The following is a 43,915-nucleotide window of genomic DNA, read 5'->3' as shown; positions in this document are numbered from 1 at the left end:
TGCGGCGCCGCCGTCGCGTGCGCCACGGGGGTAGATCAACGGATGGATTTCATAACCCTTGTACGTCTTAAGCGGCTTGACCAGTTCTTTCATGTTTCCTGAATTCCTGTATTACGCCCGCTCAGGCATCGAAATGAGGCGGCCGATACCTTAAAAACCACACCGGCGACCGGTCCGAGCCCCTTTGGCACGTGCGGTCGACAGGCGATACGAGCAAAAAATGGCGCGCGGCGCACACGGGGCGCAGCCGCTCGCTGGGCTTTAGGTGTTGAAGAACGTCGCGGTAACACGTGCGCTGCCCATGCATTACCCGTGCAACCATGCGCGGTATAACGCCTGGAAACAAGCAACCGTCGACGTCGCTGCTGTTTAAACTTTGAAGACGAATGTAGGGCCGCGACCGTTTGCGGAGCCCACACTGCCGGGGCGATGACATTCAGCCGGAGAGTTGCGCTGAAATGTTGGGTGGATCGCTGTTGCCGTGGCGAACACGCTGCGCCAAAAAGCGCACTATGTAAGATTAGACAGCAAATCAGAAAAAAGTTCCGCTGTCGCCGGAGGCCCCGCCTCTCGATGCTGCAATGCTGACATGTCCGTCGACGGTTGCAGCGGCTTCCGTCGAATCGTTTTCCGTCATCCAACCGCTTTCCAGCGGCATCGAAGCTTCTATTATAACCATCATAGCCATCCTGCCTTGCGGAACCGCCAGTAAAGGCAAATGTCCACCAGGAGCATCACGCCGATGCACGCCGGATAGCCATAGATCCAGTCCAGTTCCGGGATGCGGCGGAAGTTCATGCCGTAGATCCCCGCGATCATGGTGGGCACGGCGAACAGCGCGGCGAAGGAGCCGAGCCGTTTGGTCACCTCGCTTTCCGCCAGAGAAATCAGGCCCAGATTGACCTGGATCGCGGTCACGATCATTTCGCGGCGACCCTCGATCGTTTTGACGATGCGCAGCAGGTGGTCGTAGACATCGCGGAAATAGTCCTGCATGCCGGCGCAAATGCCCGGCGCCCGCCCGCCATACAGCTTGCTGACCGCTTCCAGCAACGGCGCGGTGTGATGCTGCAGCAGCACCATGCGGCGCTTCAGGGAATACAGATCCTCGATAATCACCCGAGACGCCGCCGACCCGTTGCGCTCGAAAATGCGCTCCTCGAGTTCCTCGAGTTCCGCGCCGAGCGCCTCCAGAATGGGGAAATAGCGGTCCACTACGTTGTCGATCAGCGCATACATCACGAATCCTGGACCGTGTTCCAGCAAATGCGGCTCGCGTTCGCAGCGGGTACGCACGTCCTGAAACCCCTGGCTCGTCCGGTTGCGGACCGACAGCACGTAATTGCTGCCCACAAACACGTCGATTTCGCCGACCACCAGTTCGTTGTCGGCATCGAGTTCCACGGTGTGGAGCACGCAAAACAGCGAGTCCGTGTATTCCTCGATCTTCGGACGCTGATGGCCGTTCTGAGCGTCTTCCACGGCCAGTTCATGCAGTCCGAACTGATGCGACATATGCGCGAGCTCGCCGGGTCCGGGTTCTTTGAGCGCGACCCAGACGAAGCAGTCGGGGACGTCGCGATAGGCGGAAATGTCGTCGATAGCGACGTCGGCGAGCTTGCGGCCCTTCTGGTAAGCCGCACAATTGACCAGCATAGATTCCTGCCCTTGCACACGGTGACGGAACCGGCGCATGCCGCCTTTCGCGAGGACGGTCAGCGCGTGACGGAGGCATGGCCGGGCTTGCCGTGAATCTTAGCGGATCTGCCTGGCGCCGATGGCCTCCAGTGCGAGTCTCCCGTCTTGCTGCGCCGCTACCGCGCTGGTCACGTCTCGCTGTGCGTGTAGTCCGAAGTCAGTTCGGAACTGAGCCGCGGCATCTCTGCCTGTACCGTCGTGTTGTCGCGTTTCGTGAGTTTCCCCTCCACCGACGCCCCCACGTCCATGCGCAGCTGCTGGTAATAGAAGTTGCCGTTCACGTGCGCATTCGACTGCAATTCGACGAAGTGTTCCACCGTTACGTCGCCGTTGATGGTCCCGTTGATCACAATGTCGCATGCATTGACGTTGCCCGTGATCGACCCCTGGTCGCTGACGACGAGCAGCGTTTGCTCGCCCGCACGACCGGTTACGTTGCCCTTTACGTGGCCGTCCATGCGCAGGCCGTCGCTGAATTCGAGATTGCCTGCTATCTGCACGTCGTGAGCGATCAGCGTAGCTAGCTTGGCTTGACTGACGCCAGGAGATTTTTTCTTGAACATGGGAAGACCCCTTCTGGTCTGGATTGCAAAGTCGATGCCGGCGTGAGTAGCGAGATGTGCCGGCGAATAGGTTTGTTCTAGGTCCGCGTTAGTTGGATTTATCGCGCTGACGTTTGAGGAACGTCAGGTCGGTACGCATCCGATGAATCTCCGCCAGACTCTCGGACGCTTGCTGCTCCATCACAAGCCGTGTCGCGACTTCATGGTCGAGCGCGATGCGCGCCTTCGCGAGCTGTTCACGGATATCGCGTTCGGACATGGGCGGTGCGCACAAGGCGTCGGCTTTCTTGCTGTTGTCGCGAGACGTGACAAGCGCGAATCCGGCCGCGGCGATCGTGCCGAGCACGAGCGTGGGCCAGGTCGGACCGCGTCGCGAGGTCAGGGAATAGGTGCGGCGCGTGAGACGGTGCGTCGGCCGGTTTCGATCAGCTTGCGGCATTGGATTTCAGCTTGAAGAGCGCCAGATACGGTGCGGGATTGACCTGCGTGCCGTCGATGATCACCTCGAAGTGCAAATGCGGCCCGGTCGACCGTCCGGTCGATCCGACCTCGGCGATCTTCTGGCCCGGCATGATGACGTCGCCCACCTTCACGAACATCTTCGATGTATGCCCATAGCGCGTAATCACGCCGGTGCTGTGCTGGATGTCGATGGCATTACCGTAACCGCCGTGCGGTCCCACCTGCACCACGCGGCCACCGGCGCTCGCGAAGATTGTCGTACCGGTCGGCGCGACGAGATCCACGCCCGGATGAAAATTCAGGTGCTGGTTGAACGGGTCGATGCGGTTGCCGAAGGGCGAGCCGAAACGCGCGCCGGGCTGCGGCTGGCGGCCCGGAAACGCCATGTACGACGCGTAGTGCGCGAGCACGGCGTCGTCGAATTTGCCGAGGGTTGCATCGAGACAATCCAGCGCGCTTTGCGTGTGTTTCAGGCGTTGGGGCGCGGAACCGGTTTGCGCGGCACGCTGTGCGTCGCAGAGCCGGGGTGGTAGGGACGGACCGCCCGAGGCGCTATCGAGCGGCGATTCGTCGTCGTTCTCGGGCAGCGGCGGAACAATGTGGATATCAGGCCGCTCGGCGGCACGCCGCGACGCCTTCAACTGTGCTTCGAAGTCCTGAAGTTCGTTCACTTGCGACACGAGTTCCACCACGCGCGGCTCGATATGCGTGAGCGTCGCGCTGATCTTGCCGAGCTCGTCGATCTCGTAGGAGCGCCGCTCCGTTTGCGCTTTCTCTTCGGCGGCGTGCGTGTTGCCCATCGCGGCGCCGATCGCCATGCCGAGTGCGAGCGCAGCCAGGATCATCGCGATCACGGCGACGATCACCATCGTGCGGACAGTGCCCGCTTCGACAAAACGCACACGCTGATGCGACACGGTCCGCCGTGACCAGATGACGAACGCCATCAGTGCACCGGGCGCGGCAAACGCGCGGGCAAGAAAGGGCGCGCTGGCGGCGAGTAGCCGGTGTATCTGCGAGTACTGAAAATGAGATGGATAAAGATCACGTCCATGTGAAAACGCCGCAGCAGGGCTACGGCGGAAAGCCTTATGGGCGGACGATCATGCACCCGTTACGCAAATCCGTATCTCATATATAAGGGGAGCTGAACAAACGCGAAATTCAAGGCTTCGGCGTTTCGCTCCACAGCATCTCGCGGCTCTCGCCCATCAGCAGCGGACGGTTCATTTCAGCCACTGTGCGCAGGAAGTCCCACACCGCCGTGATGCGTTTCAATTTGCGCAAATCTTCGCGGCAGGACAGATAAAACGCGCGCGTGACGACGATGTCATCGGGGAGAACGGGTACGAGGCGAGGGTCCTGCGCAGCGATGAAACACGGCAGGATCGCAAGCGAGCGCCCCTGCAGCGCGGCGTGATATTGAGCGATCACACTCGTGCTGCGCCAGCGCGATACAGCGCCGGGAACAGCGCGTTCGAGATACAGCAGTTCGTAGCTGAAGGCGAGGTCGTCGATATAACTCGCAAAGCGATGCGTGGTCAGGTCTTCCACTGTGCGCACCGGTTCGTGCTGGTCGAGATAGTCTCGCGTGGCGTAGAGCCGCAAGCGGTAATCGCAGAGTTTGGTGTACACGGTCTGGCCGTGTTCCGGACGCTCCAGCGTCACCGCGATATCGGCCTCGCGTTTGGACAAGCTGACGAAGTGCGGAACCGGCAACAAGTCGATCGAAATCTGCCTGTGCGCGTCCTGGAAGCGCGCGAGTTGGGGGGCGAGAAAGAAGCAGCCGAAACCTTCGGTCGATCCCACGCGCACGTGTCCTGACAGCGCGTGTCCCGAATTCGCGATGTGCTCGGTCGCCGACTGAACCGTGGTCTCCATGGCGTCCACATACGCGAGCAGGCGCTGTCCTTCGGCGGTCAGGATGAAACCGCCGCTGCGGGATTTGTCGAAGAGCAGGGTGCCCAGCGCGTCTTCGAGCGCCCGCACGCGGCGCGCGACAGTCGTGTAATCGACTCCCAGACGTTTCGCCGCGCCGCTTGCACGCTGGGTTCGCGCGACTTCCAGGAAGTACCGGAGGTCGTCCCAGTTGAGGTTGCTGATGCCCGGAGCCGTGCTTTTTTGCATATTGGATGGGTATTTGTATCGATACTTCGTAGAGATTTGCATAACTATACTGAACGATGTGGACTCGCTGCGTGATCTTTGCGATTGATGAGCCGACAACATTCAAATAATCCGGAGACAACAATTCCCCTTTGCGACTTGCGCGGTATCTGCGTGCGTCCGCGTCTCTGCATCTCGTTCCTGCCAGGAACGTTCTCGTTTTCAAGGAGCCTCTCTCATGAATACCGCTGCTGACCGTCCGGCGCTGGCCGTTCAATCCAACGCCGGCGTGCGTACGGCCAAATTGCTGATCGATGGCAAGTTCGTGGAATCGACGACAAAGGAGTGGCGCGACATCGTGAATCCCGCGACCCAGGAGTTAGTCGGCCGCGTACCGTTCGCGACGAAAGAAGAAGTCGATGCCGCCGTGGCGTCGGCTGTAAAAGCGTTCCAGACATGGCGCCTGACGCCGCTCGGAACGCGCATGCGCATCATGCTGAGATTCCAGGATCTGGTGCGCCAGAACATGAAACGCATCGCGCAGACGCTGACCGCCGAGCAGGGCAAGACGCTGCCCGATGCCGAAGGCGATATCTTCCGCGGGCTGGAAGTGGTCGAGCATGCGTGTTCGATCGGCACGTTGCAGCAAGGCGAATTCTCGGAGAACGTGGCGGGCGGTGTGGACACGTACACCCTGCGCCAGCCGATAGGCGTCTGCGCCGGCATCACGCCGTTCAACTTCCCCGCGATGATCCCGCTCTGGATGTTCCCGATGGCGATCGTCTGCGGCAATACGTTCGTGTTGAAGCCGTCGGAGCAAGATCCGCTGTCGACCATGGAACTGGTTGAACTGGCGCTCGAGGCGGGCATTCCCGCGGGCGTGCTGAACGTCGTGCACGGCGGCAAGGACGTGGTCGACGCCATCTGCACGCATCCCGACATCAAGGCGATTTCATTCGTCGGATCGACCCATGTGGGCACGCACGTGTACAACCTCGGCAGCCAGCACGGCAAGCGCGTGCAAGCCATGATGGGCGCGAAGAATCACGCTGTCGTGCTACCCGATGCAAACCGCGAACAGACGTTGAACGCACTTGCCGGCGCCGGTTTTGGCGCGGCGGGGCAGCGCTGCATGGCGACGTCGGTGGTGGTGTTCGTGGGGGCATCGAAGGACTGGTTGCCCGAGCTGGTCGAGCGGGCGCGCGGCTTGACCGTGAACGGCGGTACGGAGGCCAATACGGATGTGGGTCCGGTTGTCTCACGTGCAGCCAAAGAGCGGATTCTCGGGTTGATCGAAAAGGGCGTGAGCGAAGGCGCGACCTTGTCGCTGGATGGCCGCAACGTGCAAGTGAAGGGTTATGAGAAGGGCAACTTCATTGGCCCGACGGTCTTCTCAGGCGTCACCACCGACATGACCGTCTACAAGCAGGAGATTTTCGGCCCGGTGATCTGCGTGCTCGAAGCAGCGACGCTCGACGATGCCATCGCCCTGGTCAACCGCAATCCGATGGGTAACGGCGTGGGCTTGTTCACGCAAAGCGGGGCGGCCGCGCGTAAGTTCCAGAGCGAGATCGATGTCGGTCAGGTCGGCATCAATATCCCCATCCCCGTGCCTGTGCCGTATTTCAGCTTTACCGGCTCACGGGGCTCGAAGCTTGGCGATCTGGGGCCGTACGGCAAACAGGTCGTGCAGTTCTATACGCAAACGAAAACGGTCACCTCGCGCTGGTTCGACGACGCCACCGTCAACGACGGCGTGAACACTACTATCTCGCTGCGCTAAGCCGGTTGCCCGGTGAAATAAAAAAGGAGACAAGCAATGGAAATCGGCTTTATCGGACTGGGCAACATGGGCGGACCCATGGCCGCCAACTTGCTGAAGGCGGGGCATTCGCTGACGGTGTTCGATTTATCGGAGAAGGCGTTGCAGGCGGCTGTCGATGCGGGCGCGCGGACCGCGGCATCGCCCCGTGAGGTGGCTCAGACGAGCGAGGTGGTGATCACCATGCTGCCCGCCGCCGCGCACGTCAAGGCGGTCTATTTGAACGCCGATGGCGTGCTCGCCGGCGTTCGTCCGGGGGTGCCGCTGATCGACAGCAGTACGATCGATCCGGCGACCGCGCGATTGATCGGCGAGAGCGCGTTAAAGCAGGGCAACCCGTTTGCCGATGCCCCCGTATCCGGCGGCACGGGCGGCGCGCAGGCGGGCACGCTGACGTTCATGGTCGGCGCCGATGCAGCGCTGTTCGAAACGCTCAAACCCGTGCTCGCCGGCATGGGCAAGAACATGGTTCATTGCGGCGAAACGGGGACGGGTCAGATCGCGAAAATCTGCAACAACCTGCTGCTTGGCATTTCGATGATCGGCGTGGCGGAAGCGATGAAACTCGGCACATCGCTCGGGATTGATCCGAACACGCTTGCCGGCGTCATCAACACATCGACGGGACGTTGCTGGAGCGCCGATACGTATAATCCCTACCCCAACGTTTTGCCAAATGCACCGTCGTCCCGCGGGTATACCGGGGGTTTCGGGGCGGATCTCATGTTGAAGGATCTCGGCCTGGCCGTTGATGCAGCGCGTCAAGTCAAGCAGCCCATTTTGCTTGGCGCGCTCGCGCAACAGCTTTATCAGACCATGAGCATGCAGGGCTTGGGCGGGTTGGACTTCTCCGCCATTATCAAGCTATACGGTCGAGAGGATGCCTGATTAAAACGAACGGTCGCGCGTTCTTGTGACCCGCTTTTATGTGAGCTGTTAAGCTGCATTGCAACATGGCATGCCGCTCCGCCATGCCAATCAAGCACACAGGGAATACGATGATTCGCTTCTCCTGATTTTGGCCTATTCTCAAAGCACGACGTTCTTGTCTTCGTCTTAATTAGTAAGCAGATGACGAAGTCAGCGAAGCCGCTTTAGTCATTAAGGCCAGCGAAATGCTGGCGGCAAATAGCCAGGATCAAGGAGAGCCAGATGCAAACATCTCGTCACTTTCACATGGAATTGCGGCACGCCACAATGCCGACCTACGTGTTCAGTTACCTGTTCCCGTTGGTGTTGCTGGCGTATGAGTTATGGCGCGTAGGTTCATGGGTGGCCGTGCGTGGTTTCAACTTCTCGGACTTCAGTTCGATGGGGTATGAGTTCGCGCTGATGCTAGCCGTGTTTGCCATGCAGATCGTGGTTGAAATCGCGTTCATGGCCGCTGCCATGCTGACGAAACATCATGACGTTGCGCATCGTGCTGGTAACTTGCTACTGGGCATCTTCTGCTCAATGGTGGTGCTGGGATTCGATCTCGCGCTCCAGTATGCGATGTAAGCGGTAGCGTTATTCAGGTTCTCGCAGCAATAAAAAGCCCGTTCGAGCGTTTGCGCGAGCGGGCTTTTTACGTTGGTTCTCTGATTGCGAGTGCTGGTCAGCAACCTACTGCGTCAGGCAAGTCGGGCGCTGTTTGGGCGATACGCTCAAGCTTGCGGGGGCTCTAGCCGTTGTCCGCAAAGCCCGGATACAGCGTCATGCCGCCGTCCACGAACAAGGTTGTGCCGACCACATAGTCGCTATCGTCCGAGGCCAGCCAGACCGCAGCTCGGCCGATATCTTCGCTCTCGCCAATCCGGCCATAGGGCACGAGTTCGAGCAGCGTCTTCAACGCCTCGGGGCTGTCCCACGCCGCTTTGTTGATCGGCGTGCGGATTGCGCCCGGCGCGATCGAGTTGACGCGAATCCGGTGTGGCGCGACTTCCTGCGCGAGCGATTTCATCATCATCTGGATGCCGCCCTTCGACGACGCATAGTTGACGTGTCCGCCCCACGGGATGACTTCGTGCACCGAGCTCATGCAGATGATCTTGCCGAGCGCCTTCGATACCGGTCGCGGGCCACGTCGGAGAAATTCGCGGACGGCACGTTGAGCGGTGAGGAACTGGCCGGTGAGGTTCACGTTCATCACGGCGTTCCAGTCGGCGAGCGTCATGTCGACGAACTTCGAATCCTTCTGCAAGCCGGAATTCGCGACCACGATATCCACCGTCCCGAAGCGCTTGATCAGCGTGTCGAACATGACGTCGATATCGGCTTCGTCGGAGACGTCGGCCTGGATCGCGATGGCCTGGCCGCCGGTTTTTTGGATGCTCGCGGCAAGCTCTTCAGCGGCTTCGCCATGCGAGTGGTAGTTGATGGCGACGCTTGCGCCGACGTCGGCGAGTGCTTGTGCCACGCCGTAACCGATGCCCGAACTGCCGCCGGTGACAAGCGCTACCTGACCTTCGAGTACTGGATTCATAACGGTCTCTGGTTGGATGCGAAGCGCGCCGCGCGCGCCGCCGTTAATGCGTTGCGCCTGCTCGTGATGCACCTGCGTGGGGCTGGCCGGGCCGGAGACGTCATCGGGAACAGCAAGTGCCGGTCCCGCTCGAAAGTGGACGTGGCGCCTTACTCGGAATCGACCCCGAGCGCCGGAAAACGTTCTGTCGGATACGCGATCTCGTCCTGCGACGCGACGATTTCAAGCTCGTAGCGCCCGGCCTGGAAGGTGGTCCGGACTACCGCGTTCACTGCGGCAAGCGTGTGTTCGAGCGCGCCGCGTACCGAATCCCCCAGCAGCGTGCGCGCGAGGAATATCGCGCTCGTCAGGTCGCCTACACCTACCGGTTGCCGGGCAAACGGATACAGCGGCCGCTGCGCGAACCACGCTTCGGTTTCGGTCACGGCCAGCATGTTGAAGGTATCGGCGCGGCTGTTTTTGTCGATCAGATGTTTAACCAGCACAACCTTCGGACCGCGGGCAATCAGCTCCCGGCACGCGGCGACCGCTTCGTCCACCGTCTCGATGGTGCGTCCCGTCAGCTTTTGCAATTCGATGTGATTGGGCGTCATGGCGTCGGCGATTTCCGGCATGGTGCTCACCAGGAACTCCTGTATACCGGGTTCGACGTTGCAGCCGCTTGTGGTGCCCATCACGGGGTCGCAGAAAAAGCGCGCTTTCGGATTGACGGCTTTCACCATCCTGACAATTTCCACCACCGCGGCGCCTTGCTCGGGCGAGCCGAGATAGCCTGACAGGATCGCGTTGCAGCGCGACAGAACGCCGATTGCGCCGATCCCCTCGATCACCCGCGTCAGTTCATCAGCGTCGGCGACGCTGCCCGTCCAGCGGCCGTATTGCGTGTGATTCGAGAATTGCACGGTGTTAAGCGGCCAGACGTTGATGCCCATGCGACGCATTGGGAAAACGGCTGCGCTGTTGCCTGCGTGGCCGAAGACCACGTGTGACTGGATGCTGAGGACGTTGTTCATGATGGTTTTCGCCGGGTGCAGGACGGCGGCCGGGGCCGCGCACGAAATTGCATGCATGTTAGACATGCCGGACATCATTGTGCCGTGATTTTCGCTCGCGCCGAAAGAACCCTCCTATAAATCCCGAACGGGAGCGAAATCCACTTGGCATGAGGATTGCTCAACCCTTACGCGCTGCCGCATCGCCGACCAACAGTTCAAGCCAAATCCATCGGATTACAGAGCGATATTGACGGCCCTGTTTGTCAATTTCCGAAAAGCAGGTGCGAACTATTCACCTTTGCAGCAAAATCATCCCAACAAGCTCAATCGATCGTCGTTTAAATCTTCTGGAGAAAACAGCCACAGCACTTTGAATCATTCGCCAGCAAGCACCGATAAACAGCTGGAACAAGCTAGAAACAGGCCAGAGACAGGCCGCAAAACAGGAGGTCGGTATGGAGACGCTGACAGGAAGTCGTACGGATCTGCAGAAGAACACGCTGGCTATCGTTCTCGCGGGCGGCCGGGGTACTCGCCTTGGGCCGCTCACGAACAAGCGCGTCAAACCAGCAGTGCACTTTGGTGGCAAATACCGCATCGTGGACTTCGCCTTGTCGAATTGCCTGAATTCGGGCATCCGGCGTATCGCGGTCGTCACGCAATACAAGGCACATTCGCTCTTGCGTCATTTGCAGCGCGGCTGGGGTTTCCTGCGCGGCGAGTTCAACGAGTTCATCGATATCTGGCCGGCTCAGCAACGTGTGGACTCAAGCTGGTATCGCGGAACGGCAGATGCTGTGTTCCAGAATCTCGACATCATTCGCTCGATCGGCCCCGAGTACATCATCGTGCTGGCTGGCGACCACATCTACAAGCAGGACTACACGCGCATGGTCCTCGACCACGTCGAGAGCGGCGCGGATTGCACGGTCGGGTGTATCGAGGTGCCGCGCATGGAAGCCACCGCGTTTGGCGTGATGCACGTCGACGCGCAGCGCCGCGTGACCGCCTTCCTGGAAAAGCCTGACGATCCACCGGCCATGCCGGGCAAGCCCGACGTCGCGCTCGCGAGCATGGGCATCTATGTGTTCAGCGCGAAATATCTGTATCAACTGCTCGAAGAGAATATTGCGTTGTCCGATACAGATCACGACTTCGGCAAGGACATCCTGCCGCGCGTGGTGACCAGCGGCCGGGCGATCGCGCATCCGTTCGGGATGTCGTGCGTGACCTCCGAAACCGATCCGAACGCACCGCCGTATTGGCGCGACGTGGGCACCGTCGACGCGTACTGGTCGGCGAACCTGGACCTGGCATCGACCATTCCGGCGCTCGATCTCTACGACCGCAAGTGGCCGATCTGGACCAATCAGGAGCAGTTGCCGCCGGGCAAGTTCGTGCGTGATCTGCACGGGCAGCAGGGCGCGATCAACAATCTGCTCGTCTGCGGCGGCTGCGTGATCTCAGGCTCGCAAGTCGCGCGTTCGGTGTTTTCATCGGCGGTGCGGGTGCATTCGTTCTGTCACATCAACGAAGCCGTGCTGTTGCCGCAGGTCACGGTCGGGCCGAGTTGCCGGCTGAAGCGTGTGGTGATCGACCGGGGTTGCACGTTGCCGGAGGGACTGGTCATTGGCGAGGACCCCGATTACGATGCCGAGCGCTTTTTCCGCACTGAAAATGGCGTGGTGCTCGTGACACAGGATGCATTGACACGTCTCGGACAAGCCAAGCAGTCATAATCCGGACCACCGGAACAAGCCAATGGGGAACCGATGACCGTATGCGTGCTGCATGTTGCAGCGGAGATGTATCCGCTTTTGAAAACCGGCGGCCTCGCCGATGTCGTGGGCGCATTGCCGCCGGCCCAGACGCAACTGGGCACCAATGCCCGCGTGATCCTGCCGGCGTTTCCTTCCGTCGTTGCCGGCCTGAAGCAGATCGAGCCGGTGGCCGACCTCGGCTGGGCGTTTGGTATAGACAACGTGCGGCTCGAGCGGGGCGTGCTGGAGCCGCACGGAATCGTGGTCTACATGGTGCGCGCCGATGCGTTTTATGACCGGCCGGGCAATCCGTATCTCGACGCCTCACATACTCAATATGCCGACAGCGACCGGCGTTTCGCGCTACTCGGCTGGGCGGCGGCGCGTCTTGCGACGGGTGCCGATCCTGCATGGAAACCTCACGTCCTGCATGCGCACGACTGGCACGCAGGGCTCGCGCCGGCGTATCTGCGGGCGCGCGAGCGGGAGGGCGTCGCGCGCGTGCCGTCGGTCATGACGGTCCATAACCTCGCTTATCAAGGCGTGTTTCCCGCGTCGGAATTTAGTGTGCTTCAACTACCGGCGGATTTTTTCTCCGTCAATGGCGTCGAGTTTTACGGTCATCTCTCGTTTCTTAAAGCCGGGTTGTTCTATGCAGACCGCATCACGACCGTGAGCCCGACCTACGCACGCGAGATTCAGACGCACGCGCAAGGCGCGGGGCTCGATGGTTTGCTGCGCCACCGCACGCACGACATCAGCGGGATTCTCAACGGCGTCGATAAGACGGTGTGGAACCCGGAGACGGATACCGCCATCGACACGCAATATTCGATTGAGAAGTTGACCGGAAAAGCGAAGTGCAAAGCCGCGTTGCAGGAACGCGTCGGCCTCGCGCGTGAGCCGGATGCGTTGCTGTTTGGCGTGGTGAGCCGGCTGACCGAGCAGAAGGGGATCGACCTGTTGTTGTCGGCTATTCCCGATATCGTCCAGCGTGGCGGTCAGCTGGTTGTGCTCGGTACAGGCGATCCGGCGCTGGAAAGCGGCCTTAAGAAAGCCGCGCTGGCGCATCCGCACGCGGTCGCGGTCGAGCTGGGATTCGACGAAACGCTTTCACATTCGATTATTGCAGGCAGCGACGTTGTGATGGTGCCGTCGCGTTTCGAACCGTGCGGCCTGACGCAGTTGTACGCACTGGCGTATGGGTCGCTGCCGCTCGTTCATTGCGTGGGAGGTCTTGCCGATACCGTGGTGGATACATCGCTGGAGAATCTCGCGGATGATCTCGCCACCGGTTTCGTCTTCGAGAAATTCGACCGGCCATCAATCGTCGCGGCCATTCGCCGAGCGTTCGCGTTGAAGCAGCGGCGGCTGGAATGGAAAGCCGTCGAGCGCCGCGCGATGACGCAGGACTTCGGCTGGGAAGCGTCGGCTTTGCGATACGCGGATGTGTATCGCGAGTTGATTGGCTCGGACGTGCGCTAGTCGTTCAGATCGCGAGCGAGCGCGGCCGGCGTTAAATATCTGGCTTGTCGGCGTTTAACAGAGAGAGCCCGACGGCTTTGCAGATGAACTCGCCGATACAGTCAATGTTCGCCAGTGGCAGAAGCGGTATGGCGGGTACGTCATGAAGGCCCGGTGCGTCGTCGGTGGCGATGGCAAGGATTGCTGTATCGGTTCGATACAGCGGGTCTTTACCCACGCCAGGACGCACGACCTCGATGCGCGGCAACACTTCGCGCGTGAAGCCTTCCACCAGCGTCAGGTCGGAGGGCGTAAGCCGTGCGACAAGATCGGCTAACGGTGGTTCGGGCGCATCGTGCAGTTCGCGCACGATGGCGTAACGATACGGCGAGGCGATCAATACCTCGCCCGCGCCCGCCGCGCGATAACGCGCGCTGTCCTTGCCCGGCGGTTCGAGATCGATGGAATGATGACTGTGCTTCACCACGTTCACTACCCAACCGCGTGCGTGGAACCAAGGCAGGAGCGCCTCGATCAACGTCGTCTTACCCTGTCCCGAACGCCCGCAAATCCCGAAGATGCGCAGCTTCGCCGCTGCTTCTGTCATGTCGTTACCCCGTCCTTTCTTGAATGTTGGCGCGTGTCATTGCTTCCATGAATAGCACCGCTCGGCGAGATTGATCGCGAGCACAGTGCAGAGGGTACCAGCGGACGCGGCAAACACCGAGTAGCCGCCGCCCACAACCGGCTATGTCGGTCAGCTCGGAAAAAGTGCAAACTTCAGGTTTGAAACACTGGGCGAGGGCGCTTTCGCCGCTCCGATGCAACGCAGCAAACCGCTGGCTACGAGGACTGACATGGCTGAAGACGACTTGAAGATCACCGTTTCACCGCAGCAATTTTCCATCGACGTGATGCTGGAAAAGTATGCGAAGGGTGACGAAACGCGCATCGAGGACATTTACCGCCGGGTCGCGCGAGGCGTGGCGCTCGCGGAACCCGAGGCGCGGCGCAAGCAGGTCGAGACGGAGTTCTTCGAGAATTTCCAGCGGGGTGCGCTGGGCGCCGGCCGCATCATGAGCGCGGCCGGCACCGGGATCCAGGCAACGCTCATCAACTGCTTCGTGCAGCCCGTGGGCGACGCCATCCAGGGCGTCGACGAGAACGGTTTGCCGGGCATCTACGTCGCGCTGTTGCAGGCGGCCGAAACCATGCGGCGCGGCGGCGGCGTGGGTTACAACTTTTCCGCGATCCGCCCGAAGGGGGCGCGCGTGCATTCCACCGGGTCGTCGGCGTCGGGTCCGTGCAGTTACATGGATGTCTTCGACGCGTCATGCAGGACCGTTGAAAGCGCAGGCTCGCGGCGCGGTGCGCAGATGGGCATTCTCGATTGCTCGCATCCGGACCTGCTCGAATTTATCGCGGCCAAGCATGTTAAAGGGCGCTGGAACAACTTCAACGTATCGGTCGCGGTGACGGACGAGTTCATGCAGGCAGTCGCCGACGACGCCCCGTGGGAACTCGTGCATCGCGCGGAACCGTCGCCCGCGTTCAAGGCATCAGCGGATGCACGGCAGCGCGACGACGGTTTGTGGGTCTATCGCGAAGTGCGTGCACGGGAAGTGTGGGACACGATCATGCGCTCGACCTATGACGTCGCGGAACCGGGCGTGGTGTTCGTATCGCGCATGAACGACGACAACAATCTGCGTGCCGTGGAGACGATTCGCGCGACGAATCCTTGCGGCGAGCAGCCGTTGCCCGCGTATGGCTGCTGCAACCTTGGACCGTTGAACCTGACGCGATTCGTGCGTGAACCCTTCGCGCAGCGTCACGGAGGCACGCCTGTATTCGACTGGGACGGCCTGGCGAAAAGCACGCGCACGCAAGTTCGTTTTCTCGATGACGTGCTGGACGTGACGCTCTGGCCGTTGCCGGAGCAAGATAAGGAAGCGCAGGCAAAGCGGCGTATTGGCGTGGGTTTTACCGGACTAGGCGACACGCTCGTCATGCTGGGCGTGCGCTACAACTCGCAGGAAGGCCGCGACTTTGCGGCACGCGTGGCGCGGACCATGCGCGACGAGGCGTATCGCGCGTCGGTGGAACTGGCTCGGGAGCGGGGGGCGTTCCCGCTCTTCGATGCGAAAAAGTACCTTGAAACAGGCACTTTTGCGTCTCGCTTGCCGGATGACATCAAGGCGGAGATTCATCGCGACGGCATTCGCAACAGCCACCTGCTCTCGATTGCGCCGACCGGCACCGTGAGCCTCGCGTTTGCTGACAATGCGTCGAATGGAATCGAACCAGCGTTCTCATGGACCTATCAGCGCAACAAGCGCATGGCCGACGGCAGCCGGCAATCGTTCGTGGTGGAGGATCATGCGTACCGGCTGTATCGCGAGCTGGGTGGGGACATAAAGGCGCTGCCGGATTACTTCGTGAGCGCGCTCGATATGTCCGCGAACGATCATCTGGAAATGATGGCGGCGGTGCAGCCTTTCGTCGATACATCGATCTCGAAGACGGTGAATGTGCCAGCCGATTATCCGTTCGATGCATTCAAGGATCTCTACTTCGATGCATGGCGCCGGGGCCTGAAGGGGCTCGCCACCTACCGTCCGAACGAGACGCTGGGAGCGGTGTTGTCCGTGACGCCCGAGACGCCTGCCATGGTTGCATCCGATCCCTCGGACGCTGCAGATGCTGACGTTGAGCTGGATCCGTTGCGGATTGCCGTCGATCATCGCCCACGGGGCGAGTTGCCGGCGATTATCGAGAAGGTGGAGTACCTCACGCAGGCCGGCAAGAAGTCGCTTTATGTGGCGGTGTCGTTCATGGAGATCACGGGGCGGCTGGGCGGGGAGGATGTCACCATCGAGCGGCCCATCGAGTTCTTCATTCCGACGGGTCAACGCGACGAATCGCAGCAGTGGATCACGGCGACCATGCGCTCGTTGTCGCTGGCAGCGCGAGGTGGGTTTGTCGCGCGTAATTTGCAGGATATGCGCAAGGTGTCGTGGGATCGTGGGCAGGTGCGTCTTGGCGACGTCGAGCGTCTCGATGGGCATAAGGCGCCGCGCTGGCACGACTCCGAAGTTGCGGCGCTTGCGTATGCGATCCAGCAGATTCTGTATCGACGTGGCTTCCTCGATATCGAGGGTGGCCAGGTGCCATCGCGCGTGCTTGCGCAACGTCGGCATGAGAATACGCAGGCTGGCGCTGTATCAGCGTCATTCGATTCTACCGATGACGACATCACGGCAGTCGTGGAAAACAGCGCAGATGCAGCCAACCCGCACGCGCTGCTGCCAATCCCAGGCCGTAAGTGCCCCACTTGCGGCGCTAATGCGATGATCCGCAAGGATGGCTGCGACTTCTGTACGGCGTGCGGTGAAGTAGGCGCTTGCGGATGATTGAGGCCAAGTACATGATCGCTTCCGACTGCGACCATGTACTCAGTTGACTGAGTCCTACTTCGTTACCGCGGACCCGATAGTTCGCGGTAACGAAGCGTTGAAACATTAAGTCTGTTGCTTATTGCGCCAACTCCACTGCCTGACGTTCGCGTGTTGCTTGCGGCCTGTACGGCTGCCATTGCGGTACTTCAGGCAGCCAGTCGTCGAGTGCCGAGAAGTCTTCAAGGGGTACTGATTCATTCATGATGGACTCCTTGCCTTATTGAACGTTGGCCTTGCCGCTTTGAGTCACCGAGCCGTTCGCGAACTCCACCACTGCGCGGTTGCGTTGTTCTGCAACCTCCTCTTCGCGGGCGCGTTGTTCATGTTGGGCTGCTACGGCAATGCCGGCCATGCTGCGGTCTGGATACGTGTTGCGATTCAACGCGGGTAGCGTGCCGTTTGCATAGGCTGCGGCCAGTTCGGCACGCACTTGTGCACGTGTCATGGTGCTTTCGGAGGTCGTCACTGTTTGATACGTGCCTGCGTGACCGATGCCGCCGTCGGCGAATGCGGTCGTGGAGACGACGGCCGAAATAGCCGAAAGCGAGAGTGTTGCGATAACGGTTTTCATGCGTGTTGCTCCTGTCGATTCATGCGAAAGCATTGAACGGAGTCGATGCAATCGGACTGATAGCGGGGCAGTGAGGGCGAGGGACTTAGTTAGCCAAACAACTAAGCAACGGGCCGCGCTGCGACAGGGGCAATGTAGTCAAGCAAGGACTGGGGATAAATGACTATTGCGCGAATTCATTAATCGCGCTAGGCGAATAATCGCAAAAGCCCTTATGGCAAGGGCTTTTGCGATGAAACCAGTATTGGTCAAAGGGACTTAAGCCCATACCCGCAAGAGGGTCGAACGGGCCTAAAAAGGCTTGGAGGAGACTCAACTCAAAAACTAAACCACGACCTCAGCGGTGCCGGCAACATCCGGCGTCCCGTGTTTAACGGCCGAGGACTTCGGCGTGGCAGTCGGCAGGCAACGCTGCTCGGCGTCCTCCTGCCCGGAAAGCAGCGGACACCGTTCAAACAACTCAGCGGCCCAGTCGACAAACACCCGCACCTTGGGCGACAAATGCCGGTTATGCGGATAAACGACTGAAATGGGCATGGGAAGAGGTTTCCACTGCGGCAGTACCTCGACCAGTTCGCCGGCCCGCAAATGCGGAAGGGCCATGAACCGCGCGATCTGGACGAGCCCAACCCCTTTAACGCCACACGCCAGATAAGCCTCGGCGTCATTCACCGCAATGGCCCCGCGCATTTTCACTTCGATGGATTTCCCATCGACCACAAAATCCATATCCATCACGCGGCCGGTGCGGCTGGAAAAATAATTCACGGCCGTGTGCTGCTGCAAATCCTCGATGGTATGCGGTACGCCATGAAGCTCGAGATAATCGGGACTCGCCGCGGTCAGGCCCTGGAACACGCCGATCCGCCGCGCCACCAGACTCGAATCCTGCAAGGTCCCGACGCGAATGACACAATCCACCCCTTCCTGAATCAGGTCGACCGGTTTGTCGCCGAAACCGATCATCAATTCGATGTCCGGGTAACGCGAGTGGAATTCACAAAGCTGGGGCATGACGATCATGCGCCCGATCGACCCCGGCATATCGATCCGCAATTTACCGCGCGGGCCTTTGCCGGTATTGGCGAACGAACTCTCGGTTTCCTCGATGTCCGCGAGAATCCGCACGCAGCGCTCGTAGTACGCAGCGCCGTCCGGCGTGAGGTTCAGGCGTCGTGTCGTGCGTTGCAGGAGACGCACGTTGAGGAACGCTTCGAGGTTTTGAATGATCGTTGTCACCGAGGCGCGGGGCATGTCCAGGGTGTCTGCCGCGCGTGAAAAACTGTTGGTGTCGACGACTCTTGTAAACACCTGCATAGCTTGTAGCCGGTCCATTTTTCTCTCACCGTCAATGCTTTGCAGCGTCCGGAATAAGGATGCCGCTCAGACAGGAATGGGCAGTTTCGATCGCGATTGTTCGGTGCGACCGAATTGTGTTGCCGGATTATAGGCATTTATTTCAAATGTCGTTGCCCCCAGAATTCGTTCCATCGCAACTCGGGTGGGATGGCGCGGACGCGCTGAAAATAACCATGGCATCGACGCTGGATCTGGGCCTCTGCATAGAGGATGTTCGAATCGCGGGACATGCGCAACCCATAACCTTGCGCAGTTATCGCCCCGCCTCGGACGGCAGCATCCTGCCGGTCGTGCTCTATTTTCATGGCGGCGGTTTTGTGCGCGGCACGCTGGATGACGCCGACATTGCCGCGGCCACGATCGCCCGGGACACCGCGGCGTGGGTCGTCTCGGTGGGCTACTCGCTGGCGCCGGCCTTCCCGTTTCCCGCAGCGCCTGAAGATGGCTATCGGGCGGCGCAATGGGCGATAGCGAACGCTCGTGCGCAACGGGCAGACGCGAACCGGATTGGTGTAGCGGGGCACGATGCAGGCGGCAATCTCGCCACCTGTCTTGCGGCTATTGCACGGGATCGCGGGGACATTGCGATCCTGGCGCAAGCGCTGCTCGCGCCGCTGCTCGATCCAAGCATGACGCGCATGGCCGACGAGAATAAGGTGCGCTCGCCGGACATCTGCATGGCGGAGTGCGCACAGTGTTATCGCGCGTACCTGCCGAATGCTTCGCAACGGCTTCATCCGTATGCAGCGCCGCTTGAATCGCGGCGCCTTGCGGGTTTGCCGCCAGCGCTGATTGCGAGCGCCCAGCATGACCTGCTGCATATCGAGGCAGAGAAATACGCGGGCGAGCTGATCGCTGCCGGTGTGCCGACGGAAGTCACGCGGCATGTCAATGCATCGCATAACGCGCTGGCAGCGGACCCGGCCGCACTCGCCGACGTCGTCGCGTTCTTCAAGAAACGGCTTCGCGCGCGGGCGCTTGCGCCACTCGCGACACATTAAAAATTCAAACAATCTCAACGACTAATCGGAGCAACGCATGTCCATCACTCGCAAACGTCTTATCGTCGCGCTGGGCGCCACGCTGGTCGTCGCAGGCATCGGAACATTCACTGCCATGCATGGTTTCGGCCGCGGCGATCTGCCGGTGAACGGCGCCGAGGCCGCCATCAAGCCGGCGGCACCCGCCATGGAAGTGGATGTCGCCACGGTGGTCTCGAAGACCATTACCGACTACCAGAACTATTCGGGGCGCCTTGAGGCCGTCGACAAAGTCGAGATCCGTCCGCTCGTGCCAGGGACCATCGTCGCGGTGCATTTCGCCGACGGCGCGCTGGTGAAGAAGGGCGATCCGCTCTTCACGATCGATCCGCGGCCGTATGTGGCGGCAGTCGATCAAGCCGCGGCGCAACTCGCGGCGGCCCAGGCGCGCAACGGTTATACATCGACCGATGCTGCGCGTGCGGAACGTTTGCTGGCGGACAACGCCATCGCCAAGCGCGACTACGACGAGAAGCAGAACTCGGCGCATGAAGCGGCTGCGAACCTGAAGGCGGCGCAAGCGGCGCTCGAGACGGCGAAGATCAACCTGACGTACACGCAGATCGTGGCGCCGGTGTCGGGCCGTGTGTCGCGTGCCGAGATGACAGTGGGCAACATCGTGTCGACGGGTTCCAGCGCACCGTTGTTGACTACGCTGGTGTCGGTGTCGCCGATCTACGCATCGTTCGATGTCGACGAGCAAACGTACCTGCGTTATCTGAGCCGTGACTCGCGTGCAAGCGTTCCGGTCTCGCTCGGTCTCGCGAACGAGGATGGTTTCTCGCGCGAAGGCAAGGTCGCATCCGTCGATAACCAGCTCGACACGGGCTCCGGCACGATCCGCGTGCGGGCACGTTTCGATAACGCCGACGCTTCGCTGGTGCCGGGTCTCTACGCACGCATCAAGGTGGGCGGCGGCACGCCGCATCCGGCCGTGCTGATCGACGACGCCGCGATCGGAACCGACCAGGACAAGAAGTTCGTGATGGTGGTCGATCACGACAACCGCGCGCAGTACCGAGAAGTCACGCTCGGCACATTGAGCGACGGCCTGCGCGTGATCGTGAAGGGCTTGCAGCCGGGCGAACGGATCGTGGTGAACGGCCTGCAGCGCGTGCGTCCGAACGATGTCGTGAAGGCCAATTCCGTAGCAATGGCGAGTGCGTCGCCGGCCACCAAAGACGCTTCATAAGACGCGCTTTATAAGACGCTTAACAGCGGCTCCTCGTGTGCGAAGTACGTGACGGGTTCGTTCCTGACAGGACAGACCCGTCACCGCCTAGGCGCGCGCAGCCTCTCATGCAGATAAAGAAACCGTCATGAACATATCTAAATTCTTCATCGACCGCCCGATCTTCGCAGGCGTGCTATCGGTGCTCATCCTGCTGGCGGGCATTATCGCCATGTTCAAGCTGCCGATCTCCGAATATCCGGAAGTCGTGCCGCCGTCCGTGGTCGTCCATGCCCAATATCCGGGTGCGAATCCGAAGGTGATCGCTGAAACGGTGGCGTCGCCTCTGGAAGAGCAGATCAACGGCGTGGAAGACATGCTGTACATGCAGTCGCAAGCTAACAGCGACGGCAACCTGAACATCACGGTGACGTTCAAGCTTGGCACGGACCCGGACAAGGCACAGCAACTCGTGCAGAACCGCGTGTCGCAGGCCTTGCCGCGTCTGCCTGAAGACGTGACGCGGCTCGGTGTGACGACCATCAAGTCGTCGCCGACGCTCACCATGGTGGTTCACCTGAACTCGCCGAATGACCGCTACGACATGACGTATCTGCGCAACTACGCGCTGATCAACGTGAAGGACCGGCTCGAGCGGATCCAGGGCGTGGGGCAGGTTCAGCTCTGGGGTTCGGGCGATTACTCCATGCGCATCTGGCTCGATCCGCAAAAGGTCGCGCAGCGCGGCATGACGGCGACCGATGTGGTCAATGCCATCCGCGAGCAGAACGTACAGGTGGCAGCCGGTGTGATCGGTGCATCGCCGACGTTGTCGAATGTGCCGCTGCAACTGAACGTGAATGCGCAAGGACGCTTGCAGACCGAGGCGGAGTTCCGGGACATCGTGCTGAAGACCTCGCCCGATGGCGCGGTCACGCATCTGCATGACGTGGCACGGGTTGAACTGGCTGCGTCGGAATATGGCTTGCGTTCGCTGCTCGACAACAAGTCGGCGGTTGCGATGGCGATCAACCAGCAACCGGGTGCGAACTCGCTGCAGATCTCCGACCAGGTCCGCCAGACGATGAAGGAACTGAAGGCGGACATGCCGGCGGGCGTGGATTATCAAATCGTCTACGACCCGACGCAGTTCGTGCGCTCGAGTATCGATGCGGTGGTTCATACGCTGATCGAGGCGATTGCGCTGGTCGTGCTGGTGGTGATCGTGTTCCTGCAAACGTGGCGCGCGTCGATCATTCCGCTGTTGGCGGTGCCGGTGTCGATCATCGGCACATTCTCGCTGCTGCTTGCTTTCGGCTTCTCGATCAACGCGTTGTCATTGTTCGGGATGGTGCTCGCGATCGGGATCGTGGTGGACGATGCAATCGTGGTGGTGGAGAACGTCGAACGGAACATTGAGTCGGGGTTATCGGCACGGGAGGCGACCTATCAGGCCATGCGCGAAGTGAGCGGGCCGATTGTCGCTATCGCGCTGACGCTGACCGCCGTGTTCGTGCCGCTCGCGTTCATGTCCGGCTTGACGGGTCAGTTCTACAAGCAGTTCGCGATGACCATCGCCATCTCGACGGTGATCTCGGCATTCAATTCGCTGACCTTGTCGCCGGCGTTGGCAGCGATGCTATTGAAGGGCCACGACGAACCGAAGGACTGGCTCACGCGCGGCATGGACCGTGTGTTCGGCGGTTTCTTCCGCCAGTTCAACAAGGTGTTCAAGCGCGGTTCGGAGAAGTACGGCAAGGGTGTGACCGGCGTGGTCAACCGCAAGGCGCTGATGATGGGCGTTTATGTCGTGCTGCTGGCCGGCGCGGTCCTGATGGGCAAGGTCGTGCCGGGTGGCTTCGTGCCGGCGCAGGACAAGGAGTACCTCATCAGCTTCGCGCAGTTGCCCAACGGCGCGTCGCTTGATCGTACCGAGGCGGTGATTCGCCAGATGACGGACATCGCGAGAAAGACGCCGGGTGTGCAGAGCGCGGTGGAATTTCCGGGCTTGTCGGTGAACGGTTTCACCAATTCGTCGAGCGCGGGCATTGTGTTCGTGACGCTCAAGCCGTTTGACGAACGCAAGGGCAAGGCGCTCTCGGCCGGTGCGATTGCGGGTGCATTGAACCAGAAATATGCGGCGATCAAGGGCTCGTTCATTGCCGTGTTCCCGCCGCCGCCGGTGCTTGGACTGGGTACGCTGGGCGGCTTCAAGTTGCAACTCGAGGATCGTGGCGCACTGGGTTACACCGCACTGAGCGACGCAACGCAGGCGTTTATCAAGCGTGCATCGCAGACGCCTGAACTGGGACCGACGTTCTCCAGCTACCAGATCAACGTGCCGCAACTGAACGTGGATCTGGACCGGGTGAAGGCGAAGCAATTGGGCGTCTCCGTGACGGATGTGTTCAGCACGATGCAGGTGTATCTCGGCTCGCTGTATGTGAACGACTTCAACCGCTTCGGCCGTGTGTACCAGGTGCGAGTGCAGGCGGATGCGCCGTTCCGCTCGAACTCGGACGATATCGGTCTGCTCAAGACGCGCAACGCGAACGGCGAGATGGTGCCGCTGTCGTCGCTCGTCAAGGTGACGCCGACCTATGGTCCTGAGATGGTCGTTCGCTACAACGGCTACACCTCCGCCGATATCAACGGTGGTCCGGCTCCGGGTTATTCGTCGGGCCAGGCGCAGGCTGCGGTGGAACGCATTGCGGCTGAAACGCTGCCGCGCGGCATCAAGTTTGAATGGACCGACCTGACGTATCAGCAGATCCTCGCGGGCAATGCAGCCATGTGGGTGTTCCCGATCAGCGTGCTGCTCGTGTTCCTCGTGCTGGCTGCACTGTATGAAAGCCTGACGTTGCCGCTCGCCGTGATCATGATCGTGCCCATGAGCATTCTCTCGGCATTGCTTGGCGTGTGGCTTACAAAGGGCGACAACAACATCTTCACGCAGATCGGCTTGATGGTGCTGGTGGGCTTGTCGGCGAAGAACGCCATCCTGATCGTGGAATTTGCGCGTGAGCTGGAAATGCAGGGGCGTTCGATCGTGGAGGCGGCCATTGAAGCGAGCCGTTTGCGTCTGCGGCCGATTTTGATGACGTCGATCGCTTTCATCATGGGCGTGGTGCCGCTTGTGGTGTCGTCGGGCGCAGGTTCGGAAATGCGCCATGCGATGGGCGTCGCGGTGTTCTTCGGCATGCTCGGCGTGACGCTGTTCGGGCTGATGCTTACACCGGTCTTTTATGTGCTGCTGAGAAAGCTAGCTGGCGGCGAACATCTCGTCGACAAGCATGGCCACAATCCGCACATGCGCGGTGTCAATGCTTCGCTTGAAGTATGAGAGAGATTGAAATGAAAACGTTGAATATCAAGCGGTGGCTGGGATTGTCGGCGTTACTCGGGTCGTTGCTGGTCGTCGCGGGCTGCTCGCTTGCGCCGACCTACGCGAAGCCCGATGTGAGCGCACCGGCAGCCTTCAAGGAAGCACCTCAGGAAACGGCACTGTCGCCGTCCGAGCAGGGCACGTGGAAGACGGCGCAACCGTCGGAGCAGGTCTTGCGTGGCGAATGGTGGACCGTCTTCAACGACGCTACGCTCAACGACCTGGAACATCAGGCGCTCGAGGCGAACCAGAACCTCAAGGCTGCGGCGGCACGCGTGAAGGAATCGCGCGCGATCAACCAGACGGCACGGGCCGCGTTGTTCCCAACGCTCGATGCGGGCTTTGGTCCGACGCGCGAGAGGCTCTCACCGGCGTCGCAGTTCCTGCCGGCCAACGCAAGCGTACCGTCGCAGACCTTGTGGCGTGCGCAGGCGAGCGCATCGTATGAAGTGGATCTGTTCGGCCGCGTGTCGGACTCAGTGAAGGCCGCGAACGCCGACACGGAGCAAAGCGAAGCGTTGTTCCGGTCCGTGCAACTCGCGTTGCAGGCGGACGTGGCGCAGAACTACTTCAACCTGCGTGAGCTCGATTCCGAAAGTGACGTCTATACACGTACCGTGGTGCTGCGCGAGCAGGCCCTGAAGCTTGTGCAGAACCGCTTCAACGAGGGCGAGATCAGCGAGCTGGACGTGGCTCAGGCCAAGTCTGAACTCGCCACGGCGAAGTCCGACGCCATGACGGTGCAGCGTTTGCGCGCCGCGTCCGAACATAGCCTCGCGGTGTTGCTCGGCAAGTCCGCGTCGCAGTTTTCGATGGCGGCCAACCCGCTGAATCCTGTCGATATCAACATTCCGCCGGGCTTGCCGTCTTCGCTGCTCGAACGTCGTCCGGATATCGCGGCGGCCGAGCGCGCAATGGCAGCGGCGAACTCGCGGATTGGCGTGGCGAAGTCGGCGTTTTTCCCGTCGCTCAACATAACGGGCTCGGGCGGATTCGAATCGGCGACACTCGGCGATCTCTTCAACTGGTCGAGCCGCACGTTCTTGCTCGGGCCGTTTGCGGGCACGGCGCTCTCCATGCCGATCTTCGATGGTGGCCGGCGCAAGGGCAATCTCGCGAACGCGCGGGCGATCTATGAAGAGGATGTCGCGAACTATCGGCAGCAGGTGCTCGTGGCGTTCCAGGAAGTCGAGGACAACCTGTCCGACCTGCGCATCCTTCATGATCAGACGCGCACGCAAGCAGAAGCGGTGAGTGCGTCGAACCGGGCAGCGCAGCTTTCCCGTTCGCAGTACACGGAGGGAGCGGTCAACTATCTCAGCGTGATCGATGCCGAGCGTACCGTGCTGCAGTCGCAACGCACAGCCGTGCAACTCGCGGGCGTGCAGGCGACGTCGGCGGTGAATTTGATCCGCGCACTCGGCGGCGGTTGGGGAGATTTGCCGGCGGCGCCTGCCGCACCCGCGGCGGATGCGAACATAGCCTCGCGGTAAGCACTAAAAGCGCTGTGGAAAGCGCGATTGTTCAAAACGCGCGACAAGTGTCTTCGATTACAGAGGGTTTATCCGGGGGCTCCCGGTCCGTAGAATAAAACTATGGATACGGGAGCCGTCATGAAAGCTTTAATCGAACGACAACTCTACCGACCCGCCGTCGTACTACCGCTGTTGGTCTTGATGCGCCTGATGGTGACGCTCGATTTCAACCTGATGCAAGTGACGTTCGTCGTGGTCATGAAGGGTTCGCAATACATGTTTCAAGCGGTATTCAGGCATCGCCACGATCGTGGCGATGCTCAACCGCTGCAGGTCCATGCCATGCATGACGAGACCTGCCACTGCTAACACCCTCATCAATCAATACACTTCCGGCACGATGATGCTTTCGGGCACGGGCTGCCGCAGATAATCGTCGTTATAAACGCGGTCGGGCAATTCGATCGTGGGGTGCTCGATCTCGTGATACGGCACCTGGCTCAGCAGATGGTGAATGCAATTGAGCCGCGCACGTTTCTTGTCCACGGCCTGCACGACCCACCACGGCGCCTCGGGAATGTGCGAGCGGGCCAGCATCACTTCCTTCGCGTGCGTATAGGCCTCCCAGCGACGACGGCTTTCCAGATCCATCGGACTGAGCTTCCACTGCTTCAGCGGATCTTGAATACGCGCCTGAAAGCGGACTTCCTGCTCGTCGTCGGTGATCGAGAACCAGTACTTCAGGATCTGAACGCCGCTGCGCACCAGCATCTTTTCGAATTCCGGCACTGAGCGGAAGAACTCTTCGTACTCGGCATCGGTACAGAAATTCATCACACGTTCCACGCCCGCGCGGTTGTACCAGCTGCGGTCGAACAGCACGATCTCGCCGCCCGCCGGCAGATGCGACACGTAACGCTGGAAATACCACTGCGTGCGTTCGCGATTGTTCGGCGCGGGCAATGCGGCGACCCGGCAAACGCGCGGATTCAGCCGCTGCGTGATGCGCTTGATCGCACCACCCTTGCCAGCGGCGTCGCGCCCTTCGAAAATCACAACCAGCCGGTGGCCGCTCGCGACGACCCAGTCCTGCAGCTTGACGAGTTCACCCTGAAGACGGAACAGTTCGCGAAAGTAAATTTTGCGCTGTTCCCGCGCTTCGGCGGAAAACGCACTGTCGCCGTCGAGGATACGATCGTCGACTTCCATCTCCAGTTCTTCGTCGTAGCTGTCGATCAGGTCTTCTTCGAAGCGGCGCTGTTTGTCCTGCGAAATCATGGCAAGCTCCGTTTGGTTTGGCGTGTTGACCGTGTTGACTCGTCCCGGCAGGAAATACAAAATCCGCAAAATCCGGCCATTCTGCAAATTATCGATTATCCGGCCCGATAATTTCAGGAATGTTACGGCATAAGGCGGCAAGGGCGGTAGAGCGGTCATGCGAACGCGGCCATTGCTGCTGATAGAGTCGGCGCGGTTTTGTTTGCCTTTAGAATGCCCGCTTGCACCCGCTTGCCAACGGCATTCTCTTTGCGACCGTCATGACCGATACCGCTACGCTTTCTTCTTCGCTCCCACGTTTCGACGCCACCGATACCACGCGCCTGCTGCCCTTCGATCGCCTCGTCGATACCCTGAAGGCCACCATGCTCGACTACGCCGCCGGCCGCATCACGAGCCCTGAGCGCATGGTGGTGCCGCTTCGCGACGGCGCCGTGATGCTCTCGATGCCAGCCGCTGCCGACGACCTCGCCATGCACAAACTCGTCAACGTGTGTCCGAAGAACGGCGCGCTCGGACTGCCGACCATTCATGGCCAGGTCACCGCTTTCGATGCCGCAACCGGCGTGCCGCTGTTCATGCTGGACGGTCCCACGGTAACCGGCCGCCGCACGGCCGCGGTCACCATGATCGGCATCCAGGCGCTGCTTGGACGCGAGCCTGAGGCCGTATTGGTCATCGGCACGGGCAAGCAGGCCGTGCATCACGTCGAGGCGCTGAATGCACTGTATCCGGCCGCGAAAATCATTGTGCAAGGCTCGCGAGTCGAACGCGCCGAGGCGTTTTGTGCCGAGCATGCGGGGTTATCGGCGAAACTGAGTGCACTGAAGGACTCTGACATTCCCGCTTCGATCAACGTAGTCATCGCGACGACCACGAGCAAAACGCCGGTCTATACGTTGCCGCCCATCGAGGGCCGGCTCGTGATCGGCGTGGGCGCGTTCACTCCCGACGCTGCTGAGATCGCGGCATCGACGGTGCTGGCAAGCGATGTTTTTGTCGACGATCTGGCCGGGGCGCGGCATGAGGCCGGGGATCTGATCCAGGCGGGTATCGACTGGAATGAAGTGCGGCCGCTCGCCAGTGCCTTGAGCGGTTCGATCGCTGATTCAGGACTTACGCGGCCGATCATGTTCAAGAGTGTCGGATGCGCGGCATGGGATCTGGCGGCGTGCAGGGTCGTGCGAACAATTCTCGGGGGCAACTGAACAAGCGCTCGGATATTCGAGCTGGAATAGTCCTTGCTACTAAGCTAAACGTGATCCGAGGATTATTTCAGGGCTTGATTGATGACTAGTCGAAACGAATTTGAACTGAGAGAAGCGGGTTGGCGCGCCCAATCCGATGTAGCGACCATCGCAAAACAGGCATGGTCAGACGCGATTCCCGCAGCGACACCCACCGCTTCCCCAAGCGCGACGCCTCCAGCGACGTACTTTATATCGGTGCTTGAACTGGCGACCGGCGAGACGCTTGGCAACGACGAACGGCTTCGCGCCATCGCTATTCTTGAAGCGCACTTTGCGGCGGGACGTCCCCGTACGCTGAAAGAAGCGATCAGGATTTGCGCAGGCGCGATCGATTTTTCGACGCTTCAGCGCATGGCACGCGGTGCGAAAGCCTGACTGAAGTTAGCGGCCAAGGACGTTCGCACCATCAGCTCGTTTTTTCCAGCATCCGGTAAGAACGACGTGTTTTTGTCATAGGGAAGACTTGCATCGCAGGCGCCATGCGTCGCCTGAGCGGGTCAGCGCGACGGCCGAAAGCGGCTCCAGGTCCATGCGATAGATTGCTGTGAGCGGTGCGTCCAGCACGGTGGCCAGCACTGTCTTGACCACGATTGCATGCGTCACGGCCAACGTGACGCCAGCTTCACGATGGCGCTCCAGCGCGCCGACAACCCTTGTTTGCAGGGCCTCCAGGCTCTCGCCGTCATGCGCGGCGCTTCCCGGTTCGGAAAGCCATGCGCCCAACCCAGCCGCGTCTTCATCGTGAATCTCGCGGATCGAGCGGCCTTGCCAAAGACCATAATCCAGGTCGTTCCATGACGTGTCCACACTCGCTTCGATTCCGAACGTTCGTCCGGTTTGTACAGCCGCGCTTGCCGCGCTGGTAATGACGCTATCGGGTTGAAACATCGAAGCGAGTTTCGGAAGTCGAGCTTGCTCAAGCTCGTCGATGGCATCGTCGGCACTCGGGAAGAGGCCGCTCTTCATTGCGTGAGTGGCCGCGTGGCATAGCAAAATAAGTTCGGTTTTCATGGCGCTCTATTTAAGGCATCGCTTTACTTTCCGCTGTCACATCATAGAATGACAAACTTGCAGCGCGAGGAAGCCGGTGAGAGTCCGGCACGGTCGCGCCACTGTGAGCGGTTGTCGATTGAGGAAAATTCAATTGGCATCTGCAAGTCAGACCCCCGCTGCAACCTTTCCTAAGTCTTACGGGACGCGTTTTCCCTTGGAGTCGTTCATGAATCATCCTGCCGTATCCGCCAATCTGTCTGGCAATAATCCCGCATTTGATGCACCGGTACCCATTCCGGTGCGTGAAGTGTTGCCCTGGGCTGTGTTTATCGGCCTGCTTTTGCTGATCGCGATTTATTTCGTCGGTGCCGAACAAGGCGCGACCTCGATCTTCCAGGGTATGTATATCCACGAGTTTGTCCACGACGGTCGCCATCTGCTCGGCTTCCCCTGCCACTGAGGCCGTCCATGATCCGAAATCTTTTGATACGCGGCATGATCGCGGGACTCGTTGCGGGCCTGCTCGGCTTCTGCTTTGCTAAAACCTTTGGCGAGCCATCGGTGGATCGCGCGATTGCGTTCGAATCGCAGCAGGAGCAAGCGCGCGAACAAGCTGACGCAGCGGCGGGACATGCGCACGATCACGGCGATGACGTCGAACTAGTCAGTCGCGGCACACAAGCGGGACTGGGTTTGCTGACCGGCGTCTCGGTGTTCGGCACAGCGTTGGGCGGCCTGTTCTCGCTCGTATTCGCCTTCTCGTATGGGCGGCTCGGCGCTTTGCGCGCACGCGGCACGTCGGCGTTGCTTGGCCTGTTCGGCTTCGTGACTATCGCCATCGTGCCGTTCCTCAAGTACCCTCCGAATCCACCGTCCGTGGGCAATCCTGAGACCATCGGCGCACGTACCGCATTGTTTTTCGGCATGGTCGCGATCTCGCTCGTGGTGGCCGTGTTTGCCGTCCGGCTGCAGCGTCGTATGCAGGCGTCGCACGGTAGCTGGAACGCTGCGCTGATCGCCGTGGCCGTTTATATCGTGCTGATGGCGCTGGCGTACTTCGCGCTGCCGCCCGTCGATGAAGTGCCCAAGCTGTTTTCAGCGACGGTGCTGTGGAATTTCCGCGTTGCGGCGATCGGTATTCAGGCGGTGATCTGGACCATGCTCAGCCTGCTCTTCGGTGTCCTCGCACAACGCGCAATGGAGCGAGTGCCGGCGCGGCGCGTGGCTCCGGCCTGAACGAGTTGTTGCGTGAAAGAGGGGCGGCCCAGGGGGGCCCATGAGCCGCCCTTTTTTATGCCGCAGCCTTGCGTGCAAGAAGGGTGTCGAAGAGAGCGAGTTTGTCCGTATCGGGCATCGTCTTCCAGGCCTTGATTTCCTCGCGGCTTCTGAAGCAACCCTCGCAATGACCCGTGATCTTGTCGAGCCGGCATACGTCCGTGCAAGGCGACCCCACGGGTTGAAGCTGCCTGGCGCGTTCGATGGTGAATGTCAGTTCAAGCGGTAATTCCATTTCCATAGGCATTGTCATAGCGGTTCGCCGCGAAAGAGGGCGGCGGCGGCCGCCGAATTCGTCGGCCAGTAAGTGTGCATGTAGGTAGCGGTGATCGGACCATGACGGTAGATCGCTTCGCCTTCCACGCCCGTGGTGGCATGCGTCGCGGTGAGTACGGGAGACATGCCGGTTGTCATCGACGAGTAGTGGAAGGTGTGGCCGGTGCTGATGCCGTGACGGCTTTCAACACGCTGCATCGCGAGCCGTGCGAGGCGTTTTTGCATCTTCGCGTGGCCGGACAGAAGGGCGAGCATGGCGTGCTGCGAACCGTCGATGTCCGTCAGCGAGTCGAGAAGATACAGCATGCCGCCGCATTCCGCGACCACCGGTTTTCCCGCTTCAACGTGTGCGTGAATAGAGGCCGCGCTAGCTGCGTTGGTGGCGAGCCGGGCAGCGTGCAGTTCGGGATAACCGCCGGGCAGATAGAGTGCATCGGCGTTGGCCGGAACAGGTTCATCGGCGAGGGGCGAGAAGCTTGAAAGTGTCGCGCCCAGCGCGGTGAGCAGATCGAGATTGGCGGGATAGATGAACGAAAACGCAGCGTCGCGGGCGATGGCAATGTGCATGCCTTCCAGCAGACGTGGCGGCTGCTCGCGGGCTTCGTGATTGAATACAACTGCTGGTGGGAGCTCTCGCAACGTCGTCTCGCCGATAGCATCCGCAGCACGATCCAGCCGTGCATCAAGATCCGCCACCTCGGCCGCTTGCGTCAGACCCAGATGCCGGCCGGGTAACGCGATGTCGTCGGCGCTCGACAGATGACCGCAATATCGAATCCCTTCGGGGATCGCTTCGCCCAGCATTTGCGCATGCCGTGCCGATGCCACGCGATTGGCAAGCACGCCATGAAACGGGAGATCAGAACGATATCGCGCGAGCCCGAACGCCATCGCACCGAACGTCTGCGCCATCCCATGTGCGCCAATCACGACCAGCACCGGCACGCCAAACGTGGTCGCGAGATCGGCGCTGCTGGGCGTGCCGTCGAAGAGACCCATCACGCCTTCGATCAGGATCAGATCGGCTGTCTGCGCCGCTTCCGCGAGCAACGCGCGGCAGCCGCTTTCGCCGACCATCCACAGATGCAGCGAGTACACCGGAGCACCGGATGCGCGCTCCAGGATCATCGGATCGAGAAAGTCGGGGCCCGTCTTGAAGACACGCACGCGCCGGCCGAGCCGCGCGTGATAGCGCGCGAGCCCGGCGGTGACCGTGGTTTTACCCTGGTTCGACGCGGGCGCGCTGATGAACAAAGCGGGGCAGGCGCGCACGTCAGAACTCGACGCCGCGTTGCGCCTTCACCCCTTGCTCGCGATACGGATGCTTGATCGGACGCATCTCGGTCACGAGATCGGCGGCCTCGATCAGCGCTTCGGGTGCATGACGGCCTGTCACGACCACGTGCAGCATTTCAGGCCGCGCGTTGAGCACTGCGAGCACTTCGTCGAGCGGTAGATATTCGTATTTGAGCACCGTGCAGAGCTCATCGAGCACGACCATCTGATACTCGCCGCTTTCAATCATCTTGCGTGCCGCGTCCCAACCTTTGCGAGCCGTTGCGATGTCGGCATCGCGATTCTGCGTGTCCCATGTATAGCCGTCGCCCATGGTGATGAAATCGCAGTTTGCGATTGCGCCGAGGAAATCGCGCTCCGATGTATGCAGCGCGCCCTTGATGAACTGCACCACGCCGAGCCGCATGCCGTGTCCGAGCACGCGTACGGCCATGCCGAATGCCGCCGTTGTTTTACCCTTGCCCGTACCGGTATTGACGATCAAAAGACCCTTCTCGCGCGCAGCGGCGGCCTGCTTTTTTTCGTGGCCTTCCTTGCGTCGCTGTGTCATGCGCAGATGCGCTTCTTCGTCCGTTTTCATCGCGTTCTCTGGTTGTCAGTCTGTTGTTTCGGGTTGTCTTCAGCGATAGCGACGGTCACGCCATCGGCCACCATTTTCGGCACTATGATTCGTCCGTCACGCGATGCCAGCAGCGCGCAAGGTTCGCAAACGCCATCGATGCCAATAAGCTTTTGTAGCCGTTCCGACGCGCTGGTCTCGATCTGCGCGATGTGTTGCTTCGAAAAAAATTGCAGCGGCAAACCGTGACGAGCAGCAAATTCGATCAGCGCGGTTTCGTCCTTCTTGCTATCGATCGATGCCAGTGCGCGGACGTTCGCAAACGGTCGTGCACCCAATGCCGCGAACACCGCTGCATGAATCTGTTCGACGCTCACTCCGCGCCGGCAGCCTATGCCGATGACCCATGTGTTCACGGTTGCTGAGCGACGTAATCCAGCGGACTGGCAATGCCCAGCCCGGCTACCGAGCCGATCACGACAATAGTCGGCGCACCGATTCCCGCGTGTTCCACCGCTTGCGCGAGGTGCCTGAGCGGCGCACGCAGATGCCGTTGATCGGGGCGAGTAGCACGTTCTATCGCGGCGCAAGGGGTCTCGGGATCGAGCCCGGCATCGACCAGTGCATTGGTGATATCGGCGAGCCGCCGCACGCCCATGTACACGACAAGCGTCATCTTCGTCGCGACGAGCGCGCGCCAGTCAGGCTCGAGCGCACCCGATTCGCGGCTGGCGCCGTGGCCGGTGACAAACACGACGCCCATGGTGTGATCGCGATGCGTGACCGGAATGCCCACGGCGGCCGGCGCGGCAATGCCCGCCGTGATGCCGCCGACCACGTCCACTTGCACGCCGGCTGCGTGCAGCGCCTGGACCTCTTCGCCGCCGCGCCCGAACACGAATGGGTCCCCGCCTTTCAGCCGCGCAACCACGCGGCCGGCGCGCACATGGGCCAGCATTTCTTCGATGATCACCGCTTGCGGCGTGGAAGGATGCCCGCCGCGCTTGCCGACGTATTGAATGACTGCGTTGGCGCGGGCGAACTTCAGCACGTCGGGATTCACGAGGTCGTCGACGAGCACGACATCGGCTTCCGACAAAGCGCGCACGGCTTTGAGCGTCATCAGTTCGACGTCTCCGGGGCCGGCGCCTATGAGCCAGACGCGGGCGGGCGCGCTCACGGATGCGCTCCGTGCGCGGGGGCTAGAAGCACGGAGGCGGCCCAGCGCAAACGCTGAAAAATTGAATTCATGTAAGACGATATAAGCATTACGTCCTTCATCCGTCCCTCGCGGATGTGGCGTCCAGCGCGCTTTTAGAGCGTGCCACTTGGCGACTGGCCGGTATCCGGGCTTGGCGACCGCATTCCGCTCGCCTTCCCGCTCGTGGGAGCAGTGGCCGTGGAGGAAATGGGCACCCGGTTCGAATGAGAGGGAGTCGAAGCGGGCACGGGTCGCGTACCGTTGCGGGGACAGCACAGGTCTTTGTCGGCACAAGCGTGTGAAAAAAGGCGCTTGTGCATCCTGTTTCCCGTTTAACTACGCGCGCGGGAAAAGCGCGCGTGAGCACCAGACGCTGGCCAAAGATAGCACAGCGGGTGCTGCTTGCGCTGGGGTTTTACAGGCTGAATTCCACCAACGGCGAAGGTTTTTCCGGTTCGCATAGGCGGAGCCTCTTGTCTGCCGGCGTCCGTGAAAGCCCCTTTTACAGGCCGCCCAAACCTTGACGCTAACCCACCAGCAGCCTAGACTTGGCGGCGGTTTTCTGGTGCTCGCGCGCGGTGTCTGCTGCGCGCAGTTAAACGGGAAGCAGGAAGCGTTGCCGGATCCTCGGCCGTGCCAACCTGCGCTGCCCCCGCAACGGTCAAGCGAAAATCGCGTGGCGTGGTTTTACCCAGTTTTCCCCTACCTCGCGCGGTAAAGCCGGCTTCAAAAGACCACTGCATGCCTATGTCATGCGGGAAGGTGAAGCGGCATTTTCGTCAGCCCGGATACCGGCCGGAACGAATCAACACCTGAAGCGAACGATGTCGCGGGGATGCGGCATACGATCGACACTTTTCATCGTGCTTTTCCGGATTGCAGTCCTGTATCGCGACGCCGCGAGCGGCATCTATTGTTCGCCCGGGCGTTACTAAGGTCACTAAAGGCAAACGCATTCCGGCAGCAAGCAGCCAATCGATAAAACGGAGCAACGGATGCAAACGCGCAAAATCCCGGTCACGGTCGTAACGGGTTTCCTCGGCAGCGGCAAGACCACGCTGATGCGGCACATCCTGCAAAACGCGAAAGGGCTGCGTATCGCCGTGATCGTGAACGAGTTCGGCGAACTGGGTATCGATGGCGAGATTCTCAAGGGTTGCAACATCGGTTGCGAGGACGAAAGCGTCACGGACCAACCGAATCTCTATGAATTGTCGAACGGCTGTCTTTGCTGCACCGTGCAGGAAGAGTTTTATCCGGTAATGGAGCAACTCGTCGAGCGGCGTGAGCAGATCGATCACGTGCTGATCGAGACGTCCGGGCTGGCCTTGCCCAAGCCGCTCGTGCAAGCGTTCAACTGGCCGTCCATCAAGAACGCATTCACGGTGGATGCTGTCGTGACCGTGGTCGATGGTCCGGCCGCGGCAAGTGGCCAGTTCGCGGCGAACCCGCAAGCCGTCGATGCACAACGTCGTGCCGATCCAAACCTCGATCACGAATCGCCGCTGCACGAGTTGTTCGAGGATCAACTGGCGTCGGCCGATCTGGTGATCCTCAACAAAACCGATCTGATCGATGAAACGCAGCAGCGTGCGGTGGAAGCGTTGATTCGCGGCGAGGTTCCCGCGGGCGTGAAGATCGTGCCGGCGCAAATGGGCCAGCTCGATCTGCATGCGTTGCTCGGGCTTGAAGCGGCATCGGAAACCACGATTCATTTGCGTGTCGATCATCATGGCTCCGCCGGGGACGAAGGCCACGTCGATCATCATCACGACGACTTCGATTCGGTTGTGGTGGAGGCGCGGGTCGAGTCGCGCGAGGCGGTGGTCGCAGCGTTGCGCTCGCTGGTCGATGCCAACACGATCTATCGCGTGAAGGGTTTCGCTGCGTTGCCTGGCACGCCAATGCGGCTCGTTGTGCAGGGTGTGGGACAGCGTTTCGATACTTACTTCGATCGACGCTGGACGCCCGCTGAAGCGGCCAGCGGGAGCAGCCGTTTCGTGCTGATTGGTGAGGACCTCGATCAGCCGCGCTTGCAACAAGCGCTCGTCGCAGCGCTCGCCAACACGCCCGTGCAGGCCTGAGCCGTGCATCTGCTACGCACGACGCCCGGTGGTTTTGTCGACGATACTGCGGGCGTCATGCGCATCGATCAGACTCCGGCGCCGATCGTCGTGCTCAGTTCCGCCGATACGACGCTGTCGCTACTCGCTAGTGTCGTGCCGCATCTGGAAGCGGATTTTCCGGCGGTGCGGCTCGCGAACCAGGCGTTTCTAAGGCAACCAGCATCGGTGGATTTTTATCTCGATGACGTGCTGAAACATGCACGCGTGATTGTCATCGACCATCTAGGCGGCGAAGCGTACTGGCCTTACGGAATCGAGAGCATCACGACACTTGCGCGCCGCAACGGCCAGATGCTCGTGATGTTCTCCGGAGATCTGCAAGAAGATCCGAACCTTGTAGCAAAGAGTTCGGCCGAGCCCGCGTTATGCGATCAACTCTGGCGTTATCTGCGTGAGGGCGGGGCGCAAAATGCCGAAGAGTTTCTTCGCTGTATTGCGTTTCGTGGTTTGGGATATGGGCGTGAGGCACTTGCGCCGAGTCCGCTGCCAACAGTCTCGATCTATCATCCGGAGCGGCAGATTGCGACCGTAGACGACTGGCAAAAGCGCTGGATTCAAGGCGCACCGGTCGTCGCCGTATTGTTTTACCGCGCCCATTTACAGTCAGGCAACACGGATGTGTTCAATGCGTTGATCGATGCCCTCGAAGCACAAAAACTCAATCCATTGCCGATCGCGATGGCCTCGCTCAAGGATCCGTTGAACCGCGAAGTCGTGCAGCAACTCTGCGCAGATCATGACGTAACGCTGGTATTGAACACCACTTCGTTTGCAGCTGGCGTCATAGACGACCCGGTACCGTTTGAACTCGCAGGCGACGCGCCGGTGTTGCAGGTCATCCTGAGCGGGGGCAATCGCGAAGACTGGCTGAAGGACAACCACGGGCTGAATTCGCGCGACATCGCCATGCATGTCGCGCTGCCCGAAGTGGATGGCCGCATCATCACGCGCGCGATCAGTTTCAAGGGGCTTGCGTATCGATGCAAGGCAACGCAAGTCGATGTCGTGCGTTATCAGCCAGACCTCGAACGAGTGCGCTTTGTTGCCGAACTGAGCATGCGCTGGTGTCGCTTGCGACGGCTCGACAACGCTGACAAACGCGTTGCGCTCGTGCTCGCGAACTATCCGTTGAGTGAGGGCCGTATCGGCAACGGCGTTGGTCTCGACACACCGGCGTCCGTAGTCAACATTCTTTCGATGCTCGCGGAAGAGGGGTATCGAGTAGATGATATTCCCCCGGGTGGCGACGCGCTGATGCAGGCGCTGACGTCCGGCGTGACGAATGATCCGCTCGTGCGCGACCTGCGTCCGGCGCTGCAAAGCCTTGCACTCGATGACTACCTCGACGCATTTCGCAAGCTGCCATCTCACGTGCAGCAGGAGCTAAATGCTCGCTGGGGTCCGCCCGAAAGCGACCCCACGGTGCGACGCGGCCGCTTCATGATCGCGGGCTGGCGCTGCGGGCATGTGTTCGTCGGTATTCAACCTGCACGATCACGTGAACGCGGCGACTACGCGAGTTATCACGACGCTGAACTCGTGCCGCCGCACTCGTATCTGGCGTTCTACTTCTGGCTGCACATGCGCTTCAACGTCGATGCAATCGTTCACGTCGGCAAGCATGGCAACCTCGAATGGCTGCCGGGCAAAAGCGTTGCGTTGAGCGCGTCGTGCTGGCCGGATCTGACGCTAGGAGCCATGCCGCATCTTTACCCGTTCATCGTCAACGATCCGGGCGAGGGAAGTCAGGCGAAGCGGCGCGCGCAGGCGGTCATCATCGACCATTTGATGCCGCCGCTTACGCGCGCTGAAAACTATGGGCCGTTGCAGGACCTGGAGCGTCAGGTCGACGAATACTACGAAGCGCTGATGGTGGATTCTCGCCGCGCCAAGCTGCTGCGAAAAACGATTCTCGCGAGCATCGTCGAGCATCGGCTGCACGAGGAACTAGGATTCGACAAACCGCGTGATTCCGATACTGAAGATGCATTGCTGACGCGCGCGGACGCGTATTTATGCGAGCTCAAAGAGGCGCAGATTCGCGATGGCCTGCATGTATTCGGCGCGTCGCCGCAAGGCGTTCAACGCCGCGATACCTTGCTCGCGCTCGGCCGTTATCCGACAGGCGATGCGCAAGGTGCGAACGCGAGCGTGCTCACTGCGTTGGCTCGTGACTTAAAGCTGGGCGACGCGTTCGATCCTCTCGATTCTGACTGGACCGCGCCCTGGATTGGACCTCGTCCGGCTGAACTCGTGAACGTGATCAATGCACCGTGGCGCCATCACGGTGACACGCGCGAGCGTCTTGAGTTGCTTGCGACGTCCTTGTTGGATCAACCTTCCGACAATGCCGGGCCGCATACGATGCAGGTATTAACTCGCCTCAATGGCGACCTGCTTGCGCGGCTCGACGCTTGTGGTCCGCAAGAACTAAAGCAACTTCAACGCGGCCTCGATGGGCGTTTTGTACCACCCGGACCCAGTGGTTCGCCTTCACGCGGAAGACCTGACGTACTCCCCACAGGCCGCAACTTCTACTCCGTCGATACCCGCGCCATTCCAACCCGGGCAGCATGGACGCTCGGCCTGAAGTCAGCCAACCTGCTGATCGAACGCCATCTCCAGGAGCACGGTGACTACCCGCGCGCGATCGGGCTATCCGTATGGGGCACTGCCACCATGCGCACTGGTGGCGACGACATTGCCCAAGCCATGGCATTGATCGGCGTGCGTCCCAAGTGGGCGGCGGGCAGCAATCGCGTCACCGATTTCGAAGTCTTGCCGATCACCATTTTCAATCGCCCGCGCATTGACGTGACGCTGCGTGTGTCGGGATTTTTCCGCGATGCCTTCGCCAACCTGATGCATCTCTTCGACGCCGCCGTGCAAGCCGTCGCCGAACTCGACGACGAAGCCGAAGACATCAACCCGATCCGCGCGCGCATCATGCGCGAACGCGACGAACACATGGCGCGCGGACTGGACGCGAAGGAAGCGCGCTTGCGTGCGGGATGGCGCGTATTTAGCACGAAACCCGGCGCGTACGGTGCGGGTCTGCAAGAAATGATCGACGCAAAGCAATGGCAAACCGACGCCGATCTCGCGCGCGGTTTTCAAAGCTCGGGTGGCTATGCGTACTCGCAGAAGGGCGATGGTGTGGATGCGCGCGAAACCTTCGGCGCGCGCCTGTCGACTATCGATGTGGTAGTGCAGAACCAGGACAACCGCGAACACGACCTGCTCGACTCGAACGACTATCACCAGTTTCAGGGCGGCATGGTGGCAGCCGTGCGGCATCTGTCCGGTACGCAGCCGCAAGCGTATAACGCCGATCACAGCAATCCTGCCGCGCCGCGTATCCGTACGTTGCAGGAAGAAATTTCGCGCGTGATCCGCTCGCGTGTGGTCAATCCAAAATGGATCGACGGCGTGAAGCGACATGGTTACAAGGGTGCGTCGGAACTCGCGGCGACGGTAGATTATTTGTTCGGTTACGACGCCACCGCGCGGGTTGTATCGGATCATCAGTACGCGCTTGTCGCCGATGCATACGTCAACGACGCAGACACGCGCGAGTTCATGCAACAACACAACCCCCATGCGCTGCATTCCATCTGCGAACGTTTGACCGAAGCGATGCAGCGTGGCTTATGGCAAAACCCGGGCGCTTATCAAGGCCAGATCGAACGCCATCTGCTGGACGCCGAACAGCAACTCGAAGGGCAACGAACGTGAACGAAACCATCTTCCCCTTCGCCGCATTGGTCGCACAAGAACCCTTGCAGCAAGCACTTTTACTCGCCGCGGTCGATCCTGCGCTGGGTGGCGTGTTGGTCAGCGGTCCGCGCGGCACTGCGAAATCGACGACCGCGCGTGCGCTTGCTGAATTGCTACCTGACGACCAGTTCGTGACCTTGCCGCTGGGGGCGAGCGAGGAGCAGTTGATCGGTACGCTGGATATTGAAGCTGCGTTGCGCGACGGCGGCGTGCGTTTTTCACCGGGCTTGCTCGCGAAGGCGCATCAGGGTGTGTTGTACGTCGATGAAGTAAATCTGCTGCCCAATCAGCTTGTGGATCAGTTGCTGGACGTGGCGAGTAGCGGCGTGAATATGATCGAGCGTGACGGCATTTCGCATCGGCATGAAGCGCGGTTCGTGCTGATCGGGACGATGAATCCGGAGGAGGGCGAGCTCAGGCCGCAATTGCTGGATCGCTTCGGTCTCGCGGTCGAATTGCAGAATTGTTTCGACGCCGAAAAACGTCGCGAGATCGTCAAGGCGCGTCTCGCATTTGATATGGAACCCGCAGCTTTTCGTTCGCGATTTGCTGGACAACAAGAGGCCTTGGCTCAAAGGATTCGTCACGCCAGGGCGATGCTCCCGAACCTCGAATTCGACGATGCAGTGCATGCACGCGTGAGCGAGCTATGCATCGAGGCGCGCGTGGACGGCTTGCGTGCTGACCTTGTGATGCTGCGGGCCGCGCGAGCACTGGCTGCGTTGGAAGAGGCTTCAGCGGTTGATGTTGAGCACGTCGAACGTGTTGCGGAGTCGGTGTTGTTGCATCGGCGCAAGGAAGGCCATGCGCCGGCAAACGATCAACGCGCTGAACCCGGCAAAGAGCAACGTCCGCAAGACAGCGACGAAGCCAACTTCGGCTACATGCCACCCGAGCCGGTCGACATTGCAACGGTCAAGAACGTGAGGCCGCTCGCCGCAAAAAAATCCTGAGCCATCGAAGGCCGGATGCACGCGCCGAACCCGGGCGCCTTCGATGGCTAGAACCTTCCGCATCGGGTAGAACGCGATCTCGCGAGGGCGAAGTGAGCGCGCGCATCGACTGGTTGCAAACGCTGCTGGCGAAGCGCAATCGGGCTCTTGATGCGACGCACCTAAGGTTTCATCGCGAGCGAGGCGATAGCGGCGCGTTGCATTGTTTCGTGCTCGATTGCTCAGGCTCGATGTTAAGCGGCAAGCGGCTTGCGCTTGCTAAAGGTCTGGTCGTGGCGTTGTTCGACCGGGCGTATCGCGAACGAGCGGAGGTGGCGCTAGTCTGCTTTGGCGGCGCGACGGCACAAGTGCGTCGCGAACCCGGCGCGGCGCATTGGTGGAACGATCGCTGGCTTGCGCCGATAGGCGGTGGCGGAGGCACGCCGCTTGCGTTGGGCGTACGCACCGGCGCCAACGTGCTTGCCAAAGCTGCGCGGCATCAGCCTTCTCAGCGGCGTTTCCTGTGGTTGCTGACCGACGGCCGCAGCCCGGAAACGCCATTGCGTCCCGATGCAGCGGATCAGATTGTCATCGTCGATTTTGAAAGCGAGGCGGTGCGCCTTGGTCGGTGCATCAAGCTTGCAGAGTCATGGCAAGCGGACTATCGCACGGCCGTTTCCATGACTTCCGCGTAGCTCATTCATACCAGCGCGGTGTGTAGACCCAGTCGCCGTTGCCGTCGCTACGCGGAAAACACCGCGTGGTGGATGACCCTACGATCACCATCGTGCGCATATCGACCTGATCGGAACGCAGATTCTCAAGCGTCGTTGTGGTCAGTATTTCACCTGGCCTGCCGATGTTCCGGCCCAGCACAACTGTGGCTGCACCGGTTCGATGTTCGCGCACGATATCGAGCGCACGATCAAGTTGCCATGGGCGCGCGCGTGATACCGGGTTATAAAACGCCATGACGAGATCGGCTTGGGCGGCGTGCTGCAAGCGCGCTTCGATGACTGCCCACGGTTTGAGATTGTCGGAGAGAGACAGCATGCAGAAGTCGTGGCCGAGCGGTGCGCCTGCACGGGCAGCGGTCGCGAGCGCCGCGGATACACCCGGTACGACCGACAACTCGACAGCGTTCCACTGTGCGTTATTCCGGGCTTGATCGAGTGCTTCGAGCACGGCCGCGGCCATCGCAAACACGCCGGGGTCCCCCGACGATACCACCACCACGTTGCGTCCCGTGCTCGCCAGTTCGAACGCATGGCGCGCACGCTGCATCTCTTCGCGGTTGTCGGTGCAATGAAGGGTTTGATGAGGTCCGAACGGACCGGCCATGCGTACATAGGTCTCATAGCCGAGGACGTCGTCGGCAAGCGACAACGCATGTCTTGCTGCCGGCACCATCAGGTCCGCGCTGCCAGGACCGAGGCCGATCACGGTAAGCGTGCCACGTGCCTGTCCGAGTGTTGAAGGATTGACCGGTTGTGGTGCGATAGCTATCACAACGCTGTTTTCATGCTCGAACGTTTCGAAGCCTTCAGGAAGGGCTCCAAATCGCAGCGGCGCATCCAGCACACGGGAGGCTCCAGCAAGCGGCACGGAACCGATCATGCTTAAAGGCGCAAGCACTGCGGCCAGCGACATCGGTGCAATGCGATGGTCACGCAACGCATGACGTACGCGTTCGACAATCGATTCCTCTGAGGACAATGCTGTCACGTAGGCAACCGCGCAGCGTGGATGAATCATCAACTCGCCAGCAACATCGCTCGTGTGCGGCGTTACGCGGATGGCGAGGCGGGCGTCGGTGGCTCGCGGCAGATCTACCTGATCGAGCCACGGCGCAACACCTTCAACGCGCGTCGTGGCGCCCGCGAGCAGATCGGACACGAAGCGTTTTCCCTGCTCGATATCGGCGAGTACATAACCCGTTGGCGGGTTCAGCAGGCAAGTGCCGAAACGTAGTTCTCCGCTTGTCGTGATCGCTGGCACGACGTCCAGCGCAGCGGCAATTTCTCGCGCCATCACGTTCACGCCACCCAGACCGCCGAGCAAAGGCACGACCGCACTGCCGTCTTCGGCAACGGCCAGCACAGGAGGCTCGAAGGTCTTATCGGCGAGCGCAGAAGCGAGGCAACGGATCACGATACCCGCCGCGCATAACGCGACGATCGGCGTGTTGCGTGCGTACAGTTCGCGTAGATGCGGACCGAGTTCAGTGAATGCGACATCGGCCTGCACGCGGCTCGCGAGACCATGAATAAGCGAACCCGGATACCGCGCCTGGATGCGGCGGGCGGTATCGATCGCCCCCGTGCCCAGCACCAAGATGGCTATGGGTGTCCCTTCGTTCACGCCTGCCATTTTTCCCCCGGCACGACGAGCAGCGAGAAGTAGGGCGAGGCCATCGGATCGACTTCTTCCAGCGGCACGATGCGCTGGTTCGCCATGGTTGCCCGCTCGACATATAGCGCACGTTTGTCGAGCCCGAGTTCGGTCAGTATGCGCCGCACTTTGTCGAAGTTACGGCCGAGTTTCATGATCACGGCGGCGTCGGCGGTGGCGAGACGTTCTTTAAGATCCGCCTCTGGCAACACGCCCGATAACACCGACAAGCTCTGGTTCCGGTACACCAGCGGCACGCCAAGCACGGCGACACCACCAAGCATGGAACACACGCCCGGCACGACTTCCGCTTCAAAGCGTTCAGCCAGCCGGTCATGCAGATACATGTACGAGCCATAGAAGAACGGATCGCCTTCGCAAATCACGGCCACGTCACGGCCCGCTTCCAGATGATCCGCGATGCGGATGGCGGATTCATCGTAGAAGTCGCCGATGATCGTCTCGTAGCAAAGCGGCGGCTCGAGCGCTTCGGTCGTCACGGGATACACCAGCGGCATGCGAGTCTGGGTCTCCTTGAGATGCCCTTGGATAATGCCGAACGCGTTACCTTTCTTGCCCTTTGCAACGAAGTAAGCGACAACCGGCGCCGAGCTTAGCAAGCGCAGCGCCTTCACCGTTATCAACTCGGGGTCGCCCGGACCGACACCGAGGCCATAGAGGCGTCCGCTCATTTATTCGGTCTCCGTTGCCAGTGCGTTCACGGCGGCGGCCGCCATCGCGCTGCCGCCGCGTCTGCCGCGCAACGCG

39 protein-coding genes, 1 pseudogene and 3 riboswitches are annotated in these 43,915 nt (G+C 60.7%); of the genes and pseudogenes, 19 read left to right on the top strand and 21 right to left on the bottom strand.

Annotated elements, in window-relative coordinates; translation table 11 throughout:
• Positions 1 to 678: 678 nt before the first annotated feature.
• The 5 genes from corA to EOS_RS11445 form a co-directional block, all read right to left on the bottom strand.
• Positions 679 to 1,656 carry a magnesium/cobalt transporter CorA gene (gene corA / locus EOS_RS11465; protein WP_047846753.1) on the bottom strand — a complete coding sequence of 326 codons (978 nt, stop codon included), beginning with the start codon at positions 1,654 to 1,656 and terminating at the stop codon, positions 679 to 681.
• A 170-nt stretch (positions 1,657 to 1,826) separates the two neighbouring features.
• A complete protein-coding gene (locus EOS_RS11460; protein WP_047846752.1) occupies positions 1,827 to 2,261 on the bottom strand; it encodes a bactofilin family protein in 435 nt (144 codons plus the stop codon).
• Positions 2,262 to 2,349: 88 nt separating this feature from the next.
• Positions 2,350 to 2,700 carry a hypothetical protein gene (locus EOS_RS11455; RefSeq protein ID WP_047846751.1) on the bottom strand — a complete coding sequence of 117 codons (351 nt, stop codon included), beginning with the start codon at positions 2,698 to 2,700 and terminating at the stop codon, positions 2,350 to 2,352.
• The gene (locus EOS_RS11450) at positions 2,687 to 3,670 is read right to left on the bottom strand and encodes a M23 family metallopeptidase (RefSeq protein ID WP_047846750.1); all 984 of its coding nucleotides are present in this window, start codon (positions 3,668 to 3,670) and stop codon (positions 2,687 to 2,689) included. Before EOS_RS11450 ends, EOS_RS11455 begins: the two co-directional genes overlap by 14 nt.
• A gap of 217 nt (positions 3,671 to 3,887) precedes the next feature.
• Positions 3,888 to 4,850, bottom strand: a complete 963-nt coding sequence (locus EOS_RS11445; protein ID WP_047846749.1) for a LysR family transcriptional regulator — start codon at positions 4,848 to 4,850, stop codon at positions 3,888 to 3,890.
• Between the two features lie 217 nt (positions 4,851 to 5,067).
• Between EOS_RS11445 and EOS_RS11440 the strand changes: the two genes are divergently transcribed.
• The 3 genes from EOS_RS11440 (at position 5,068) to EOS_RS11430 (ending at position 8,151) form a co-directional block, all read left to right on the top strand.
• Positions 5,068 to 6,612 carry a CoA-acylating methylmalonate-semialdehyde dehydrogenase gene (locus EOS_RS11440; protein ID WP_047846748.1) on the top strand — a complete coding sequence of 515 codons (1,545 nt, stop codon included), beginning with the start codon at positions 5,068 to 5,070 and terminating at the stop codon, positions 6,610 to 6,612.
• 36 nt (positions 6,613 to 6,648) lie between these two features.
• Positions 6,649 to 7,539, top strand: coding sequence for a 3-hydroxyisobutyrate dehydrogenase (gene mmsB / locus EOS_RS11435; RefSeq protein WP_047846747.1), 891 nt, complete (start codon positions 6,649 to 6,651; stop codon positions 7,537 to 7,539).
• Between the two features lie 264 nt (positions 7,540 to 7,803).
• Positions 7,804 to 8,151, top strand: a complete 348-nt coding sequence (locus EOS_RS11430; RefSeq protein WP_047846746.1) for a hypothetical protein — start codon at positions 7,804 to 7,806, stop codon at positions 8,149 to 8,151.
• A 163-nt stretch (positions 8,152 to 8,314) separates the two neighbouring features.
• Here the strand turns inward: EOS_RS11430 and EOS_RS11425 are convergent, their stop codons facing one another.
• Both EOS_RS11425 and pdxY read right to left on the bottom strand, forming a co-directional pair.
• Positions 8,315 to 9,115, bottom strand: coding sequence for an SDR family oxidoreductase (locus EOS_RS11425; RefSeq protein WP_047846760.1), 801 nt, complete (start codon positions 9,113 to 9,115; stop codon positions 8,315 to 8,317).
• A gap of 149 nt (positions 9,116 to 9,264) precedes the next feature.
• Positions 9,265 to 10,128 carry a pyridoxal kinase PdxY gene (gene pdxY, locus EOS_RS11420; RefSeq protein ID WP_047846759.1) on the bottom strand — a complete coding sequence of 288 codons (864 nt, stop codon included), beginning with the start codon at positions 10,126 to 10,128 and terminating at the stop codon, positions 9,265 to 9,267.
• A 437-nt stretch (positions 10,129 to 10,565) separates the two neighbouring features.
• Here pdxY and glgC point away from each other — a divergent pair, with 437 nt between their 5' ends.
• Positions 10,566 to 11,849 (top strand): glucose-1-phosphate adenylyltransferase, encoded by a 1,284-nt coding sequence (gene glgC, locus EOS_RS11415; protein WP_047846745.1) that lies wholly within the window; start codon positions 10,566 to 10,568, stop codon positions 11,847 to 11,849.
• A gap of 33 nt (positions 11,850 to 11,882) precedes the next feature.
• Complete coding sequence (gene glgA / locus EOS_RS11410; protein ID WP_047846744.1) at positions 11,883 to 13,355, top strand: glycogen synthase GlgA; 1,473 nt, start codon at positions 11,883 to 11,885, stop codon at positions 13,353 to 13,355.
• A gap of 31 nt (positions 13,356 to 13,386) precedes the next feature.
• On the opposite strand, the gene mobB is transcribed toward glgA, so the two are convergent.
• Complete coding sequence (mobB, locus tag EOS_RS11405; RefSeq protein WP_047846743.1) at positions 13,387 to 13,941, bottom strand: molybdopterin-guanine dinucleotide biosynthesis protein B; 555 nt, start codon at positions 13,939 to 13,941, stop codon at positions 13,387 to 13,389.
• A 250-nt stretch (positions 13,942 to 14,191) separates the two neighbouring features.
• On the opposite strand from mobB, the gene EOS_RS11400 reads away from it, so the two are divergent.
• On the top strand, positions 14,192 to 16,747 hold the full coding sequence (locus EOS_RS11400) for an adenosylcobalamin-dependent ribonucleoside-diphosphate reductase (protein WP_047846742.1): 2,556 nt from the start codon (positions 14,192 to 14,194) through the stop codon (positions 16,745 to 16,747).
• 121 nt (positions 16,748 to 16,868) lie between these two features.
• Here EOS_RS11400 and EOS_RS48730 read toward each other — a convergent pair whose 3' ends face one another.
• From EOS_RS48730 to EOS_RS11390, 3 genes and pseudogenes are all read right to left on the bottom strand, one after another.
• A complete protein-coding gene (locus EOS_RS48730) occupies positions 16,869 to 16,994 on the bottom strand; it encodes a hypothetical protein (protein ID WP_268760312.1) in 126 nt (41 codons plus the stop codon).
• A 15-nt stretch (positions 16,995 to 17,009) separates the two neighbouring features.
• Positions 17,010 to 17,363, bottom strand: coding sequence for a DUF4148 domain-containing protein (locus tag EOS_RS11395; protein WP_047846741.1), 354 nt, complete (start codon positions 17,361 to 17,363; stop codon positions 17,010 to 17,012).
• Positions 17,364 to 17,768: 405 nt separating this feature from the next.
• Positions 17,769 to 18,698 (bottom strand): annotated as a pseudogene (locus EOS_RS11390) (LysR family transcriptional regulator); the annotation flags it as partial.
• Between the two features lie 197 nt (positions 18,699 to 18,895).
• Between EOS_RS11390 and EOS_RS11385 the strand changes: the two are divergent.
• From EOS_RS11385 to EOS_RS11365, 5 genes are all read left to right on the top strand, one after another.
• Positions 18,896 to 19,723: an alpha/beta hydrolase fold domain-containing protein gene (locus EOS_RS11385; protein WP_047846758.1), complete on the top strand. Its 828-nt coding sequence runs from the start codon at positions 18,896 to 18,898 to the stop codon at positions 19,721 to 19,723.
• 37 nt (positions 19,724 to 19,760) lie between these two features.
• Positions 19,761 to 20,954, top strand: a complete 1,194-nt coding sequence (locus EOS_RS11380; protein WP_047846739.1) for an efflux RND transporter periplasmic adaptor subunit — start codon at positions 19,761 to 19,763, stop codon at positions 20,952 to 20,954.
• 127 nt (positions 20,955 to 21,081) lie between these two features.
• Positions 21,082 to 24,276, top strand: a complete 3,195-nt coding sequence (locus EOS_RS11375) for an efflux RND transporter permease subunit (RefSeq protein ID WP_047846738.1) — start codon at positions 21,082 to 21,084, stop codon at positions 24,274 to 24,276.
• 11 nt (positions 24,277 to 24,287) lie between these two features.
• Positions 24,288 to 25,811: an efflux transporter outer membrane subunit gene (locus EOS_RS11370; protein ID WP_047846737.1), complete on the top strand. Its 1,524-nt coding sequence runs from the start codon at positions 24,288 to 24,290 to the stop codon at positions 25,809 to 25,811.
• Positions 25,812 to 25,931: 120 nt separating this feature from the next.
• A complete protein-coding gene (locus EOS_RS11365; RefSeq protein ID WP_047846736.1) occupies positions 25,932 to 26,162 on the top strand; it encodes a hypothetical protein in 231 nt (76 codons plus the stop codon).
• A gap of 12 nt (positions 26,163 to 26,174) precedes the next feature.
• Here the strand turns inward: EOS_RS11365 and ppk2 are convergent, their stop codons facing one another.
• The gene (ppk2, locus tag EOS_RS11360) at positions 26,175 to 27,071 is read right to left on the bottom strand and encodes a polyphosphate kinase 2 (protein WP_047846735.1); all 897 of its coding nucleotides are present in this window, start codon (positions 27,069 to 27,071) and stop codon (positions 26,175 to 26,177) included.
• Between the two features lie 260 nt (positions 27,072 to 27,331).
• On the opposite strand from ppk2, the gene lhpI reads away from it, so the two are divergent.
• Positions 27,332 to 28,279: a bifunctional Delta(1)-pyrroline-2-carboxylate/Delta(1)-piperideine-2-carboxylate reductase gene (gene lhpI / locus EOS_RS11355; protein ID WP_047846734.1), complete on the top strand. Its 948-nt coding sequence runs from the start codon at positions 27,332 to 27,334 to the stop codon at positions 28,277 to 28,279.
• 81 nt (positions 28,280 to 28,360) lie between these two features.
• Positions 28,361 to 28,696 (top strand): hypothetical protein, encoded by a 336-nt coding sequence (locus EOS_RS11350; protein WP_235442782.1) that lies wholly within the window; start codon positions 28,361 to 28,363, stop codon positions 28,694 to 28,696.
• A 75-nt stretch (positions 28,697 to 28,771) separates the two neighbouring features.
• Here EOS_RS11350 and EOS_RS11345 read toward each other — a convergent pair whose 3' ends face one another.
• The gene (locus tag EOS_RS11345; protein ID WP_047846733.1) at positions 28,772 to 29,332 is read right to left on the bottom strand and encodes a histidine phosphatase family protein; all 561 of its coding nucleotides are present in this window, start codon (positions 29,330 to 29,332) and stop codon (positions 28,772 to 28,774) included.
• A 43-nt stretch (positions 29,333 to 29,375) separates the two neighbouring features.
• A riboswitch (cobalamin riboswitch) is annotated at positions 29,376 to 29,509 on the top strand.
• A gap of 31 nt (positions 29,510 to 29,540) precedes the next feature.
• On the opposite strand from EOS_RS11345, the gene EOS_RS11340 reads away from it, so the two are divergent.
• Entirely contained in the window at positions 29,541 to 29,774 is a 234-nt protein-coding gene (locus EOS_RS11340; protein ID WP_047846732.1) for a CbtB domain-containing protein, read from the top strand.
• Positions 29,775 to 29,782: 8 nt separating this feature from the next.
• Positions 29,783 to 30,550: a CbtA family protein gene (locus EOS_RS11335; RefSeq protein ID WP_047846731.1), complete on the top strand. Its 768-nt coding sequence runs from the start codon at positions 29,783 to 29,785 to the stop codon at positions 30,548 to 30,550.
• A 55-nt stretch (positions 30,551 to 30,605) separates the two neighbouring features.
• Here the strand turns inward: EOS_RS11335 and EOS_RS11330 are convergent, their stop codons facing one another.
• From EOS_RS11330 to cobA, 5 genes are read right to left on the bottom strand one after another with little or no spacing between them, the layout of a single operon-like run.
• Positions 30,606 to 30,842 (bottom strand): DUF1289 domain-containing protein, encoded by a 237-nt coding sequence (locus EOS_RS11330; protein ID WP_082163312.1) that lies wholly within the window; start codon positions 30,840 to 30,842, stop codon positions 30,606 to 30,608.
• The gene (locus EOS_RS11325) at positions 30,839 to 32,137 is read right to left on the bottom strand and encodes a cobyrinate a,c-diamide synthase (RefSeq protein ID WP_047846730.1); all 1,299 of its coding nucleotides are present in this window, start codon (positions 32,135 to 32,137) and stop codon (positions 30,839 to 30,841) included. Before EOS_RS11325 ends, EOS_RS11330 begins: the two co-directional genes overlap by 4 nt.
• 1 nt (position 32,138) lies before the next feature.
• On the bottom strand, positions 32,139 to 32,741 hold the full coding sequence (gene cobO / locus EOS_RS11320) for a cob(I)yrinic acid a,c-diamide adenosyltransferase (protein ID WP_047846729.1): 603 nt from the start codon (positions 32,739 to 32,741) through the stop codon (positions 32,139 to 32,141).
• Positions 32,738 to 33,136: a cobalamin biosynthesis protein gene (locus EOS_RS11315; RefSeq protein WP_047846728.1), complete on the bottom strand. Its 399-nt coding sequence runs from the start codon at positions 33,134 to 33,136 to the stop codon at positions 32,738 to 32,740. Before EOS_RS11315 ends, cobO begins: the two co-directional genes overlap by 4 nt.
• A complete protein-coding gene (gene cobA / locus EOS_RS11310) occupies positions 33,133 to 33,843 on the bottom strand; it encodes a uroporphyrinogen-III C-methyltransferase (RefSeq protein WP_047846755.1) in 711 nt (236 codons plus the stop codon). Before cobA ends, EOS_RS11315 begins: the two co-directional genes overlap by 4 nt.
• Before the next feature lie 197 nt (positions 33,844 to 34,040).
• Positions 34,041 to 34,307: riboswitch (cobalamin riboswitch) on the bottom strand.
• A 160-nt stretch (positions 34,308 to 34,467) separates the two neighbouring features.
• Positions 34,468 to 34,735, top strand: a riboswitch (cobalamin riboswitch).
• Between the two features lie 181 nt (positions 34,736 to 34,916).
• Here cobA and cobW point away from each other — a divergent pair.
• The 4 genes from cobW (at position 34,917) to EOS_RS11290 (ending at position 41,451) form a co-directional block, all read left to right on the top strand.
• Positions 34,917 to 36,005 carry a cobalamin biosynthesis protein CobW gene (gene cobW, locus EOS_RS11305; RefSeq protein ID WP_047846727.1) on the top strand — a complete coding sequence of 363 codons (1,089 nt, stop codon included), beginning with the start codon at positions 34,917 to 34,919 and terminating at the stop codon, positions 36,003 to 36,005.
• Between the two features lie 3 nt (positions 36,006 to 36,008).
• Positions 36,009 to 39,782: a cobaltochelatase subunit CobN gene (gene cobN / locus EOS_RS11300; protein ID WP_047846726.1), complete on the top strand. Its 3,774-nt coding sequence runs from the start codon at positions 36,009 to 36,011 to the stop codon at positions 39,780 to 39,782.
• Entirely contained in the window at positions 39,698 to 40,777 is a 1,080-nt protein-coding gene (locus EOS_RS11295; protein WP_082163311.1) for an ATP-binding protein, read from the top strand. The genes cobN and EOS_RS11295 overlap by 85 nt, the downstream gene beginning before the upstream one ends.
• A 92-nt stretch (positions 40,778 to 40,869) precedes the next feature.
• The gene (locus tag EOS_RS11290) at positions 40,870 to 41,451 is read left to right on the top strand and encodes a vWA domain-containing protein (RefSeq protein ID WP_235442781.1); all 582 of its coding nucleotides are present in this window, start codon (positions 40,870 to 40,872) and stop codon (positions 41,449 to 41,451) included.
• Position 41,452: 1 nt separating this feature from the next.
• Here the strand turns inward: EOS_RS11290 and cobJ are convergent, their stop codons facing one another.
• From cobJ to EOS_RS46190, 3 genes are all read right to left on the bottom strand, one after another.
• The gene (gene cobJ / locus EOS_RS11285) at positions 41,453 to 43,126 is read right to left on the bottom strand and encodes a precorrin-3B C(17)-methyltransferase (protein ID WP_047846724.1); all 1,674 of its coding nucleotides are present in this window, start codon (positions 43,124 to 43,126) and stop codon (positions 41,453 to 41,455) included.
• Positions 43,114 to 43,839, bottom strand: coding sequence for a precorrin-2 C(20)-methyltransferase (locus EOS_RS11280; RefSeq protein WP_047846723.1), 726 nt, complete (start codon positions 43,837 to 43,839; stop codon positions 43,114 to 43,116). The genes cobJ and EOS_RS11280 overlap by 13 nt, the downstream gene beginning before the upstream one ends.
• On the bottom strand, positions 43,840 to 43,915 hold a 76-nt coding region (locus EOS_RS46190; protein WP_200908633.1), incomplete at its 5' end, for a precorrin-8X methylmutase. It abuts the gene before it with no gap.

Source organism: Caballeronia mineralivorans PML1(12) (assembly GCF_001028175.1).
GTDB classification, from domain to species: Bacteria; Pseudomonadota; Gammaproteobacteria; order Burkholderiales; family Burkholderiaceae; genus Caballeronia; species Caballeronia mineralivorans.
Note: the sequence above shows the minus strand (reverse complement) of the source record. Positions and strands in the feature narration are given on the sequence as shown.

Excerpts from the sequence above, each read along its gene's own strand:
- cobJ (WP_047846724.1), bottom strand. The coding sequence starts at position 43,126 with ATGGCAGGCGTGAACGAAGGGACACCCATAGCCATCTTGGTGCTGGGC.
- pdxY (WP_047846759.1), bottom strand. The coding sequence starts at position 10,128 with ATGAACAACGTCCTCAGCATCCAGTCACACGTGGTCTTCGGCCACGCA.
- mobB (WP_047846743.1), bottom strand. The coding sequence starts at position 13,941 with ATGACAGAAGCAGCGGCGAAGCTGCGCATCTTCGGGATTTGCGGGCGT.
- EOS_RS11430 (WP_047846746.1), top strand. The coding sequence starts at position 7,804 with ATGCAAACATCTCGTCACTTTCACATGGAATTGCGGCACGCCACAATG.
- EOS_RS11450 (WP_047846750.1), bottom strand. The coding sequence starts at position 3,670 with ATGGCGTTCGTCATCTGGTCACGGCGGACCGTGTCGCATCAGCGTGTG.
- cobA (WP_047846755.1), bottom strand. The coding sequence starts at position 33,843 with ATGACGCTCAAAGCCGTGCGCGCTTTGTCGGAAGCCGATGTCGTGCTC.
- EOS_RS11365 (WP_047846736.1), top strand. The coding sequence starts at position 25,932 with ATGAAAGCTTTAATCGAACGACAACTCTACCGACCCGCCGTCGTACTA.
- lhpI (WP_047846734.1), top strand. The coding sequence starts at position 27,332 with ATGACCGATACCGCTACGCTTTCTTCTTCGCTCCCACGTTTCGACGCC.
- EOS_RS11335 (WP_047846731.1), top strand. The coding sequence starts at position 29,783 with ATGATCCGAAATCTTTTGATACGCGGCATGATCGCGGGACTCGTTGCG.
- EOS_RS11460 (WP_047846752.1), bottom strand. The coding sequence starts at position 2,261 with ATGTTCAAGAAAAAATCTCCTGGCGTCAGTCAAGCCAAGCTAGCTACG.
- EOS_RS11385 (WP_047846758.1), top strand. The coding sequence starts at position 18,896 with ATGGCATCGACGCTGGATCTGGGCCTCTGCATAGAGGATGTTCGAATC.
- EOS_RS11445 (WP_047846749.1), bottom strand. The coding sequence starts at position 4,850 with ATGCAAAAAAGCACGGCTCCGGGCATCAGCAACCTCAACTGGGACGAC.
- EOS_RS11350 (WP_235442782.1), top strand. The coding sequence starts at position 28,361 with ATGACTAGTCGAAACGAATTTGAACTGAGAGAAGCGGGTTGGCGCGCC.
- EOS_RS11400 (WP_047846742.1), top strand. The coding sequence starts at position 14,192 with ATGGCTGAAGACGACTTGAAGATCACCGTTTCACCGCAGCAATTTTCC.
- EOS_RS11295 (WP_082163311.1), top strand. The coding sequence starts at position 39,698 with ATGGCAAAACCCGGGCGCTTATCAAGGCCAGATCGAACGCCATCTGCT.
- ppk2 (WP_047846735.1), bottom strand. The coding sequence starts at position 27,071 with ATGATTTCGCAGGACAAACAGCGCCGCTTCGAAGAAGACCTGATCGAC.
- corA (WP_047846753.1), bottom strand. The coding sequence starts at position 1,656 with ATGCTGGTCAATTGTGCGGCTTACCAGAAGGGCCGCAAGCTCGCCGAC.
- cobO (WP_047846729.1), bottom strand. The coding sequence starts at position 32,741 with ATGAAAACGGACGAAGAAGCGCATCTGCGCATGACACAGCGACGCAAG.
- mmsB (WP_047846747.1), top strand. The coding sequence starts at position 6,649 with ATGGAAATCGGCTTTATCGGACTGGGCAACATGGGCGGACCCATGGCC.
- EOS_RS11455 (WP_047846751.1), bottom strand. The coding sequence starts at position 2,700 with ATGCCGCAAGCTGATCGAAACCGGCCGACGCACCGTCTCACGCGCCGC.
- EOS_RS11425 (WP_047846760.1), bottom strand. The coding sequence starts at position 9,115 with ATGAATCCAGTACTCGAAGGTCAGGTAGCGCTTGTCACCGGCGGCAGT.
- cobW (WP_047846727.1), top strand. The coding sequence starts at position 34,917 with ATGCAAACGCGCAAAATCCCGGTCACGGTCGTAACGGGTTTCCTCGGC.
- EOS_RS11280 (WP_047846723.1), bottom strand. The coding sequence starts at position 43,839 with ATGAGCGGACGCCTCTATGGCCTCGGTGTCGGTCCGGGCGACCCCGAG.
- EOS_RS11375 (WP_047846738.1), top strand. The coding sequence starts at position 21,082 with ATGAACATATCTAAATTCTTCATCGACCGCCCGATCTTCGCAGGCGTG.
- EOS_RS11340 (WP_047846732.1), top strand. The coding sequence starts at position 29,541 with ATGAATCATCCTGCCGTATCCGCCAATCTGTCTGGCAATAATCCCGCA.
- EOS_RS11380 (WP_047846739.1), top strand. The coding sequence starts at position 19,761 with ATGTCCATCACTCGCAAACGTCTTATCGTCGCGCTGGGCGCCACGCTG.
- glgA (WP_047846744.1), top strand. The coding sequence starts at position 11,883 with ATGACCGTATGCGTGCTGCATGTTGCAGCGGAGATGTATCCGCTTTTG.
- EOS_RS11395 (WP_047846741.1), bottom strand. The coding sequence starts at position 17,363 with ATGAAAACCGTTATCGCAACACTCTCGCTTTCGGCTATTTCGGCCGTC.
- glgC (WP_047846745.1), top strand. The coding sequence starts at position 10,566 with ATGGAGACGCTGACAGGAAGTCGTACGGATCTGCAGAAGAACACGCTG.
- EOS_RS11345 (WP_047846733.1), bottom strand. The coding sequence starts at position 29,332 with ATGAAAACCGAACTTATTTTGCTATGCCACGCGGCCACTCACGCAATG.
- EOS_RS11330 (WP_082163312.1), bottom strand. The coding sequence starts at position 30,842 with ATGACAATGCCTATGGAAATGGAATTACCGCTTGAACTGACATTCACC.
- EOS_RS48730 (WP_268760312.1), bottom strand. The coding sequence starts at position 16,994 with ATGAATGAATCAGTACCCCTTGAAGACTTCTCGGCACTCGACGACTGG.
- EOS_RS11370 (WP_047846737.1), top strand. The coding sequence starts at position 24,288 with ATGAAAACGTTGAATATCAAGCGGTGGCTGGGATTGTCGGCGTTACTC.
- EOS_RS11440 (WP_047846748.1), top strand. The coding sequence starts at position 5,068 with ATGAATACCGCTGCTGACCGTCCGGCGCTGGCCGTTCAATCCAACGCC.